The following is a 41,071-nucleotide window of genomic DNA, read 5'->3' as shown; positions in this document are numbered from 1 at the left end:
TACTAAATCTTGAGATTGTTCTTCTCCAATCTGTTCAAACATTACAGGATAAAAACTTGTAAACCACCCAATCGTTCTATCTATATCAATGTTAATATAATCATTTTGTCGACCATGTGACTCCATCGATATAACTTGATTACTATCGTTATAAACTTTCTTCATTGCACGCAGAAGTGCTGTAATTATAATATCTTTAACTTCCATCTTATATGGAAGAATTGCTTTGCTTATTAGTAGCTTTGTTATCCCTTCGTCAAACTCTATAGGCTCTAACATTAATTTATCAGTTCTACTATAGCTATATTCTTCAATATTGTTACCTATATACTCCTCTATTCGATCCCAATAGTCGATTTCTCGCAAGACACTAATGCTATGATTCAAATCTTTCAAATTATTATTCCATTCTGCATATGAGGCACTTCGTATCGGCTTATATTCCTCTTTATCCTCGATTAACTCACCATAATATGAGTTTAAATCATCCAATAAAATCCCCCATGAAACACTATCTACAATTAAATGATGAATCGTAATATAAAGAAAGGTTTTTGTTTGAAATCTCAATAATAATGCCTTGATAAGCGGACCATTAGCTAAATCAAAACTTGCATTTAAACTCTTTGTATTCTCATAAATAATAGTTTCATAATCTACACCTTCATCTGAAAAATAAAATTCTTGCAAGCCAAATAGTCTATCCTCAGTATTATTTTTAATTTCTAAAACTTTTTCTGGAAATTTTGCTCTTAGCATATCGTGATTCTTCACTAGCTTTTCAAAACATTTACCTATAATATCACCAGTAACACCATTAGCAGCCTCCAACAAAACAGACTGATTAAAATGTTCAGGGATTGCTAATTTACTATTCCAGAATTTTTCTTGAATAAATGAATTTTCATATTTACCGCACATTTCCTTATATTCAACACTTGCACTTTCTTTTTCCCGAACTGTCGAAATAGTTTTTTCCATAGGTTGTCTTGACATTATTTCACGTAATGATATTTTATAACCTTTTTCCTTAATCTTTGAGACAACTCTGATTGCTTTAATTGAATCGCCTCCTACTTCAAAGAAATAATCTCCTAATCCTATCTTCACTCCCAATACCTCAGAAAATACGGATAGCAGTTCCTCTTCTTTCGCTGTGCGAGGAGCAATATATTCTCTTCCTATCGTAATATCTGGCATAGGTAATCTTTTCTTATCCACTTTACCATTTGTTGTTAATGGTATCTGGTCAACTGTAACAAAAAATGAAGGAACCATATAATCCGGAAGATATTTTCTCATCTTCTCCTTTATTATCTCGAAATCCTTAATTCCTCCAACTAGATAAGCACATAGATAGTCGCTTTCATTATTTTTATATATCATTGCAAAGGCCTCAGATGCATCTGCTTCCCGCCTTGCTATTTTTTCCACTTCTTCTAACTCTATTCTAAATCCTCTCAACTTAGTTTGAGTGTCTTTTCTTCCACAGTAAGTATACTTTCCATCAAAGTTTTTATATGCTAAGTCACCTGTTGCATACATTTTTTTACCGCTTTCAAACGGATTTTCCACAAATTTTTCATTTGTCATTTTCTCATTGTTATAATACCCTACTGCTAGGCCCTCTCCAGCTATATATAATTCTCCTGTAACACCATACGGCAACATATTTCTTTGTTCATCCAACACATATAATTGTGTGTTTGCGATTGGTCGTCCTATTGATACGTTCGTGACATCATTATCAACGTCAAACTTATGATAACAGCAACCTATTGTTGCCTCTGTAGGACCATATTCATTAATTATTGAAACAGAATGATTTATTTTTTCCTCTGTTTCCGTTGCAGTTTGTACTGTCAGTTCTTCACCACCTACTATGAAAGTATGGATGTTCGTATTTTCTATATCCATCTGGTTAATCATCTTCATATGAGAAGGTGTGAGTTTAAGAATTGTAACCTTATTCTCCTCAATCAAATCCATCAATGATGAAGCATAATCATCTGCATAATATATATGCATACTTAGACCATGTAATAGTGGTAAAAATACTGATGTTATTGTTAAATCAAAAGATAGAGGTGAATAAAATCCAAAGCAATCTTCAGAACCATGTATGTATTCTAATGCCGCCCAATCCAAATAATTCATTAAACTAGATTCATTTATACCTACGCCTTTAGGATTTCCAGTTGAACCAGATGTATATATAATATAAACCAATCTATTCTCATCTAACTTCTGGCAGTCGCAAACACTATTTTCTTTCTTAGATAACACTTTTATTTCTTCAAATTCTATTACTTTACAGAAAAAGTCTTCGTTTCGTTTAATGTTGGTAATTACACATTCAGCTTCACTATTTTTTAGAATGTAGTTTATTCTCTCTATTGGCAATGACGGTTCTATTGGCAAAAAAGCAGCTCCAGACTTTAATACCGCTAAAATTGTTACAATAGTATCTATGGACCTATCAAACAACATTGCAACTACAGGTCTTTCGCATTGTAGATTACGCTTAATATAGTTGGCAATTCTACTTGATATAGCATCTAGTTCAGCAAATGTCATTACCCTGTTTTTTTCCATCAATGCAAGTTTTTCCGGTATATCTCTAACATTGTCTTCAAATACATTTAGCAATGATTTCTTGAATATCTGATGTGGTTTATATTCTAACTTCTCAAATATATGAGTTTCTTCTCTCTCATCAAGTAATGCACAATCATTCATAGCCGATGTACTATTATCCAATAGATTTGAAAAATATATTTTGAATATATTATGCATATACTCTATTGTTTTTTCGCCAAACAACTCGGTACAATATTCCCACGAAATATCATAGTTATCATTTTCACCGAAAACAGAAAATGTTAAATCAAACTTTGCTTGGTTATATCCAAACTCTTTAACCTCTTCCAATGAGAAATCTTCTGTTGCAAGACGACCTCCATCACTTCCACCCTCATAGACAAACATAATGTCAAAAAGCGGATTTCTTGATGGATCACGTTGTACTTTTAAATATTCAACCAGACTATCAAATGGATAATCTTGATATTCTAATACCTGATATAAATCATCTTGTATTTTATGTGCAAACTCCATAAATGATATGCTGACATCTACGTCTTCTGAAATTACAACGGTATTCACAAACATTCCAGGCATATCAAAAGTAGCTTCATGCATTCTATTCGCCATCGGTATTCCTAATGTAATATTTTTTTGAGAAACATAGCGAGCCAAGAAGGAGAAGAATCCTGCAAGGCAAACTGCAAATTCACTCAAATTATATTGACTACACATTTTTTTTACTTTTTCATTTAAGCTACTATTCGAAAACTCATGATATGTGTTTCCCGCTGTTTTAAATTCATTAGGACGTAAATAATCTGTTTTTAAGTCAACCCTTTCCGGTTCTACTTTAAGTGCATTTTCCAAAAATTCTTTTGCATCACTCATATCCTTTTGTAGCTGCCACGCTGCATAGTCTTTGTACTGTAACTCAAGAGGTTCTAATGTCTGTCCTCCATAAAAAGAAAGCAAATCTTCCATATAGATATATACTGATGCAGCATCACAAATAATATGATGGAAATCTACAATAAGATATTCTCGCTCTATCCCTCGAACTATGCCAATTCTCATTAATGGTGCCTTACTCAATTCAAATGGTCTAAGAAATTCATTCACTATATCCTCAAGCATTTTATCCGAAGAAAAATCTTGTACCACACAATCTACCTCTTCGTGTATCACTTGGTAAAATGAATCTCCATCATCTTCAAACGTTGTCCTGAGCAATTCGTATCTATCAACTAACTTTTCAAATGCCTCCTTCATCTTATCTCTATCAATACTTCCAGTAACACTGAATATTTTAGGCGTATTATATGAAATGCCACTTTCTACTTGATTAATAATATATAATCTTTTTTGAATTGAACTCATGTAATATTTTCTACACATTTTTTTATCCTCTCACCTTTATTATTCTCTTATCCTTTGGTTTCCCATATTTTTTATATACTGGCATATTTCTTTGCTTGTCCATCAATTAATCCACATATCTCACTAACTACTTCTCTTCCTGATTGAAAAATAAAAAAATGATTTCCGTTATACATTCGATAGACTAGATCTTCACATTGTTCTTTCCAATCCGATTTTTCACTTATCTCATCTTCATCTCCGTTCAGAACCACAACTTTATCCTTTATTTTATTTCTTTTTGGTCGATATTGTGTTAGCAATTTTACGTCCTCTTTTATTGACTCAAAAATAATTTCTTTGAAGTCTTGATTCTGTAACACCTCTTTTGGTACTCCCCCCAGTTCAATATATTCCTTTTCAAATTCATCTTCTGGTAAACTATATAATTCTCCATAGTTATTTTCTAAGCTTGGAATCTGACAGCCGGAAAAGAATATACATTGTGGTGGAATCATTTCATTCGCTACTATTTTCAAATATACATCATATGCTATTTTTGATCCCATGCTATGTCCAAACAATACATATTTGTTCCCTGCGTTGCTAATTATTTTCTGCGTTCGGTGAAACATATCCTCAACCATTTGATTCCAACTATGATATTTAGGATACTCCATACGCTCTCCTCTACCATTTAAATCCATCATATGTATACGATATCGTTTACGATTAAAGTATGATAAGATCTTTTGATACGCATAACCTATGCTACCAGCATAAGGAAACATAATAACATCAATCATATATTTACCCTCCTCTTTTTATTTTTTATAATAGCATTCATCTTTAATCTTTTTTTCTCTACGTCATAATCGTAAAATTCCATGTAAAATTTATTCCGTATTATCCTTTTAATCCCATTAAAATATCATAAAAAGGGGCTGTCGCTTTAAAGATTAAAAAATCTTGAAGCGATAGCTTCTCTTTTGGTACTTTCTTATTGAAATTCTTTTGTTTAATTTGCACTATGGAAAATAAGACGAACTTTAACAGACGTTTTCATTTGAATGAAACCTTTTTTGAAAAATTATAATTTATGCTATTTTAACTTTGAATAGATGATGACCTGTTTTGCCAGCTTGTATTTTATTATGAAGTTTATTTATGTTACGAGCCATTGCCATCAGTGTGCTTTCAGCCAATACATTGGATGAGCCCCTGCTTAAATATCTTCTTTTCTTTTTTGATTAAATTTTTTAGCAACCTGCAAAATCTTAGTTCTATCTCTAAGGGAAACCTTACAATTATTACCTTTTATACGCGTGGCTTTGTGAGCGCAACCAGTACAGTCTTCACATTAATATATTATTTTCCTAAACCCACATAGCCTTATTTTACTATCTGTTTTCCATCCTATAGACTTCTTAGTATAACTATTTCAAGGAGGTTGAACTACATGAATACAGAAGAAAGAAGGTTTTGATGCACTGATGCCGCAAAGAAGATGTGATACTGGTGTCTCACGAAAACTTGATAGTGACATGATAGCACAAATCAAGTATCTGAAACTGGAATATCCGCGACTTCCATCTACGTTGATTCACCAAAAACTGCTTGCAAATGGAACCATTAACAAATGAGAAATCTCTCTTTCCACAATAACAAGATATATTAATCAGCTAAATCTTGAAATGAAAAATACCTCGAATAAAGATATGCGACGTTATGAACGTGCACATATCAATGAAGTTTGGTTTGGTGTGGTGATAGTAGTGTTGGTCCTTACTTAAAGATAGATGGTAAAAAACAAAGAATTTACATCATTGCTCTACTTGATGATGCCTCTCGATATATTGTTGGTATTAACGCTTTTTTCAATGATAACTATGTGAATCTTATGTCAGTACTTAAGTCAGCAGTCACCAGATTTGGAAATCCTAAAATATTGAACTTTGACAATGGTGCTTCCTATAAAAACAAGCAAGTAGAGCTACTATCCGCACGAATCGGAGTTGTTCTTAATTACTGTGCACCTTATACTCCAACGAGTAAAGCAAAAATTGAGAGATGGTTTCGAACCCTTAAGGATCATTGGATGGCACAGTTGAGCTGGAACGAATACAAAAGTCTTGATGAATTACGTACCAGCTTAGCAGAATACGTAAATGAGTATAACCAAAAGGTTCATTCCTCTTTAAATGGCTTATCTCCACAGGATCGTTTCTTTCAGGAGTCTTCTATAATAAAGCGACTCACACAGGAACAAATAGAGAAGTCCTTTCTGCTCGAATGTGAAAGACGTGTATCAGCAGACTATGTCATACTAATTGATGAAATTGAATATGAAGTGGACTATCGTTATGCAAAGCAAATAATCACAATACGATATACTCCCGATTTAAATAAAATCTATGTAGTGAACAAAACCACAGAAGAACTGACCGAAATAAAGTTACTTAACAAACAAGAAAACTCATTAATAAAAAGGGAGAGAGTAAAACTTACAGGAGGGCAGAATTAATTGATTATACGAGTAGATATGGAATGGATTTTAATCCATTTATTAAGAATTCAAATGATGTAATTATTGAAACAGGCGACTCTAAAGAGATTATGTATCGATTGAACTATCTATTAGTGAATAAAGGTTTTGGAGTATTAAGAGGAGAACCCTGAAGGGGTAAAACAACCACAATTAGGAGTTGTCCTTCGCTCTTTTGTTACGCCTTTTTTATTTCTAATTCAGTATACACTATTTCTTTGGATTTGAGAAGTTTGCTAATAATAAAAAAGCTGCCACACTAATTTCCAGTGCAACAGCCCCTTCTTCATTTATTATATTTGTTGATTTACTTCTAACCCTTTCAAATCTTCTTCAAGAAGCTGTTGTGTTTTAACAAGAATCTTTATTTCTTTCTGAATTTTATTATGTGTCGCATCTACAGTCTGAATTGTCTCAGTTGCTTCTCTTATACTACTATTCTCAACAGAGATTTCTTTCGAACTCTTCGCACTTTCCGTTCTGTTTTCTAATTCGTCTCTTTTGTGTTCTCTCTCGACTTCTTTCTTCTCTTCCTCTTCCTTTTCTTCTTTAATCTTCTTCGCTTCTTCTATTGTTTCTTCTAAATCTTCATCTACAGATTCTTTCGCTTCATCAATTAGTTCACCTATAATTTCCTTGTTCGCAGCATCTAGAATTTTATCTGCTTCTTTCATCGTGTTCACCATTGGATCTGATTTTAATAATGCTTGGTGAATCGCTTCAATTGTAGCACTCTCGCCATCTCTTGCATTTACTGCCGTTTGAACTCTACTCTTCCATTCATCTTCAGCATCATTTAACTTTTTTAGTTCTACTTTATATTCATCGCTGTCTAGTCTACCTTCATATTCTTCTGCCAATTTTGCTTTGCTTTCTGTAATCTGATCTAGCCCTGCTCTTGCACCTAATATATCCTTCTCTAACTCAACAATATGATCTTGGCGTGCCGTAATATCTTGATCTATCTTCAACTGTTTTGAGAATGTATCTCCAATTTTTTTCATTGCACTCTTTCTTGCCTGTAATCTTTTTTGTACCACGGTATCTTGTGTCAATGTCAATTCAGATACTTTAACTGTTTTCCCTTGTTTATCACTCTTTTTCTGTCTTTCCTTAACAAGTTTATCAAGCCCCTTACCACCTGATGTAACACGTCCATGCATTGCATTTTTACTATTATCTCTTCCACTATTCACTTGAATATTCATTCTATCTTCCTCCCATCATAGGATGGCACACCCTTTTTTAACTTGCCATCATACTATATACGCCTATTTACCATAGTTATCGGCAGAAAGTAATCCAAAATTAACCTCTTTACACTCCAAACGATTAACAAGTGTTACTTTTCTGACAACATCTTAACTTGATTAGAGGTTCTTTACCGATTATACTGTCTGCAACTCAATTTTTATATTACAGGAGGCATTCTATATTATGTCAGAATCAATGATAACCAAACAAGCGATAGCAACAGGATTCAAACAATTAATGAACGAAAAAACCTTTGACAAAATTACTATTCTTGATATTACGAAAACATGTGACCTTAATCGTCAAACGTTTTACTATCATTTTCATGACAAATACGAATTGTTAAATTGGATTTTCTATACGGAAGTTATTCAAGTATTAACAGATGAGTTATCCTTTGATACATGGCCTGATAACCTTTATAGCATGCTCACTATCATAAAAGAAAATGATACCTTTTATCGGAATGCAATTAATCACTCTTTTCAAGAAGAATTCAGAGATTACCTTTTACATATATCAGAAACTCTCTTTTGTGGCATCATCGAACATATGAATGGTGATTATACTATATTACCCCAAGAAGACAAAAAATTTCTTGCTCGCTTTCTCTCCTACGGTGTTGTCGATAGTATTATATGGTGGATTAAAGATGGTATGATACATTCTCCACTTGAACTAAAGAAAAAGATTGTATCTATCGTGAACAAATGTAAACAATACGCAACCAACCACTCTTCTTTAGATGAAAAGCAATGACAAATCCAATTAGCAATTGCAATTTTGACTCCTAGTAATCTAGACAAAACAATCTATTTGTCGTAAATCACGACACCAGAATATATTTGTATAATTACATCTTTCTCCCTTCGCAATATACTAACTAGCGAAGGGAATTTTCCTTATATTAAGAAAGGAGTCAAGGTATTCATATGAACAAATCAAATCCAAAAAAATCATTTATACCTTATATTATTTTACTAGGCGTTATCATTATTCCACTACTCTATAGTTATTTCTATCTTGGTGCATTTTGGGATCCTTATGCCAAACTAGATCAAGTTCCTGTGGCAGTCGTTAATGAAGATACTGGTGCTACTATCAATGATATAGATAGAAATCTCGGTCAAGAAATGTGTGATACACTAAAAGAAGATTCATCTTTGAAATTTTCCTTTACAGATGCAAAAACTGCTAATGATGGTTTGAAAGCTAACGATTATTATGCAGTTATCATAATTCCTAGTAATTTTTCAGAGGACATTGCTTCTTCTAGTACAGCAAGTAAGCAAACAGCAACAATCACTTACTCCTCTAATGAGAAAAAAAATTATTTAGCTTCCCAAATTCTCAATACTGCAATTGAAAAAATCGAAAAGTCTCTACGTTCTTCTGTTGATGATGAAATCGTAAGTACATTATCAGCACAATTAACCGATGTACCAGAACAATTGCAAACACTATCTGATGGTCTATCAACTTTACAAGATGGTGCTACTAAATTATCCGATGGAACTATGAAACTTGCAGATGCTTCGAAAGACCTACACGCAGGTACTGACACTCTAGCTAATGCAACAACTACACTAAAAGAAGGTACTTCCTCATTAGTTACTGGTTCAACAAGTTTGCAAAATGGTGTTCAAGAGATTATCACAGGTGGAAAAACTTTAAATCAAGGTTTAGGTAGCTTATCAACGAATATGAAAGCATTTCATTCAGGAATAAAATCTGCTTCTGCTGGAAGTACCTCACTTGCAACAAATATGGCAACCTTAAACAAAGGTATTGATACTTTACTAGAAGGTGCTACCAAACTAGAAACTGGAGCAAATAAGCTTACTGACTTACAAGATGGTGCTACTTCACTTTCTACTGGCGTTTCTTCTTTAGCAGAAGGAATCACGTCCTATACATCTGGTGTAGACACCTTATTAGATACCGTATCTGCATTAACAAACACATTAAATGAATACGCTACTGCTACAGGTGATACTACGCTTCAAACAATTGTTTCTCAATTAACAAGTAAAGAGAATCTAGAACATATGCAAACACTTCGCCAAGGCTCTACTACACTAAAACAAGGTGCTTCTACACTAAAAACTGGGGCTATTACTTTATCAACTAGTACACAAAACCTTACTGATCTAAAAGCTGGTATTACTCAAATTAAACAAGGGTTAACTACTGCCAGACAAGGTTCAGCAGCTTTAACAACAGGTGCAAGTGACTTGCAAAAAGGATTAGATACACTTGAAAAATCAAGCAAGAAATTAGTAACTGGAACAGACAGTTTATACGAAGGTTCTAACACTTTATCCAAAGGGTTATCTACCCTTTCTGCTGGTATTACCTCTCTTGCTGATGGAGCATCGAAGTTAGATAGCGGTGCATCACAAATTAACGATGGCGCTAATACGTTGAACGATGGTACTGCTACTTTACAGTCTAGTACTTCTACATTAAATGATGGTACAAAGCAATTAGCTGATGGTATCCAAACTGCCAATGATAAAGTAAGCTCATCTATTACTACTGCTAATGATAAAATGGCTAGCTTAGATAACCTGAATGAGTATGCTGCTAATCCTGTTACAATAGAATCGGCTGCTTATGCTCCTGTTCCTAACTATGGTACTGCATTTGCACCATACTTTATGTCCCTTTCCTTATGGGTTGGCGGATTGATGATTTTCTTCGGAATATATTTTGACCCTGATAATCATTTCAATTTATTATCAAGAAGATCTACACGTGTAGTTAAGAGAAGCTTTGCTTACCTAGGAATTGGCTTATTACAAGCACTTATATTATGTGTAGTATTAACACTTGCATTGGGACTTAGCATTAATAATATGCCTTTGTATTTTGTTTCCTGTTGCTTAGTATCTATGGTATTTATCGCTATCATACAACTATTTTTATTCTTCTTCAGCAACATTGGAAAGTTTTTAGCGATTGCATTACTAATCATACAATTAGCTTCCTGTGGTGGTACATTCCCTATTGAAACATTACCGAGCTTCTTTAAGATTATGTATCCTTTTATGCCAATGACTTATTCTGTACAGTTATTCAAAGAAGCAATTAGTGGCACTGGTGATTCCATTCTTATTTGGAAAAATGTAATCGTATTACTTGGTATTTTAATTGTTTCAATCGGTATTACAATTGGATTTGCGTTAATTCGTAAGAAAAAAAGTAGTGTTACTGCTACAGAAGAGCATGCTATAATTTATTAATATTAAAACAGCATGGCTTTGCCCACTTACAATAGCGCTCCTTTATCAAAGCTTTTCTTTTTAGAGAAGCTTTCTTTTTTATTTTCCCTACGCCTGCTGCCTAGAATCCGTCTTTGCACTATACTTTACAATCAGCATCTCTACTCCGATTTTATCAATCAATCGTCCCGTTTTTATCATTTCTTCTATATCAACGCAATACGTTACAGCTTCCTTCAGTACGGGTGTCGTGAAATTATTGATCTGTGTTAGATACTTATTTACTGCAAATGGTGGAACACCTGCCTTCTGCCCCATTGCCGCATTCGCCATATTAAGTCGTTTCATCTCTTTGATTTGCAATAAGATATTAAAATGCCTTGTAATTAAGAATAGAATTGACATTGGTTTTTCTTTTAATGCTAATAAATCATAATACAGAGCAAGAGCTTGTTCTTGCCGTTTACTTGCAATTGCATCAATCATCTGGAATATCTTATTCTCTAATTGTGTTGTACATACCGCATCAATATCCACTTCTGTTATAACATCTCGTTCCATTGCATAGCAGACAAGTTTCTCAATCTCTGTCTGTAGATTTTCCATATCAGAACCTGTTTTGTTTAGAAGATACATTAACGTTCTCTCTGTAACCTTCTTTTTATCTTTCGATAATAGTGAAGCAACCCACAACTTTAAAATTGCTTCATCCATACCATTCATTTCCGAAATGTGCCCTATGTCTTTTAATGCTTTATACATACGGTTTCGCTTGTCCACTTCTTCTTCCACGAATATAAAATGTGTCGTCTCTGGAATATCCTTCATATAATCTGCCAAATCACTCGCATTTTTAAAGAAACCACTGTTCTCAATAACAATGACACGTCGCTCAGCAAAGAATGGTAACGTATTAGCAATTCCAATTACACTCGGAACATCAATTCCCTTCCCATCAAAATGAGAGTAGTTCATGGACTCTTCTTCACCAATCATCGCTACTTTTAACTTGTTCTTATATAGATTTTTCAAATAAATCTCACTGCCATAAAGTAAATACGCTGGCTTAAAATTGTTTGATTTAATATCTTCTTTAATAGATTTCATTTTAATAACTATGCCTTTCTCATAACCTGCATACTTTTAATTGCAGGTGCAAATTTGCGTATGAAAATATTATCTTTCACACTAAACTCCCTGTAATATTTACATACCTATCTATATTATTATTTTGTCGTTACTGCTATCTGTTTTATATCCTTCACGTTATATTTTATCCAGAATAATTTCATTTTACAAGTCTTTTATGCACGTCTCTTATCTATTATCCAAATCAATGGCACCTCCACTAGCAACATAACACTCCAGCCAACTGCACATGCGAAGGCGATTCCTAAAATCCCAAACCATGGAACGAAGATCCATGTGAACACAACTCGTAAGGAAGTCTGTATTAATGTACCTAGAAACGTGATATTCATCTTCCCCATACCTCGAAAATATCCCTGCACCCCATTCGTAAATGCAGGAAATATATAAAAGAATGCCATAACCAATAGATACTGACTACCGATTTCTATAATGCTTGAAGAACCTCCGCCATCTACAAACAGTGACACAAAACCTGTCCGACAGAGTATTGTAACAAGACAAATTCCTATCCAGTATAAAAACTCCATGCGAAGCCCTGTTAGGAAACCGCTTTTGATTCGCTTCGTCTGATTTGCCCCCCTGTTTTGCGCTACAAACGTTGTAATACCATGCGAGATACTTTGTTCCGGTGTACATGCGAAATCATCAATCTTCGTTACCGCATTATATGCCGCAATCGTATCAATACCAAGTGTGTTGACAGAACCTTGAATTAATAGCTTTCCTAACGGTTGACAAGACTGCTGAAGTGCCGTCACAGAACCATATTGAAGGGTTCGCTTTAACAACTGTGAATCTATCACAAACTCTCCACGCTTAATCTGAAGCATTGGTATGTTTTTGTATACATACCAAATTGATAGGATTGCAGATACCGCTTCCGCAATTACTGTCGTTGTTGCGGAACATACAATTCCAAAACCGAGAAATCCAATAAAAATCACATCTAATACGCCATTCAATATGGCTGAAAACATAAGAAATTTTAATGGTGTTTTGGAGTCTCCTACACTTTTTAATGCCGATGCTAATGCGTTATAAAAGTATGTAAAAGGAGCTCCTATAAATGTAATTCGCAGATAGGTTGTTGCCATTGGTAATAACTCCTTAGGAACACGCAACAACTGCAATAAAGGTTTTGAACATACCATACCTGTAACCATTAGAATAACAGAAAAGTAAAGTCCAAATAAAACTGCCGTAGACATCTCTTTCTTTAGTTTTTTATAGTCTCTAGCTCCAAAGAATTCACTCATCAGCACCCCTGCACCCATGCATATTCCTGATATCCCAAGGATAATCATATTCATAACGGGATTTGCAATCCCGATAGATGCAAGTGCCTCTTTTCCAATAAATCTACCTGCTATAATGGAGTCTACTGCATTGTAAGTTAATTGAAATAGATTCCCTAGTATTAAAGGAATTGCATATCTCAAAAGATGGTTTGTTATACTGCCGTTTGTCATGTCTGTTACTTGAGAGGTTTTTTTATCTTTTATGTTTTCATTCTTCTGTTCTATACTCTTTGCGTTCTTCCCCATTACTCTCATCGCTTTCTATTTGTATATATTCGTCTAAGCTCAATTTGTCTTCACACATTCTTCTTGATAAGAATTTCTACAATCTTCACTATTTATATTATACCTCCTCAAGCCATTCTTTCAAGTAACATTCCCTCAACTTCTTTTGATAGCTTCTAATCTCTTACTCCTCCCACATCCTTTCCCCATCTGTCCTTATCGTTATCGCTCCCTCCTTTACTGTCCATTTATATAGAATCTGATTTTTCTCTAATCGCTCTAGTAGTTCCCTATGCGGATGCCCATATCTATTATTGTAGCCACTTGATATCCATGCAAACTTAGCATCATAATAGGTTAAGAATTCCTCTGTTGTAGAATACTTCGATCCATGATGAGCAATCTTGATAATATCATACTGCTTTTTCTTCAAAGTCGGCTGATTTGTACTTAATGCCGAATCTCCCTTCAGAAGTTTTATCAACTCCTTCTCACCACCACTTTCTAAATCTCCCAATAATAAAGCATTAAACTTACCATAACTAAGCTCTAACACAACAGAAGTATCATTCTTTGAATCCGTATTATAATCTAAATATGGATGCAAACAAGTAATCGTTAATTCTCCTTCCGCTATCACATCTCCCTTACCAAAATAATGTAATACAATTCCCTTTCTTACTGCTAACTCTTCTATTTTCGTATATGTCTCATCAACCAAACTCGTCTTTGGCAATATAAGATTCTGAATTCCCACTTGCCCATCATAAAATACAAGAGATTTTAATATATACTGCTGCCCATTGTTCATAACACTCACTTGCTTTACATCTGGCATTCTCTCCATGATTTCCATAATCCCATTGATATGGTCAGTATCCATATGCGTCAAGATGGCATAATCAATATTTCTTATTCTGTTTGCCTTTAGAAATGGTTCTATTCTATATTTTCCAATCTCCTTTACATCAGAGCTTCCACCATCTACAAGAATAGATACTCCATTTGGTGTATTAATATAAATGCTATCTCCTTGTGAGATATCTAACATCGTCATTGTTAGATCAGAAGTCGGTAATCGAAGTAAAACAATCCACAAGAATGCCACTAGGTATATTAACTTCCTACGCCTCGTTATTACTACAATCACTATAATTCCTATAAGCATTCCATAATAAAATACAATCTGTGCGAGACTTGGCTTTCCCGTCAAAACAAGATGAAACGGTAACTTGGCAAATGCCTTGCATAATATCTCATAAATATTCAAGATACACGTGATTCCATAACCTAGTATCTTCGCTAAGTCAATCCACCATAATCCCATTAATCCAGCTACAACTCCAAGTGTCATTAAAATCGACATTAACGGAAGAACGAACAAATTCAGCAAGATGCTATAGCTTGGTATCTCACAATAGTTTGTAGCTAATATAGGTGCTGTTATAGCTGTAATAAACATACTCGCTTGCAATGCCTTTCCACGATTTGATTCTTTTAATTTGAATCTCCTGTAGAGTGATTCATCAATTGCTAGAAGTACATTATCAAGCTTTTGATTGATACATGCTTTTCGAAGCATTTTAATTAAATTCAATAATTTTTCTATGCACAGTTTCTCTATGTTGAATTTTTTTTGCTGTTCTTCGTTTCGCTTTTGTTTTCCCTTATAGGAATCTCCATGTCTACATTTTCTATTGCTGTTTTCTACTTTATTCTCACCATCATTTTTTCCCTTATTCTCCTCCTTCAACTTCTCATATACTTCCCCAAACACAGCCAACGTACATACTGCAAGAAACGATAGCTGAAACCCTGTATTATATAATTGCATTGGGTTTTGGATTAGAATCATTAGAGCACTTAACGATATCGCAGAAAGCATATCATAGGTACGGCCAATGACAATTGCGAATAATGATACAAGTAACATCACAACAGCTCGATTTGTTGATACACTAAAACCAGTCATAATGCCATAGCTAATAATTACAATCGTGACGATACTTGTATTCAGAATGATAGAGCAACCAATTTTCTTGCAGAATTTATATAAAAGTAAACCAAGAAAACTTACATGCAGACCAGAGATTGCAAGAATATGAGCAATTCCATTTTTCTGATATAGATTTTTAACTTCTCCATCGATGACTTGCTTTTCCCCAAGTAACATCGCTTGTATTATCCCTGTCTCTTTCGCTGGAAGAATACCTTGATATACTTCCGCTAATTTTGAACGCAAGGATGTTAATGCAGATGCATACCATGATGACGAATTATCAATACATTTTGTTGTTTCTACATACATTTGATATCGAATATTTTGTGATAAATAGTAACGATAGGAATCAAATTGCCCTTCATTGGTCGCTTTCGAAAGCTGTGACACCGTACCTGTGAATTGAACGGTATTACCAACTTTAAAATTAGAATCTAGGCTTGCATAGGCAAGTAATTTTTGCTTGATTGGAATTGAAATATCCAGATTTGGATAGAGTGTAACATGATCTAAATAATATGAGATGCTTCTTTCATTTTCTGTAATTTGTACTATTTTACCTTCAACAGTCGCTTTACATGTTCTTTCACAATATGTATCAAACGGTGTTGGTTCTATGATTGTATTCATTCTATTATAAGCAAATAAAATTATAATTGGTAATAACAATAGGAATCGGTCTTCCCTATTTATTCTTTTCTTTTTAAGCTCTTGCAGAAACATTTTGTATATTTTATGGATATCACTTAACAGATTACTATCTATGCCCTTTTTACTATTAGTCTCATATTCACTCATCGAGCAATGATAATATAGAATACCTAGAATGATAACTAGAAAGAAAAGAATACCACCTACTACCATCCACGGCAATGAATAGAGTAGGCAGCCTAGTATGTAGGAAAGAGCGATCCATAATAATGGCCTCTTAATCAACTACACACCTCCTGTTACTGGGTCGTTTCTACAATATCGAGATTTCGTTCGAACGTTCCATCAAACTTTGTGCTTTCTCCATATGTTTTTCGAAGCTCTCCGTTAATTTTAAATTGTACTTTATTAATTGTTGGCATTTCTACTAAGGAATTTACTACGGAATAAATGGCAACGTCATCTGTAATTCCTTCAATTTTATCTAAGAATTTTTCATTAAAATCGACATAGCAAATTCCTTCTTTTACTGTTACTTTCACAAGTTTTGTTCCCTCTGGAATTGTTGGATATTTCGTATCACTTAATGGTCCTGAAATCAATTGCTCTACAATTAGTTGTTCCATTGGAATTGTACCATTATAACTAACAATAATATTGGATTCTACTAGTTTTTTTCCTGTTATATTCGCAAAGAATAACGATATCTTTGCATTTTGCTTATATTTTGTCTCCCCACCAGTATTATCTATGAAATTCTCAGCAGTCATCATGCCAACTGGTTTCTCATTTTTATCTCGCAGTGGTTGTCCAGCAACATAGAACTCGACATAATCAACACCATCAATTTGACAAAAATTCTTAACAATAGCAGCTCGCGTCAAAATCTCTGCAATTCCATTAATATCATAATAACCAACTTCAAAATTAAGAATTAATTGACCACCACCATTATAGGTATAATCCTTAAGTAAAACAGAATCTGGCTTTGCCTTACGATACGTATAATTCTCTGGTTCTTTGTCAAGTGCTTTAACAAACTCCGCTATGAGCGCTTCTGAATCCGTTGCCTTATGTTCATAACCTTCACGTACTACTTTTGTATCCTCTTTATCAACATAATATAGATAATACTCCGATTCCTTAACCGTTTCTGCTTTTCGGGATTCACAAGCCGCAAATATCAGCGTGCAAGCTAGGACGAGTACAGCCAGAAGACTACGTTTTCCCATATATGTCTCCTCCTTACGCTATATAACTAAGAGGGATACGAACGGTAAATGTTGTCCCCTCATCTACTTTACTATACACTTTGATTGCTCCTCTATGCATCAAAACAGCATTTCTTGTAATCGATAGTCCTAGACCTGTACCGCCAGTTTCTCTCGATCTTGCTTTATCTACACGATAGAATCTCTCGAATATAGAATCTTGTGCATCTTCAGGTATACCAACACCTGAATCTGATACCTTAATATAGAAAAATTTATGGTCTGCATTAAGAGATACTCTAACCCAGCCTTCATCAAAATTGTATTTTATCGCATTTTCAATAAGATTCGAAAGTGCCAATGATAATTTAACTTCATCTACTTCTGCAATAACTGGACGATAACTTTCTAATACAACTTCAATATTTCTCTTCGCTGCAATTGGACGTAATCGCTTCATCAATTGCTCCAATAAATCATTAATATTAATACTTGTTATATTCATCTCACTCGCTGTTTTATCCATCTTAACAAGTGCAAGTAAGTCATTGATAATCTTATTCTCTCTCTCTATCTCATCTGTAATATCTACCATGAATTCACGATACATCTCAACTGGTGCATCTTCCTGCATTACAAGTGAGTCTGCTAATACCTTAATTGAAGTAATCGGTGTCTTTAACTCATGAGATACATTTGATACGAATTCTTGTCTGGACTTCTCTAACTTCTGCATCCTAGAAATCATATGATTAAATGATTCTGTTATATTCTTTAGCTCTGTGAAGCCGAATACGGTTAATTTTTCATCCAGATATCCTTCTGTTAAACGATCGATTGAACTACTAACTTTCTTAAACGGTTTTGTTACATAGAGCGAATACACAACTGCCAACATAATGGTTGCTGTTATTATTGCCATACATAAAACAACCGCTTTGTTCTCAACAATCACCCTAATATCCGTAATGCTTTTTGTTGAGAAACTCATAACAATAACACCAATAATCTCCTTCGTCTCAAGATGAGATATTGGTATTGTAATTTCTACAAATTGTTGCGAAGAATCTACATATGTGCTGTTTGTTCCACGAAAACATTTTATTACTTCTTCAGAAATAATTGTCTTCCCTTCCTCAAGTCCATACGTATCTTTAACGATATGCAATCCATTATCAACAACAACGATACGTCCGTCATAGATTTCCGCCATTTGGTCAATTTCTGCATTCACTTCTTTTGTATTTGAACTGCTAAAATATCCTGTTGATACAAGCAAATTCGCAATCATATTTCCATGATATTTCAGTTCGGATATTCTTTGATCATAAGCTTGATTATTGTAAGTTGAAATAATAACCATCGCAGCTATTATCATTGGTACACTACCGACAAGGATAAGCACAGCTATTAACTGTGCCTTCATGCTTCCTAAAAATTTGTTCGTTTTAACCTTGGAAAAAATAGCCAACACCCCATTTTGTATGTATATATTTCGGTTCACTTGGATTATCTTCTATTTTTTCGCGAAGTCTACGAATGTGTACATCAACGGTTCTCGCATCGCCTGGATAATCATATCCCCATACTGTATTTAGAAGATTCTCACGACTGTATACCTTATTTGGATTAAAGATAAGAAGTTCTAATAGATCAAATTCCTTTGCAGTAAGATTTACTTCCTTACCTCGAATATAGACACGTCTGCTTTCACAGTCAATCTTTAACTCCCCAAATGTTGCAATCTTTTCGGTCTCACGACTTGCTTCTTTCTTGGAGCTTCTTCTCATAATTGCCTTAATTCTAGCTTTCACTTCTAGTATATTAAATGGTTTTGTAATATAATCGTCAGCTCCATATTCGAGTCCGAGAATTTTATCCATATCATCGCCCTTTGCTGTTAGCATAATGATCGGCATATCTGAAAACTCTCTAATATGTTGACATACTTCAAAACCTGTTAGCTTTGGTAACATTACATCTAATAGAATAACATCATACTCTTTGTGTTTTGCCATATTCAGTGCTTCTTCACCATCATATGCACAATCCACTTCCATTCCATCTTGCTCTAAACTGAATCGGATACCTTTTACGATTAATTTCTCATCGTCCACAACTAATACTTTTTTGCTCACACCAATCACCTCAATCTGTTGTTATTAAATCGCAGATTTTATTATAGACTCCATCTTTGATTCCTGAAATGTTCTTAATTTCTTCAATAGTCGCAAATCGCCCATGCTCTTCTCTATAACGAATTATCATGTCCGCCTTTGCCTGACCAATACCAGGTAGAGTCATTAATTCTTCCCTTGTTGCTTGATTAATATTAATCAAACCTTTATTCACGGAGTGGCTCTCATTACTGCCATTCTCTTGTTGTATTCCCATTGGCATTTCTTTGGCTTCTTCCATACTTGGCACATATACTTGTTGTTCATCTTCAAGTTTTTGTGCTTGATTAACGAAATCGCCTGCTGCCTCTTTTGTTAACCCACCTGCTGCTTCAATTGCATCGCTTACTCTTGCTCCCTTGGCAAGTGTATAAACTCCAGGATGTTTAACCTGTCCGCATACATGAACTGCAATGTATGTTTGTTCTTCTGGAGACTGTTCTTTCACTGAATTCCCTAAATCCACAGAAGTCTCCACTTCAATGTCTAAATCACTGACATCGCTTAGTTCTAATACTCTCTCTTCTTTGTCATCTGATAATATAATACCAGCGGATTTGCTATTAAAACTAAGATAATAACAAACCAAGCAAACTATTCCAATAAGACAGACCGTAACACTGATTACGATTTTCTTACTGTTCATATCGTTTCCTTTCTTATGACATTGTATTTTATCAGCTCTAAAACTTAATTTAGTGCCAATTTATCGGATAAAATCAAATGCTGTTTTTCCTACAATTGATTTTACTCCGATAAGTTCTATTTTACTCAATTAAAATTGGTATTACAATAGCTATTTCAACTAATTTCCTTTTTAATTCTTAAATTTTTCTTACGAATTTTTTCATTCGCTCCTATTCCCATTTGAATGTAATAATACCAGCAATACATAGTGCTACACCAATTAATTTACGAAATTGAAATGGCACTTTTTCTACTTCAAATGCACCAATTAACTCTATCACATATGACATAATCAATTGCGCCACAACAATAAGCATTGCCGCTCTTGCTGGCCCAAGAGTTCCAACACTCTTTATTACTGTAAATGTTATAAAAGCTCCAATCGCACCACCTAGTAACATATACTTATGATCTACATGAAATAACGCTTGGAAGTTACTTTCTTTTCCCGTTACAAACCAAGCTATCAGGCAAACAATCAGTGCTGTAAATTGCACAAAACTACTAGACACCCATATGCTTGTCTCTTTCGTTACTCCCGTATTGAATACTCCTTGAACACTCATTAAGATACCTGATATAATTGCAATTAAAAAACCCCACATATTCTCAATCCTTTCGACTCTGCTATTTAAGTAGTTACATAATAGTTTTTATTCTATCCATATAATTACCAAATATGCATTTTTTGAAAGGAGTTGTTTTAATGTTTTTTCTTTTGTTAGTATTTTTCGCCCATATCACTTCTCTATGGAAATCAGAATATCTTCATCCAAATATTACGTTTTTCTTAAAATAGTTTTCAATGCATTGACTTAATTATCCAATTGTTATATGGTATTTGTATACAAATTAGAAGGAGGTAATTTTAATGGCTATTAATTTAAAGAAATATGTATGTGGTGCTATAATTTTGACGATATGTGGGACAAATATTGTACCTACTGTTTCATCCGCTATGGGTAATAATGACATAATTACTGTAAATGATATATCAACAGACTCCTCTATTGATATTCCAGATTTAAGTAACATAAAGGATTTAAGTGATACTTACATACCTGAAACTAGTAATATAAGTTTATTAGACTCGTTAACAACCCAAAATATTATTGAATTAAACCAACTAGTTCAATCAGTTCAATCTATGGATCCAAGTATTACGGAAAATCAGTTAAACAATTATGTCATATATTTACTAAAAGAACGTTCTAACGGAATACGTCTTTATGCATTACCTTATATTCAAGATAACCTAAATACCGCTGAATTAGCATTATTTAATGCAAATCCAATCAAAGGGTTAAACGTATGTAGTATGGCATATTATGCAACAAATAAAGCTGCTGAATTATATGAAAGTAATACATTATATCAAGGAAATGGCGATGCCTATAGACATGCTCATTGGAGTGCTGCTATGGCAAATGCATATGGTTCAAGTTATGCTGAATCTTGGGGAAATGCTCACGAATCAGAATCACCTGCTGGCTATGATAAAACAATGGATTTATTTAATAATAGAGTAGGACGAGAATTAGGTGTATCTACTGGTGGTGGTGACCGATTTACAATGATTATGCAATCAAAATTATTAAATTTAATCGATAATGGGAAATTAAGACGTATTGTAAATGGTGTATTTACAGTAACAGATAGTTCAGGAAGAAAATAATGAACAAAATATCAAAAAAAAAATATGCCAGTTTTCTTATCGCATTTATTACACTATTCTTCCTTTGCCTTTTTATATTTAATAAATTACAAAATAATGGAATACATATAACAATAAAAAATCAAACTGATATAGCATTATCTGCTATGGAAATAAGCTATACAGGTATTGATAAGAATATACCAATTCCTATCATAAATGCCAAAAAAGATTATAACGTTACTATTAATCTTCCGAAGGAGTTTACAGAAGGTACTATGAAACTTTATTATTATGATTTTAATAATAACAAGGTGGAATACACCATTATCGGATATTTAGAAAAAACATATCATAGAGATTCTATAATAATCATCAATTCAGTTACCGAAAATGGTATTTTAGATATTAGCATAAACTAAGCATAGTAGGTTAAAATCGTTTTTTCTTCTACAATAGAGGGGCTGTTTCCAAACGAAACAGCCCCTCTATTTATCAAAATCACTTTACTTTTACAAACATTCCTTCAATATCTTAACCATATCCTCCACATCTTCTTTCGTGATTACTAAAGGTGGAACAAAACGTAAGATATTTGCCCCTGCGGATATGATTAGTAATCCTTTGTCCATTGCTTTCTCGATAATATCTTTCGCTGGTTTTGATAATTCAAGACCTTGCATTAATCCTTTACCACGTCTTTCAATGATATAGTCATATTCCTTCACTAACTCATCTAATTTTTCTTCAAGATAAGCAGAAACTTCCTTCACATGGTCAAGTAATTTATAGCTTTCAAACATATCGAAAACTTTACTTACTGCTGCTGTTGCTAATGGATTAAAACCATATGTTGTACCATGATCACCTAATTCAAATGCATCTGATACGCGTTGTGTTGCTGCAAATGCTCCAACAGGTACACCACAACCTAATGCTTTTGCAGATGTTAAGATATCTGGTTTTACACCATAATCCTGCCAAGCAAACATAGTTCCTGTTCTTCCCATACCAGCTTGAATTTCATCAAAGATTAGTACGATATCTTTTTCATCACATAATGTACGTAACCCTTGTAAGAATTCTTTTGTTGCTGGATATAAACCACCTTCACCTTGAACTGGTTCTACAATAATCGCACAAGTATTCTCTGTAACTTTCGCTTTTACGCTATCTAAATCATTAAAATCAGCGAAAACAACACCATTAATTAATGGACGAAATGCTTCTTGGTATTTTGGTTGACCCGTTACAGCAAGTGCACCTGTACTTCTACCATGGAACGAATGATTCATTGATATAATTTCACTGTCATTTGTCTTTGTTTTATTATATGCATACTTTCTAGCTAACTTAATTGCACCTTCAATTGCTTCTGTACCAGAATTTGTGAAGAATACTTTATCCATTCCAGATGCTTTATTGAATTTTTCTGCTGCATCAGCGGCAGGCACATTATAGTATAGATTTGATGTATGAATCACTTTATCAATTTGCTCTTTAAGAGCATCGTTATATTCTTTGTTGTTATAACCAAATGCAAATACAGCAATTCCTGCTGCAAAATCAAGATATTTCTTGCCTTCGTTATCATATAGATAAACACCGTCACCTTTTTCTATTGCAATTGGATAACGACTGTATACAGGCATAAAATTCTGATTACTTACTTCCATACATTTATTCATTCTCTAACCACCCTTCATTATCAATGATTGCAGTTCCAATACCACGATTTGTAAAGAATTCTAGTAATAGGCAATGTTCCATTCTACCATCAAGAATATGCACTCTTGAAACACCATTACGAACAGCTTCGATACAGTTCTTTAATTTAGGAAGCATTCCACCACCGATGAAACCGTCATTAATTAAATCATCTGCACTATCAAGTGTAAGTACTGATATTAAGGAATCCTTATCTGCTGGGTCTTTGTATACACCTTCTATATCAGTAAGGAAAACTAATTTCTCTGCACCAATTGCTTGTGCTACTGCGCATGCAGCATCATCTGCATTGATGTTATATGTTTGGAAGTTATCATCAATACCAATTGGAGCAATTACAGGAATGAAATCATTTTCAATCAATGTGTCAATTAAACCTGTATTTACTTGTTTGATATCCCCAACAAATCCAATATCATTACCGTTTGGCATCTTCTTTTCGACTTTCATTGTTGCTCCGTCTTTACCACACATACCAACCGCTTTTACACCGATTTGTTCAACCATCTGTACAAGATTTTTGTTTACTTTATTAAGTACCATCTCAGCAACTTCCATTGTTTCTTCATCTGTTACACGAAGACCATCAATGAACTTTGCTTCTTTTCCGATTTTTTCAAGCCATCTGTTAATCTCTTTTCCACCACCATGTACAATAATTGGTTTCATACCAATTAATTTAAGAAGAGCCACATCTTTGATAACATTTGCTTGTAAATCTTCATCAAGCATTGCGCTTCCGCCGTATTTTACTACGACTTTCTTATTATTAAACTTTTGTATATATGGTAACGCCTCTATTAGCGTCTGTGCCTTTATCATTACTTGTTCCATTGTATCCATTTCATTTTCTCCAATCTTACGAGCGGTAATCCGCATTAATTTTCACATAATCATATGTTAAATCACAACCCCAGGCTGTTGCTGTTGCTTCACCCATCTTCATATCCACTGTTGCACAAACTTCTTTGCCTGATAGAATCTTTGTTGCAATTTCCTCGCTGTAACCTGTTGCAACACCATCTTCTACTAATTTAAGTTTACCATCTGCACTTTCAATATATAAATCAACCTTCTCAGGATCGAAATCAACACCAGCATAGCCAAGTGCACATAAGATACGTCCCCAGTTTGCATCATTGCCATAAACTGCTGTTTTAACTAAGCTTGAAGTTGCTACGGATTTACCTAATGTAACCGCTTCTTCTTTCGATGCTGCATTCACAACATTTACTTCTAATAATTTTGTTGCTCCTTCACCATCAGCTGCCATTGATTTTGCTAATGTTGTATTTACAATTCTTAAAGCCTCTACAAATTTATAGTAGTTATCATTTTTTTCTACGATTGCTGCATTACCAGCCATTCCATTTGTTAATAGGAAGCAACTATCATTTGTTGATGTATCTCCATCAACAGAAATCATATTATATGTGTTTTGTACATCTTCATATAATGCTTCTTGTAACAACTCTTTGCTGATTGCAATATCCGAAGTAAGAAATGCAAGCATTGTTCCCATGTTTGGATGAATCATTCCAGAACCTTTTGACATACCGCCAACAGTTACTGTCTTTCCATCTATTTCAAACTGAACAGCCGCCTCCTTCTTACAAGTATCTGTAGTCATAATTGCTTGTGCTGCTAATGTTCCAGCTTCTATTGTATCTGATAAAGACTCTACTAATTGTGGAACACCATTATTGATTGCTTCCATATTAAGTTGTCTTCCAATTTCACCAGTTGATGCAGTTAATACCATATCCGCTGTAATATTCAATTTCTTCGCTACCGCTTCCGCCATGGCTTTATTATTCTGCATTCCCATCTCGCCAGTACATGCATTTGCAATTCCACTATTTGTTACGATTGCTTGCACGCTCTTTGAATTTTTCACTACGTCTTGATCCCAACGAACCGGAGCTGCCTTTACTACATTTCTTGTGAATGTTCCTGCTACTACACAAGGTACTTCACTATAGATTAGTGCCATATCTTTACGATTTTGATACTTAACTCCTGCTGCCACACTTGCTGCTTGATATCCTTTTGCTGCTGTTACTCCGCCATCAATTGTCTTTATCATATCTGCCACTCTCCTAACTCTTCAATTTCATCCTTTAACAACGGTTACCTCATCTTGCATAATTGTGTAATCATAATTATTCAAATCTTTTCTAAATCTCCATCCAAGCTCATTCCAGAACGTATTCCCTACTGCATTCTCTGTAAATGCAACAAGATTAACCTTATTAATCTTCTCTTCTTTTAATGCCTCAATTGCAACTTGAACCATCTTATGTCCTATTCCACGATTTCTATGAGCTTTATGAACGCATACATGATAGAAACAACCTTGTCTTCCATCATGACCACATAAAATTGCTCCGATAATCTCATGGTTTTCTTCATATACTACACTTGTGTTTGGATTCCTCTGTAGAAATCTCGCAATTCCTTCTTTAGAGTCATCTATCGAACGGATTGCGAATCCGTCAATTGTCGTCCATAACTTATATACGTTATCATAATCTTCAATTGTCATTTTTCTAATCATCTTATTCTCCAATCAAGTGCGCAGTACTAAGTTTTTATAATTATACATCTTTACTGTATTTTATGCAAGTATGTATTTATTGTTTTTTTTCCTACACAGAATTTATACACGCACTAATATAATATAGCACATTATATAAGAATATACTACAATTATTTCGTTATTTAATCCACAAGAATCTACATATAACAGCGCATAACTAAAATAATATTCTATTTTACTACTTGCATAATATTAATAAGTGTTGTATATTTATAATATGTTTAAGGAATGTGATTATTCAGTAATGTATATATTCATTGTTTTTGAATAATTATGTAAAATGCATTTATAAATGCCACATATATTTAGGAGGTCAATTTCATGAAAGAAAAAGTTATTTTAGCTTACTCAGGTGGTTTAGACACTACAGCAATTATTCCATGGTTACAAGAAAATTACGATTTTGATGTTGTTTGTTGTTGTATCGACGTTGGTCAAGGCAATGAACTTGATGGATTAGAAGAAAGAGCACAAGCTTCTGGTGCCGTTAAATTATACATTGAAAATGTAATTGATGAATTCTGTGATGAATACATGGTTCCTTGTGTTCAAGCAAATGCAATCTATGAAAACAAATACTTACTTGGTACTTCTATGGCTCGTCCAGTTATTGCTAAGAGATTAGTAGAAATCGCTAGAAAAGAAGGCGCTACTGCTATCTGTCATGGTGCTACTGGTAAAGGTAATGATCAAGTACGTTTCGAACTTGGTATTAAAGCACTTGCTCCAGATTTAAAGATTATCGCTCCTTGGAGATGTACAGATACTTGGACTATGCAATCTCGTGAAGATGAAATTGCATACTGTAAAGCTCATGGTATTGACTTACCATTTTCTATGAGCAACAGCTATAGCCGTGATAGAAACTTATGGCACATCAGCCATGAAGGTCTTGAATTAGAAGATCCAGCACAAGCTCCTGATTACGATCACTTACTAGTTCTTGGTGTTTCTCCAGAGAAAGCTCCAAACGAAGGTGAAATCGTAACTATGACATTTGAAAAAGGTGTTCCAACAAGCGTAAATGGAAAAGAGATGAAAGTATCTGATATCCTTACAACATTAAACGAACTTGGTGGAAAACATGGTGTTGGTATTATTGATATCGTTGAAAATCGTGTTGTTGGTATGAAATCTCGTGGTGTTTATGAAACTCCAGGTGGAACAATCCTTATGGAAGCTCACCAACAATTAGAAGAATTAATTCTTGATCGTGATACTTATACTGCAAAGAAAGATATGGGTAATAAATTCGCTGATATCGTATATGAAGGAAAATGGTTTACTCCACTTCGTGAAGCAGTACAAGCTTTTATCGAATCTACACAACAATATGTAACTGGTGAAGTTAAATTCAAACTTTACAAAGGAAACATTATTAAGATGGGAACTACTTCTCCATATTCATTATACAATGAAAGTATTGCATCATTTACAACTGGAGATTTATATGATCACCATGATGCTGAAGGTTTCATCAACTTATTCGGACTTCCATTAAAAGTTCGTGCTATGATGATGGCGGAAGCTGAAAAGAATAAATAATATTTGATAAATAAAAAGCTGTGATACCTTTCTAACTATAGAAAAGTATCACAGCTCTTTTTAATTTGCAAGTATTCCTTCCTCTACTAAAACATTGTATAGTTTTGATATTGGAAGTCCTACTACATTATAATAATCGCCATCTAATTTTTTGATATGTGCTGCAAATTTACCTTGAACTGCATATGCTCCTGCTTTGTCCATTGGTTCTTTTGTTGCAACATAAGATTCTATCTGTTCGTCGCTCATCGCATTCACATAAACTTTTGTCTCAACAGCAAAGTTTATTTCCTTATCACATATAGAGCCATCTTCTGCCTCCATCTTAATAATTACAGAAACACCTGTATACACCTCATGAACATCATGTTGTAATAGATGCAACATACGTTTTGCATCTTCCTCATCCTTTGGTTTTCCCATAATTTGATTGTTGTAAGCTACAATTGTATCACAACCAATGATTACATCATGTAACTTTGCTCCCTCAGCAATATCATTTGCTTTTAACGATGCAAGACCTTTCACAATATTCACTGGCTCAGCCTCTGTAGTAACTTCTTCTTTGTTACTAACTTGAACTGTAAATGGAATTCCTACTTGCTCTAAGATTTCCTTTCTTCTTGGTGACCCTGATGCTAAAATTATATTGTACATATTCATCCTCCGTTTCATTTACACATATTCTACCAGCTTCTACGCAACAACTCTGGATTTCTTTCAAGATGCGCATAATCATTGAATCGCTCTATATAAAAACGATTTCTTTCTTTATGATAGACTACTTGTGTAATACTTGTATTCTCTAGGCTCAGACCAAACTGTAACTTGTTCGCTTGATCCATTCCTAATAACCCTGTTACTATAGAACGAATTGTACCACCATGTGCTACGACTGCCACATTCTCATAGTTTGTGCAAATAATCTCATCTAATACATTTTTTGCACGATTCCATACATCTTCTCCACATTCTCCTGACGGAAATGCTAAATCACTTGTCATAGCAGTTCTTTCTTTTAGAAACTCACCATAGTGCTCATAATTATAGGAATCTTCATTCCCTTCCAAATCACCAAAATCAATCTCTCTTAACTCTTCACGAATCGTATGTGAAACATTAAGATGCGTATTCACAATCTCTGCGGTCTCCTTTGCGCGATAGTAATGACTTGAATATAGCGCATCAATCTGATAATTCACAAGTCTGCTGCCTAATAAATCTGCTTGCTTACGACCAACTTCGGATAGTTCTACATTTACATTGCATAGTTTGCTGTTTTGTCTTGCGTGTCTTATAAGATATATATTCATTTGTATCCTCCAACTTATTGCTCTGCCTTACTTTGCGTCTTCTTATATTCTTCTGCTGCCGGATCTTTCATATTATAAATCCGATGCCATTCCTTTGTTTCCGTATCTTTCACTGTCTCAGAACGGTTTCTATATAAGAAACGTACTAGATTGTAGCAATCCACCCAAATCTCGTTATTACCTTCTTTTTGTGACTCATCAAATATTAATTGTAACCCTATATGTAAATGTGATGTTTCAATATTATTCACATTCTCAGTTGCACTATAACCTGTTCTTCCAAGATAGCCAATAACATCACCCGCTTGAACAATACTACCTTCTTTTAACTCTTTATTATATGGGAAATTCTTTCTAAGATGTGCATAGTAATAATACCTCTTGCCATCAAAACTACGTATTCCCAAACGCCATCCACCATATTGATTCCAGCCAATTGCCTCAACATATCCTGACTCTACTGCTACAATCGGTGTTCCAACCTGCCCCATCATATCATGTCCGAGATGCCTTCTTTTGTAGCCATATTCCCTAGAAACACCAAAATCATCATAATCATTATATGGAAAATTCTTTGCAATCGGTAAAAATGCTTTCAAGCCATATTTCTTAACCCACACACATTCTTCTGATGTATCCTCTTTCTGTTCAATCTCATATTCACCAACGAGACCACCTAAAACTGCAGTATACGCTTCCAAATAGTAAGAATAATACTTCATATCAGCAGTAATTGTCTCCATTGTTTCTTCCTTGCCTTGGAGACGCTCTACAAGCTTACTCATATCGCTGCTCTTATAATTCTTGAATTCACCACCATAAGTTGCTCCTAGATATGCCAGTAACTCAATCCAGTTCACATGTACGTCTTTGTCATACGATTCCACATCATATTGGTATGCCTGGTCGAGAGCATCATATGATACATTGAACTCAACCCATTTGATATAATCCTTTTTTTCTTCTTTCTTCTCTGAATCTTCTGATGTACCAGTACTTTGTTCATCTGTGCTATGCTCATTGAGATTTTCGTCCTCATTTAGTGATTCTGCGTCCTCTCCTTCAACCATATCTGTCGTAACACTTACTTCATCTATCTGTCCAATTGTAGCAAGTGTACGCTCTGAAACTTTATGATATACAAGGAAAGAGGCTGTAACAAGCATGACAAACATTTCACATAATATTCCCTGCTTTATTCGAAATAACCGATTCATATCTACCTCTCATACTAAAGATATTACTATAGTATGAGAAAATATAATTCACTATTCCTTGGAATACATTTTCCTATATAATTAGGCTCTAAATTAACCTAATTTGCTTGCTCTGCCGATTTACTCTCACGTTCTGCCTGTTTCATAAGGGTGCGATACTTTTTAATAATCTCTTTCATATCCTTGCGGATACCAAACTTCTCATAATACTCCTTACTACATAACTCAAGCATTGTACGCAAAGAACTAACCTGATACCATTTATAATTATCATCAAAATGTTGTAAGGTATCAAACTCTACCGCTTCAAGATACTGATTACACATATCATAGTATTCTTTTAAGTCTCCAATACTCAATTGTAACTGTTTCAGCTCCGATACTAACTCACTTGTCAATCTTGTATTCTTTTCTTGTCCTTGGAAGAAATAATCCATAAATACTTGTATTGTGTCCATATTAATCTGGTCATTCTCCATGGAATTAAAATTCTCATCCATAACATTCGATAACATCTCTTGTCTATACTTAGAAATCTCTGCTCGAAGTTCTTCAAATTGTTCATCCGCTTCTTCTAACATCGCACTGATTCTTGAAAACTTTCGTTTAAATTTCATCGGAATATCATCATCTTTTTTGTACTCTAACTTGTGCTCAATCTCTGCCCAAGTATGCATTAGATTTGTTCTAATCTGTACTTCTGCTTTTAATTTTCCAAAATCTCTATAGTTAGGTGTGGATAGCCATTCATCTTTTACTTTTACAATAAAATGATGTGAACGATACCCAAACTCGTTCTCATCTAATAGTTCTTCCTTATCTTCGCTCTCTAATACTTGAAACTCTTTACTAATAATCTCACAAATCTTCTCTATATCACTACGGTAATAGCAAATAATACGTATTCCACAAATATCTTCAATCTGTTCAAATGGTGAGTCAAATTTTTTACGCTCAATCTTTTTTAGGAAAGAATCGAAACTCTTTATTCTATAATCAATAGTAAGATAGCCAACATTAATTTCTGATAACAGAATCTTTAATGCTTCTACCAAGTTTGTTGCCAATTTTTCATACTGATCGGCTAATTCAAAAAACTGTTTTTTTAATATATATATATCTTTCTTCATGCTAACCTCCAAAGCCCCTGAATCAAATGCAATTCAAAAGCATTCCGTCTACGTAACTCATACGCTCCAAAATACGTGTTCCCTCATATCTATTATATTCAAAAATTTCCATAACTGCAAGTAATATCGTAACTATTAAGGACTTTATCCTTCCTATTACACGAGAACAAAGAGTTTGCAAAGCAAACTCTCGCGCCGAGCGCAGTCGCATAAGCGACATCTACTTCTCAAGCGAGTGCGCATCCATAGCGGAGCGATTTTTTAATTCATAGGACGCATTTTCCTATGAATTAAAAAATACTACCACGTAACCTAATTCCGATTAAAGTGGTAGTATCTACGAATATAAAATATTGGTTTGAGTTTGAGTATCTATCTGTTGTCTTACACCCCTCCTTTGTGAACAGATATCATACCTATATCCTATCGCTCGTTTGTGAAACCTCTGTGAAATAACTTTGTCATGATTAGTTCTTTGCTATTAAAACATAAAAACATACACCACTCTCTTCATTTCGAAATCCAACCGTAAGCTGTAGAATATCTGCTATCGTCTTAACTATAGATAACCCTAATCCATGACCAACGTTCTCTGAGCTATTTGAGCTAATACCTTTATAAAATACTTGCCAGATTTTATTTGCCTCTTCCTGTGGTATTGCTTTTCCAGAATTGTATACTTCACATACCACAAATTCTTTTTCTTCTCGTAATGTTAATACTATTTTCTTATCATCATCTACATGATTAATCGCATTCATTATATAATTATTCAATAACCGTTCTAGCAATTGGTAATCGGTACATACTCTTTGACTTGTATCAATATGAGAAACAAATTGAATCTCATTTGCCTCCATTACCTTCTCATATCGCTCCATCAATTCTTTCATTAATGTTCCCATCAAAAATGAAGTCTTATTAATACTTGTTTCACTCCATTCAAGTTCGGAATAGCTTAGAATTTCATATACTAATGTATTCATTTCATTACACTCATCTACAATTACGCCACAATACTCTTGTATATCTTCGATATTATCTACGACTGCATATTGAAGCCCCTCCGCATATCCTTTAAGTACCGTAATCGGCGTCTTTAATTCATGCGTTATATTTCGAAATAATTGTTTTCTATGCTCAATATCATCCCTAAGTTGATTGATGTTTTGATTTAGCTGAGATGACATCGTATTAATACTAGTTGCTAACTGTCCTATCTCATCTGGTGCATGGTAATCCACTTGTTTACTAAAATCTAGCTTTGTAATACTTTCTGCAACATTGCTCATTTCAATAATCGGTTTCGTAATTCGTTTTGAGAGGTAAATTGCAATTCCCCCACCTACAATTGCAATAAATATGCCAACCATAATATAAAAACGATTTGCTATATCTACACTATCTTGTATCCCCTTTATTGATTTTCTAAGAATCAAATAATTTTCGTCCTCTAATCGCTTCGTAAGAGTGATTTTATAACTACTTCTATAATAGGAGGTATCTTCTAGTATTCCAAATGTATATCCTTCCATATCCTTATTCTCCGAAGCGATTTCTTGTAATTTCTTTGATATTCCATCATAATAATGCCTTGTTCTTGAAGTATATAAAATCGTTCCTTCCCCATCTATAACATAAACACTAATTCCTTCTTCCTTATCTATCGATGTAATATACTCTTCAAAATCCTGTACCTGTCCATCATAATTATCACTTATCTCACTTCCAACAGCAATAAATATTTCTTTATTTTCATTTATATAATATTTCTCTAGGAGAAAATTATTCGTAATTAATTCTACTAATATTATTGCAACTATGAAACTCCCAAATACAACTAATAGTTTTCGTTCAATCGTCTTCACGCTTTTATCCTACCTCTCCTGTGTCGCCCTAGAGTCAAACATATAACCTACACCTCGTATCGTATGAATATATTGCCCACTATCCTTCAATTTAGTTCGTAATGTTTTTATATGTGTATCAATCGTGCGCACATCGCCGTTATAGTCAAATCCCCATACATGGTCAAGTATCTGATTTCTCATAAGAACACTTCTCTTATTCATAATCAAAAAAATAAGTAACTGGTATTCTTTACGATTCAAATCTATCACATCTTCTGATACTTTAACTTCATACGTCAATTGGTTCACTTGAATATTACCCTCAGTAATCACGCGTTCATTTTCTTTGATCTTCTTTCTCATAATTGCATTCACGCGTGCAACCAATACCTCATAACTAAATGGCTTCGATATGTAATCATTTGCACCTGTATTCAATCCCTTAACTTCATCTTGCTCACTTCCTAGTGCCGTTAACATAATAACAGGTACTTCTGAATATTTACGTATTTGCGTCAAAACTTCTATACCATTAAATAGTGGCAGCATAATATCAAGTAGTATTAGTTCAAGATCTCTCTCTTCATAGAATAATTTTAGAGCTTCACTTCCATCACCAGCTTCTATTACTTGATAGCCTTCTTTCTTTAATATATCATGTATAAGTTTTCGCAAACGCTTATCATCTTCCACTAATAAAATCTTCATATGACGATACCCCTCCTGCTTTTATCTTATCCATAGATAAGCTTATCCATTTAAAGTGTCAAAATTGTTGCAATTATCCATTTAAACACGATAAACTTATTGACACCATAACTACTTATCTGAATAAAATATAGCAGACATATTATTTTATAAATTCGGAAGGAGAATCTCATGGCAATTAAAATATTCATAGACCAGGGACATAATCCAGAAACCGTCAATGCTGGTGCAGAGGGCTTTGGTCTACGTGAACAAGATATTAATTACAATGTCGGCATCTATCTTGCTAATATACTAAATAACGATCCCCGATTTGAAGCCAGAACATCAAGAACTACTCCAACAGAAATCCTAGGGTATAACAACACTTCCAGTCTACAAGCACGCGTTCAAATGGCTAATGAATGGCCCGCTAACTACTTTATAAGTCTTCACTGTAATGCCAGTACAAATCCTGATTATAATGGTACAGAAGTTTATGTAGCACAAGCCTATTCACAAGCTTACTATCTTGCAGAATATGTACTGAATGCCATTGTAACTAGAGTTGGTACAAGAGATAATGGAGTCCGCATTAATCCTACTCTTTACGTTCTTCGAAACACAACTATGCCTGCCATACTAGTTGAGATGGGATACATCACTAATTATGAAGATGCTCAGAAATTACGTGATGATCAATATCAATTTGCCTATGCTATCTATGAGGGCTTGCTTGAATATTTTGGTTTAGACCCCGTACAACAATAACCACATAAGCCCAAAAGAGGCTGTTGCAAAATAAATTTTAACGACAGCCTCTATACATTAATAAATTGTCTCTTCTCTTGCCCTCGAATACATTGTCTGCATTTCTTCTACATAAACCTTTTCTGTTGAGAATCCTCCGCCTTTCACCTCATTTACTTGACTAATAACAACAAATGCATTTGGGTCAATCTCCATAACAAACTGATTTAATTTTGATAGTTCTCGACTATTGATAATACTCATAACCATCAAATTTTGATTATGACATCTTCCTGTCTCTGCGTAGACAAGTGTTGAACCACGATCTAATTTGGTGATAATCATCTGATTAATCTCTTCATACTTTTCACTAATAATATTAACTTGAAACTGTGTTTTGCCAATGCCTAATACTTTATCCAATACAATCGTATAAGTTAATACTAATACAATTCCATATAGGATTTGCTCCTTATTAGAAAATATCATCTGTAACAATAATATAAAGAAGTCAATTACATATAATGATACCGATACAGGAATACCAAACTTCTTATTCAATACAAGCGGTGGAATATCCACTCCTCCTGTTGAACCTCCCATTCGCAACACAATTCCAATACCGAATCCAATCATAATTCCACCGCATATAACAGAAAGTAGCAAGTCATCTGTGATGCCTTGAAGTTGTGGTAACTTTTCCAACACACCATATATAACCGGATAGTAAAATGTACTTATTACTGTTGTCAACGCAAACTCCTTGCCAAGCATAGCAAAACCTAGTATAAACATGGCAACATTAAATACAGAAACAAATGTCGCTATTGGAACATGAAATTGTTGATTAAAGAATAACGCAATTCCTGTCGTTCCTCCGGTTATTAAATTGTTTGGTAAAATAAACATGATAACTGCCGCCGCATAAATCGTATTCCCCGCCAAAATATAGAATATATCTTGGATATATTTTTTTTGTAAATATTTCATTTTCTCTATCCCTTTCTTTTATCTGTATTACTGTGCCATAGTAAAGCACAAAAAAAGCAGACTCTCGTCTGCTCTTTTTATTCTATATAAAATTGTCCATCATTGTATCGTTTAAATTTTATTTTCCTTTTCATAATCATCACCACTTAAGATAATATCATTCATTTTATCTTGTGTAAATACCTAATTTCAAAAAAAACATATTCTATTTCGACAAAAGTGTTACTGTTCATACAAAACCTACAGGTATTTCTTTTAATGGTTATCTTTGGCAACTTCTTTACTCACAAATTAAATATATCGCAATATACTATATTATAATTAAACCTTGTAGAGGTATGAACGCTATGGAACAATGTCTTGCTTTCAAAACATATAATATGATGGATACTGCAACTTTAAACATGGCAGCTCACATCCTTTACACAAAGGAATCCACACATAGTGCATATCAGCAACATCATCGTTATATCCTTCATCATAAAATTACTTATCACAGCCAATGTAGCAGTTCCACACTTCAATCTATCTCTGGTGAACTTTATCAGATTGATGATTTAGGAGAGCGTCTCCCTTGCTCCTATATTCCTATTACCGTTCTATCCTCTGATAACGCTTCCTTCCAAACATCTCTTACCGATGCACATGGTAATTATGACTTTTCCTATCCCATTGACTATAGTGCTGCCGCTCTGCTAAATAGAGTTCGCTATAGTGCAAATCTTAAATTATTTGCTTACTTGCCTTCTATTCGTATCCATTTTCCACTAGATACTACAATTGATGATTGGGATAATATATTAGTCGAAACTCCATATGTTATTAAATAACTAATCGAAAAAGAGCTATTACCAAATGTGTTTACTATCAATATACATAGTAATTTTCATTTGGCAACAGCTCTTTTTTTAAGACAATGCTGCTAGTTTCTCATTCAATTTTCTATAGATAACTTTCATTTCTTCTTCACTACTTGCTTGCACAGCTTCCTCTATAGAAACCCATTTCACACCGCTATTCTCATCTTCTTTGATAGATAAGTTCTCTGAATCATCTGCTTCCAACAGATAAGTAACATTGATATGGATATGTGATGATACATAGTTACCTCTCTTCACATGTCCATTCACGCATAGTAATTCTAATGAGAACATTGTATCTTGAAGTACATTAATATTCTTAATTCCTGTCTCTTCCATAGCTTCTCGAATAGCTATACTCTGCATATTATTCTCACCATCCGCATGTCCCCCCGTCCATGCCCATGATTTATAGATATTATGATAAATCATTAATACTTTTGTTCTTTCCTTATTAACAATCCATGAAGAAGCAGTCATATGAGCAAATTCATTCTCTCTCGTAAGTATATTGGGAAACAACGTTATATAATCAAGTGCTACTTTCTTATCCTGCTTCTCTTGTTCGTTAAAAGGCTCATAACTGCGTATTTCTTCAATCCAATTCATCATTACCCCTCCTCTAATATTAATATCCAAACGTTCCATCAAGTGATTCATCGTTGGCAATCCAATCACTTACTTCAACTACTCTATAGCTCTCACTTGTATCACGAATATATACCTTATCAATACCCGCATTAATAATTAATCGTTTACACATAGAGCAACTATTAGAGTTTTCAACATATTCTCCTGATATTGCATCTAATCCAACAAGATATATAGAACTTCCAAACATTTGCTCTCTTGATGCACTAATAATAGCATTTGCTTCTGCATGTACACTTCTGCAAAGCTCATATCTTTCCCCTCTTGGTATATTCATCTTTTCACGTACACACATACCAATATCGGAACAGTTCTTTCTACCTCTTGGAGCACCTACATAGCCCGTTGATATAACTTCATCATTATTCACGATAACAGCTCCATAATGTCTTCTTAAACAGGTACATCGTTTTGATACTACTTCCGCTAAATCCAGGTAATAATTAATCTTGTCTCTTCTCTCCATATTCGTTCTCCTATACTGAAATCTATAAATTATAACCAATAATCCCTGCACATATATCTCCATAGCTCTTGCTAGATGGCGTAGCTGTTGCTTGAATCACAGCGATTATATTCTGCTCGGTATATACATTTAATTCTTGACCACCAAAACCTCTTCCACCATATCCTTTATCTGAAAGCCACCAAAGAAAGCCGTATCCAGCATTTTGTGGAGAAGGAGTAAGTGCCATTTCTATATACTTTTCAGAAATAATTCTTTCATTGTTCCAAAATCCTTTTTGATAGAATAAAAATCCGATCTTTGCTATATCTCTTGCTGATAAATCCGAACCTATTTCACCGTTCATAACATTATAGCAGACTCCACATCTGCTTTTTGACCATTCTCCACTTGCAATTTCAAGTGGCTGATACAAATACTTATTACAAAATTCATACGACGTCATTCCCGTTGCTTTCCCAATAATTGCTGATAATAATGCAACATCCCATTCCTTATAAACGTATTTTGAACCTGGCAAATGAGCCATATTAATATCACTTATATGTTCACACCAGTTTTTAGAACGAATAAGTTGCTCAAACATTGGACAGTGATAATGAGCACCTGAGTTCCAATAGATTCCCGAAGTCATTGTCAACAAATGTCTAATTAGAATTTTCTTGTGATATGGATGAATATTATACGAAAACTCTGGAAGGTAATTCATAATTGGTTCATCAAGGCTTTTGATATAGCCTTTATCAAGACAGATACCAACACAAACAGACAATATGCTCTTCCAAATAGACTTTATATTATTTCGACTTGATTCATTAAACTTATTATAATATCGCTCAAATACAATTTCACCATTTTCATAAACTAAAATACTGTTTATCAAGCGATATCTATGTTCCATAATATAGTTATCAATATTATTTATAAATTCTTGATTCATTTCAGATACCGCCCTATTATAGATTTCTTGTTTTGCTTTAGCATGGTAGGGCTTCCAGTTGCAATTACATAACCTCCATCGCTACCACCGCCTGGCCCCATCTCTATGATATAGTCACAGTTTGATAAGATATAGGGATCATGTTCTGTTACAATAACCGTATTCCCTTTATCTGCAAGCTCTTGCATTATCTTCATTAATTTCTGACTGTCATAAAATGATAATCCTGTCGTCGGCTCGTCCAAGATATAAACGCTATCTTTCGCATTCAGGCCTTTTGCAAGTTCCTTTGCAAGTTTAATTCTTTGACTTTCACCACCTGAAATCGTTGGTGTCTTTTGTCCAAGTGTTATATATCCCATACCAACATGTTGTAAGGTAATTAGCATTGTATGAATGATTTTGTCTTTATCTTTAAAGAACTCCACTGCTTCATCTACTGTCATGGCAAGAATATCTTTAATGTTCTTACCATCAACCCTTACTTCCATTGTTTCAGCAATAAAACCAGAGCCGCCACATGCATCACATTCGATATCTATAAAATTGCCAAATCCAACATGATAGTGAACCTCTCCATCACCCTTGCAAACTTTACATCCACCCTCTGAGTTAACTGTGAACAATCCTGCAGATAGTCCGCTTTCTTTGGCAAAAAACGCTCGTATACGATCAAAGATTTTCGTATATGTTGCTGGGCATGATGTCCGGCTACGACCGATTGGTTTTTGATCAATAATCAAACATTTTTTAATATGCTCTATTCCGCTAATGAGAACTTCATTTTCCTCAAAAGCATCATTGTCCTCTTCTTCAATCACACATTTTGATTTAAGCATTTCTTTTAGTTTCGGCACAAGTGTATCCGATATTAAACTGGATTTTCCACTACCTGATACGCCAGCAATACCTACCATAAGACCAAGTGGAATCTGAACGGTTACATTTTGAAGGTTGTGCAAAGATGCATTTTCAATCTGCAATATCTTTTTATCATCGACTGGTCTGAAACTTTTACGAATATCCCAGTTACTGTCGCTTTTTAAATATGGTGCTGTTTTGGAATTTTCACAAGCTAAAAACTCGGTAAATGTACCTTCGAATATCTTTTCACCACCATATACACCTGCGTTTGGTCCTAAATCAATAATATAATCTGCACAGCGCATAAAATTCTCATCATGCTCAACCGCAACAACCGTGTTACCACGATTAACAAGATTTTTGATAATATCAATTAATTTCTGCTTTTCAATTTCATGCAAACCTATTGTTGGTTCGTCAAAAACAAATATGATAGAATCCATCTCTGCAATAATATAACTTGCAAGGAAAAGACGCTGAATTTCACCACCTGATAACGTTGGAACAGGACGTGAGAGTGATAAATGATGTAATCCTACATCAACCATACACTCTAATTTGGATAATATTTCAGCAAGTAATTGTGTATTTTTTATATCAATATTCTTTAAATGATGATACAAGTCTCGTATGTACATACTTTCAAGCTCAGCTATCGTTTTTCCTGCAACTTTTGTATGCGTTGCCTGCACGCCAAGCCCACTTCCTCCGCATTTTGGACAAGCACCAGCAAAAATCAGTCCTGCTTTGTGATAAAGATGATTTTGTCGTCCACTGATTGCATCAATCTTTCCTGATTGTAAAAGCCATGGAATAGCACCATTAAAAACAGTTTTACCACCATCACCGCAAATTAGTAATTCTTGTTCCGATTCGGTTAGGTCACAATATCGTTGTTCAAATTTATAATTATGATAATCACAAAACTCACGATAACGATGACCTGTACCACCTCGTGTAACCTCTGGAATAATATTATCCAGTGTCATTTCCGGATTTTCAAACAGCTTTTCTTCATTGATTTGAACAGACTTCCCATTGCCAAGACATCTTACACACATACCTTTTGCAGAATTTTTCTGAAACATATCCATTGAAAGCGGAAGCCCATCATCATACTCTGATTCACGTTCCCCATATTGAGCATACATAATAGCAAGTAAACTTCCAATTTTCGTACGTGTGCCCACTGTACTACGTGGATTTGATTGTCGAATTATACGTTGCTCAACCGCAACTGTTGGTGAAAGCCCTGTCATGGTTTCGAATGTTGGAACACTATCAACCATAAAAGCTGTACCCGAAAACATCAGATATCTACGTTTTCCTTCCTCATAAAGCGTGTCAAATGCAAGACTTGACTTACCACTACCTGATACACCTGTGATAACCGTCAACTTATTACGGGGTATTTTAACGTCCACTTTTTTTAGATTGTGAATTCTTGCACCATGTATTTCAA

Annotated in this window: 36 protein-coding genes; 10 read left to right on the top strand and 26 right to left on the bottom strand. The window is 34.2% G+C overall.

Annotated features, from left to right (window positions below; genetic code table 11):
* Window positions 1–3,963, bottom strand: a 3,963-nt coding sequence (locus RMR19_RS19960; protein ID WP_310605263.1) for an amino acid adenylation domain-containing protein, incomplete at its 3' end; no start/stop codon positions are given.
* Window positions 3,964–4,034: 71 nt separating this feature from the next.
* Window positions 4,035–4,748 carry a thioesterase II family protein gene (locus RMR19_RS19955; protein WP_310605262.1) on the bottom strand — a complete coding sequence of 238 codons (714 nt, stop codon included), beginning with the start codon at window positions 4,746–4,748 and terminating at the stop codon, window positions 4,035–4,037.
* Window positions 4,749–5,435: 687 nt separating this feature from the next.
* On the opposite strand from RMR19_RS19955, the gene RMR19_RS19950 reads away from it, so the two are divergent.
* The 3 genes from RMR19_RS19950 to RMR19_RS19940 all read left to right on the top strand — a co-directional run bounded on the left by RMR19_RS19950 (window position 5,436) and on the right by RMR19_RS19940 (window position 6,621).
* Window positions 5,436–5,585, top strand: coding sequence for a hypothetical protein (locus RMR19_RS19950; protein ID WP_310605261.1), 150 nt, complete (start codon window positions 5,436–5,438; stop codon window positions 5,583–5,585).
* Window positions 5,586–5,695: 110 nt separating this feature from the next.
* Window positions 5,696–6,466, top strand: coding sequence for a DDE-type integrase/transposase/recombinase (locus RMR19_RS19945; RefSeq protein WP_310605260.1), 771 nt, complete (start codon window positions 5,696–5,698; stop codon window positions 6,464–6,466).
* Between the two features lie 23 nt (window positions 6,467–6,489).
* Window positions 6,490–6,621 carry a hypothetical protein gene (locus RMR19_RS19940; protein WP_310605259.1) on the top strand — a complete coding sequence of 44 codons (132 nt, stop codon included), beginning with the start codon at window positions 6,490–6,492 and terminating at the stop codon, window positions 6,619–6,621.
* 159 nt (window positions 6,622–6,780) lie between these two features.
* Here RMR19_RS19940 and RMR19_RS19935 read toward each other — a convergent pair whose 3' ends face one another.
* Entirely contained in the window at window positions 6,781–7,695 is a 915-nt protein-coding gene (locus RMR19_RS19935; protein WP_310605258.1) for a hypothetical protein, read from the bottom strand.
* A 229-nt stretch (window positions 7,696–7,924) separates the two neighbouring features.
* Here RMR19_RS19935 and dhaS point away from each other — a divergent pair, with 229 nt between their 5' ends.
* Both dhaS and RMR19_RS19925 read left to right on the top strand, forming a co-directional pair.
* Window positions 7,925–8,500, top strand: coding sequence for a dihydroxyacetone kinase transcriptional activator DhaS (gene dhaS / locus RMR19_RS19930; protein WP_310605257.1), 576 nt, complete (start codon window positions 7,925–7,927; stop codon window positions 8,498–8,500).
* Window positions 8,501–8,673: 173 nt separating this feature from the next.
* On the top strand, window positions 8,674–10,986 hold the full coding sequence (locus RMR19_RS19925) for a YhgE/Pip domain-containing protein (protein ID WP_310605256.1): 2,313 nt from the start codon (window positions 8,674–8,676) through the stop codon (window positions 10,984–10,986).
* An 87-nt stretch (window positions 10,987–11,073) separates the two neighbouring features.
* Here RMR19_RS19925 and holA read toward each other — a convergent pair whose 3' ends face one another.
* From holA to RMR19_RS19885, 8 genes are all read right to left on the bottom strand, one after another.
* On the bottom strand, window positions 11,074–12,072 hold the full coding sequence (gene holA, locus RMR19_RS19920) for a DNA polymerase III subunit delta (protein WP_310605255.1): 999 nt from the start codon (window positions 12,070–12,072) through the stop codon (window positions 11,074–11,076).
* 197 nt (window positions 12,073–12,269) lie between these two features.
* Window positions 12,270–13,586, bottom strand: coding sequence for an MATE family efflux transporter (locus tag RMR19_RS19915; protein ID WP_310605267.1), 1,317 nt, complete (start codon window positions 13,584–13,586; stop codon window positions 12,270–12,272).
* Window positions 13,587–13,824: 238 nt separating this feature from the next.
* The gene (locus tag RMR19_RS19910) at window positions 13,825–16,575 is read right to left on the bottom strand and encodes a ComEC/Rec2 family competence protein (protein WP_310605254.1); all 2,751 of its coding nucleotides are present in this window, start codon (window positions 16,573–16,575) and stop codon (window positions 13,825–13,827) included.
* Between the two features lie 14 nt (window positions 16,576–16,589).
* Window positions 16,590–17,522, bottom strand: a complete 933-nt coding sequence (locus RMR19_RS19905) for a GerMN domain-containing protein (RefSeq protein ID WP_310605253.1) — start codon at window positions 17,520–17,522, stop codon at window positions 16,590–16,592.
* 13 nt (window positions 17,523–17,535) lie between these two features.
* The gene (locus RMR19_RS19900) at window positions 17,536–18,927 is read right to left on the bottom strand and encodes a sensor histidine kinase (RefSeq protein ID WP_310605252.1); all 1,392 of its coding nucleotides are present in this window, start codon (window positions 18,925–18,927) and stop codon (window positions 17,536–17,538) included.
* Between the two features lie 22 nt (window positions 18,928–18,949).
* Window positions 18,950–19,639, bottom strand: a complete 690-nt coding sequence (locus RMR19_RS19895) for a response regulator transcription factor (protein ID WP_310605251.1) — start codon at window positions 19,637–19,639, stop codon at window positions 18,950–18,952.
* A 10-nt stretch (window positions 19,640–19,649) separates the two neighbouring features.
* Window positions 19,650–20,324: a helix-hairpin-helix domain-containing protein gene (locus RMR19_RS19890; RefSeq protein ID WP_310605250.1), complete on the bottom strand. Its 675-nt coding sequence runs from the start codon at window positions 20,322–20,324 to the stop codon at window positions 19,650–19,652.
* Between the two features lie 211 nt (window positions 20,325–20,535).
* Window positions 20,536–20,970: a DMT family transporter gene (locus RMR19_RS19885; protein WP_310605249.1), complete on the bottom strand. Its 435-nt coding sequence runs from the start codon at window positions 20,968–20,970 to the stop codon at window positions 20,536–20,538.
* 266 nt (window positions 20,971–21,236) lie between these two features.
* On the opposite strand from RMR19_RS19885, the gene RMR19_RS19880 reads away from it, so the two are divergent.
* Both RMR19_RS19880 and RMR19_RS19875 read left to right on the top strand, forming a co-directional pair.
* The gene (locus tag RMR19_RS19880) at window positions 21,237–22,040 is read left to right on the top strand and encodes a DUF6973 domain-containing protein (RefSeq protein ID WP_310605248.1); all 804 of its coding nucleotides are present in this window, start codon (window positions 21,237–21,239) and stop codon (window positions 22,038–22,040) included.
* Window positions 22,040–22,441: a hypothetical protein gene (locus RMR19_RS19875; protein WP_310605247.1), complete on the top strand. Its 402-nt coding sequence runs from the start codon at window positions 22,040–22,042 to the stop codon at window positions 22,439–22,441. The genes RMR19_RS19880 and RMR19_RS19875 overlap by 1 nt, the downstream gene beginning before the upstream one ends.
* Before the next feature lie 90 nt (window positions 22,442–22,531).
* Here the strand turns inward: RMR19_RS19875 and RMR19_RS19870 are convergent, their stop codons facing one another.
* The 4 genes from RMR19_RS19870 to RMR19_RS19855 are packed head-to-tail and all read right to left on the bottom strand — an operon-like array spanning window position 22,532 to window position 26,304.
* Complete coding sequence (locus tag RMR19_RS19870) at window positions 22,532–23,707, bottom strand: aspartate aminotransferase family protein (protein WP_310605246.1); 1,176 nt, start codon at window positions 23,705–23,707, stop codon at window positions 22,532–22,534.
* Entirely contained in the window at window positions 23,700–24,581 is an 882-nt protein-coding gene (gene argB / locus RMR19_RS19865) for an acetylglutamate kinase (RefSeq protein ID WP_310605266.1), read from the bottom strand. The genes RMR19_RS19870 and argB overlap by 8 nt, the downstream gene beginning before the upstream one ends.
* A 25-nt stretch (window positions 24,582–24,606) precedes the next feature.
* Entirely contained in the window at window positions 24,607–25,830 is a 1,224-nt protein-coding gene (gene argJ, locus RMR19_RS19860) for a bifunctional glutamate N-acetyltransferase/amino-acid acetyltransferase ArgJ (protein WP_310605265.1), read from the bottom strand.
* 30 nt (window positions 25,831–25,860) lie between these two features.
* On the bottom strand, window positions 25,861–26,304 hold the full coding sequence (locus RMR19_RS19855) for a GNAT family N-acetyltransferase (RefSeq protein WP_310605245.1): 444 nt from the start codon (window positions 26,302–26,304) through the stop codon (window positions 25,861–25,863).
* Between the two features lie 363 nt (window positions 26,305–26,667).
* On the opposite strand from RMR19_RS19855, the gene RMR19_RS19850 reads away from it, so the two are divergent.
* The gene (locus RMR19_RS19850) at window positions 26,668–27,891 is read left to right on the top strand and encodes an argininosuccinate synthase (protein ID WP_310605244.1); all 1,224 of its coding nucleotides are present in this window, start codon (window positions 26,668–26,670) and stop codon (window positions 27,889–27,891) included.
* 60 nt (window positions 27,892–27,951) lie between these two features.
* Here RMR19_RS19850 and RMR19_RS19845 read toward each other — a convergent pair whose 3' ends face one another.
* From RMR19_RS19845 to RMR19_RS19820, 6 genes are all read right to left on the bottom strand, one after another.
* Window positions 27,952–28,548: a Maf family protein gene (locus tag RMR19_RS19845; protein ID WP_310605243.1), complete on the bottom strand. Its 597-nt coding sequence runs from the start codon at window positions 28,546–28,548 to the stop codon at window positions 27,952–27,954.
* A gap of 29 nt (window positions 28,549–28,577) precedes the next feature.
* The gene (locus RMR19_RS19840) at window positions 28,578–29,204 is read right to left on the bottom strand and encodes a histidine phosphatase family protein (protein WP_310605242.1); all 627 of its coding nucleotides are present in this window, start codon (window positions 29,202–29,204) and stop codon (window positions 28,578–28,580) included.
* Window positions 29,205–29,218: 14 nt separating this feature from the next.
* On the bottom strand, window positions 29,219–30,274 hold the full coding sequence (locus RMR19_RS19835) for a M23 family metallopeptidase (RefSeq protein WP_442871556.1): 1,056 nt from the start codon (window positions 30,272–30,274) through the stop codon (window positions 29,219–29,221).
* 245 nt (window positions 30,275–30,519) lie between these two features.
* On the bottom strand, window positions 30,520–31,551 hold the full coding sequence (locus RMR19_RS19830; protein ID WP_310605240.1) for a GTP pyrophosphokinase: 1,032 nt from the start codon (window positions 31,549–31,551) through the stop codon (window positions 30,520–30,522).
* A gap of 467 nt (window positions 31,552–32,018) precedes the next feature.
* Complete coding sequence (locus RMR19_RS19825; protein ID WP_310605239.1) at window positions 32,019–33,419, bottom strand: sensor histidine kinase; 1,401 nt, start codon at window positions 33,417–33,419, stop codon at window positions 32,019–32,021.
* 9 nt (window positions 33,420–33,428) lie between these two features.
* A complete protein-coding gene (locus RMR19_RS19820) occupies window positions 33,429–34,109 on the bottom strand; it encodes a response regulator transcription factor (protein WP_310605238.1) in 681 nt (226 codons plus the stop codon).
* Between the two features lie 171 nt (window positions 34,110–34,280).
* On the opposite strand from RMR19_RS19820, the gene RMR19_RS19815 reads away from it, so the two are divergent.
* Entirely contained in the window at window positions 34,281–34,859 is a 579-nt protein-coding gene (locus tag RMR19_RS19815; RefSeq protein WP_310605237.1) for an N-acetylmuramoyl-L-alanine amidase family protein, read from the top strand.
* 57 nt (window positions 34,860–34,916) lie between these two features.
* Here RMR19_RS19815 and RMR19_RS19810 read toward each other — a convergent pair whose 3' ends face one another.
* Window positions 34,917–35,828: a YitT family protein gene (locus RMR19_RS19810; RefSeq protein WP_310605236.1), complete on the bottom strand. Its 912-nt coding sequence runs from the start codon at window positions 35,826–35,828 to the stop codon at window positions 34,917–34,919.
* Window positions 35,829–36,175: 347 nt separating this feature from the next.
* On the opposite strand from RMR19_RS19810, the gene RMR19_RS19805 reads away from it, so the two are divergent.
* Window positions 36,176–36,658 (top strand): hypothetical protein, encoded by a 483-nt coding sequence (locus tag RMR19_RS19805; protein ID WP_310605235.1) that lies wholly within the window; start codon window positions 36,176–36,178, stop codon window positions 36,656–36,658.
* A 78-nt stretch (window positions 36,659–36,736) separates the two neighbouring features.
* On the opposite strand, the gene RMR19_RS19800 is transcribed toward RMR19_RS19805, so the two are convergent.
* The 4 genes from RMR19_RS19800 to RMR19_RS19785 all read right to left on the bottom strand — a co-directional run.
* Window positions 36,737–37,297 (bottom strand): NUDIX hydrolase, encoded by a 561-nt coding sequence (locus RMR19_RS19800; RefSeq protein ID WP_310605234.1) that lies wholly within the window; start codon window positions 37,295–37,297, stop codon window positions 36,737–36,739.
* Window positions 37,298–37,316: 19 nt separating this feature from the next.
* A complete protein-coding gene (locus tag RMR19_RS19795) occupies window positions 37,317–37,805 on the bottom strand; it encodes a deoxycytidylate deaminase (RefSeq protein WP_310605233.1) in 489 nt (162 codons plus the stop codon).
* 22 nt (window positions 37,806–37,827) lie between these two features.
* Window positions 37,828–38,745, bottom strand: a complete 918-nt coding sequence (locus tag RMR19_RS19790) for a serine hydrolase domain-containing protein (RefSeq protein ID WP_310605232.1) — start codon at window positions 38,743–38,745, stop codon at window positions 37,828–37,830.
* Window positions 38,742–41,071: hypothetical protein (locus RMR19_RS19785; protein WP_331654806.1), on the bottom strand; the 2,330-nt coding region annotated here is incomplete at its 5' end. The genes RMR19_RS19785 and RMR19_RS19790, both read right to left, overlap by 4 nt.

It is taken from the genome of Anaerosporobacter sp., from assembly GCF_031551385.1.
GTDB lineage: Bacteria > Bacillota > Clostridia > Lachnospirales > Lachnospiraceae > Anaerosporobacter.
The sequence above is the reverse complement of the archived record's forward strand: the minus strand, read 5'-3'. Positions and strand labels throughout refer to the sequence as shown.

Excerpts from the sequence above, each read along its gene's own strand:
- RMR19_RS19955 (WP_310605262.1), bottom strand. The coding sequence starts at position 4,748 with ATGATTGATGTTATTATGTTTCCTTATGCTGGTAGCATAGGTTATGCG.
- RMR19_RS19950 (WP_310605261.1), top strand. The coding sequence starts at position 5,436 with ATGCCGCAAAGAAGATGTGATACTGGTGTCTCACGAAAACTTGATAGT.
- RMR19_RS19940 (WP_310605259.1), top strand. The coding sequence starts at position 6,490 with ATGGATTTTAATCCATTTATTAAGAATTCAAATGATGTAATTATTGAA.
- RMR19_RS19935 (WP_310605258.1), bottom strand. The coding sequence starts at position 7,695 with ATGAATATTCAAGTGAATAGTGGAAGAGATAATAGTAAAAATGCAATG.
- dhaS (WP_310605257.1), top strand. The coding sequence starts at position 7,925 with ATGTCAGAATCAATGATAACCAAACAAGCGATAGCAACAGGATTCAAA.
- RMR19_RS19925 (WP_310605256.1), top strand. The coding sequence starts at position 8,674 with ATGAACAAATCAAATCCAAAAAAATCATTTATACCTTATATTATTTTA.
- holA (WP_310605255.1), bottom strand. The coding sequence starts at position 12,072 with ATGAAATCTATTAAAGAAGATATTAAATCAAACAATTTTAAGCCAGCG.
- RMR19_RS19915 (WP_310605267.1), bottom strand. The coding sequence starts at position 13,586 with ATGACAAACGGCAGTATAACAAACCATCTTTTGAGATATGCAATTCCT.
- RMR19_RS19905 (WP_310605253.1), bottom strand. The coding sequence starts at position 17,522 with ATGGGAAAACGTAGTCTTCTGGCTGTACTCGTCCTAGCTTGCACGCTG.
- RMR19_RS19900 (WP_310605252.1), bottom strand. The coding sequence starts at position 18,927 with ATGAAGGCACAGTTAATAGCTGTGCTTATCCTTGTCGGTAGTGTACCA.
- RMR19_RS19890 (WP_310605250.1), bottom strand. The coding sequence starts at position 20,324 with ATGAACAGTAAGAAAATCGTAATCAGTGTTACGGTCTGTCTTATTGGA.
- RMR19_RS19885 (WP_310605249.1), bottom strand. The coding sequence starts at position 20,970 with ATGTGGGGTTTTTTAATTGCAATTATATCAGGTATCTTAATGAGTGTT.
- RMR19_RS19880 (WP_310605248.1), top strand. The coding sequence starts at position 21,237 with ATGGCTATTAATTTAAAGAAATATGTATGTGGTGCTATAATTTTGACG.
- RMR19_RS19875 (WP_310605247.1), top strand. The coding sequence starts at position 22,040 with ATGAACAAAATATCAAAAAAAAAATATGCCAGTTTTCTTATCGCATTT.
- RMR19_RS19870 (WP_310605246.1), bottom strand. The coding sequence starts at position 23,707 with ATGAATAAATGTATGGAAGTAAGTAATCAGAATTTTATGCCTGTATAC.
- argB (WP_310605266.1), bottom strand. The coding sequence starts at position 24,581 with ATGGAACAAGTAATGATAAAGGCACAGACGCTAATAGAGGCGTTACCA.
- RMR19_RS19855 (WP_310605245.1), bottom strand. The coding sequence starts at position 26,304 with ATGATTAGAAAAATGACAATTGAAGATTATGATAACGTATATAAGTTA.
- RMR19_RS19850 (WP_310605244.1), top strand. The coding sequence starts at position 26,668 with ATGAAAGAAAAAGTTATTTTAGCTTACTCAGGTGGTTTAGACACTACA.
- RMR19_RS19845 (WP_310605243.1), bottom strand. The coding sequence starts at position 28,548 with ATGTACAATATAATTTTAGCATCAGGGTCACCAAGAAGAAAGGAAATC.
- RMR19_RS19840 (WP_310605242.1), bottom strand. The coding sequence starts at position 29,204 with ATGAATATATATCTTATAAGACACGCAAGACAAAACAGCAAACTATGC.
- RMR19_RS19835 (WP_442871556.1), bottom strand. The coding sequence starts at position 30,274 with ATGGTTGAAGGAGAGGACGCAGAATCACTAAATGAGGACGAAAATCTC.
- RMR19_RS19830 (WP_310605240.1), bottom strand. The coding sequence starts at position 31,551 with ATGAAGAAAGATATATATATATTAAAAAAACAGTTTTTTGAATTAGCC.
- RMR19_RS19820 (WP_310605238.1), bottom strand. The coding sequence starts at position 34,109 with ATGAAGATTTTATTAGTGGAAGATGATAAGCGTTTGCGAAAACTTATA.
- RMR19_RS19815 (WP_310605237.1), top strand. The coding sequence starts at position 34,281 with ATGGCAATTAAAATATTCATAGACCAGGGACATAATCCAGAAACCGTC.
- RMR19_RS19810 (WP_310605236.1), bottom strand. The coding sequence starts at position 35,828 with ATGAAATATTTACAAAAAAAATATATCCAAGATATATTCTATATTTTG.
- RMR19_RS19805 (WP_310605235.1), top strand. The coding sequence starts at position 36,176 with ATGGAACAATGTCTTGCTTTCAAAACATATAATATGATGGATACTGCA.
- RMR19_RS19800 (WP_310605234.1), bottom strand. The coding sequence starts at position 37,297 with ATGAATTGGATTGAAGAAATACGCAGTTATGAGCCTTTTAACGAACAA.
- RMR19_RS19795 (WP_310605233.1), bottom strand. The coding sequence starts at position 37,805 with ATGGAGAGAAGAGACAAGATTAATTATTACCTGGATTTAGCGGAAGTA.
- RMR19_RS19790 (WP_310605232.1), bottom strand. The coding sequence starts at position 38,745 with ATGAATCAAGAATTTATAAATAATATTGATAACTATATTATGGAACAT.